Raw genomic sequence first — 56,261 nt, 5'->3', positions numbered from 1 at the left:
ACGTCTTCGTGCCCACCAACTACGCCATCCCGACCTATGTCGATGCCGGGCTGATCGAGCCGCTCGACCTGTCGAAGATCCCCAATTACGACCCGGCCTCCTACGATCCGCGCTTTGCCGAGGCCGGCACGATCGACGGCACGGTCTACGGCGTGCCGAAGAACTGGGGCACCACCGGCATCGCCTTCAACTCCTCGAAGACCGGCGGCGTGGTGGATAGCTGGAAGACCTTCTTCGACGGCGCCCGCGACCAGTTCGACGGCCGCGTGATGGTGCATGACTACCAGCTGACGACCATCGGCAACGCGCTGGTCTATCACGGCTTCAGCTTCAACTCGGTCGATCCGGCGGAACTGGCCAAGGCAGAGGAGCTGCTGATCGACGTCAAGCCGCATCTCTACGCGATCTCCTCGGACTACCAGCCCTCCATGCGCAACGGCGATGCCTGGCTGACCATGTGCTGGACCGGCGACGGCAAGCAGATGAACACCGACATGCCCGAGATCGGCTTCGCGCTCGGGAAAGAGGGCGGCGAGATCTGGTCGGACTATTACGCCATTCCGAAGGACGCGCCCCACAAGGACGCCGCCTATGCGCTGATCAACTTCCTGCTCGATCCGGAAGTGAACGCGCGCGAGGCGCTGGCCCATGGCTACCCGGTGGCGGATGCCCGCACCAACGCGCTGCTGCCGCAGGAGCTGCTGGACGATCCGATCATCTATCCGGCGGCCGAAGCGCTGAGCCCGCTGGAATTCGGCGCAGCGGTGACGCTGACCGATCCGAACCGGGCCGAGCTGATGGCGCGGTTCAAGTCGGCCTAAGGCGGAGGAGGGACGATGGCCATGACGCGATCCCGCGCGCGGGCGCTCCTGCTGACACCGGCGGGTCTGTGGTACGCGGCGATGCTGCTTTTGCCGCTGGCCGTCGTTCTGATCTTCTCCTTCGGGGAGCGCAGCCAGATCGGCGGCTACGCTCCCGGCTTCACGCTGGAGCAATACGCGAACCTGCCCGCCCGCTTCGCTGCCTTCCGCAATACGCTGACGCTGGCGCCCTTGGGCACGCTGGCCTCGCTGCTGATCGCCTATCCGCTGGCCTACTACCTCGCGGTCAAGGTCACGCCGAAATGGAAGACCATGCTGCTGGTGCTGGTGATCGTGCCGTTCTGGACCTCGATCCTGATCCGCTCCTACGCCTGGATTTTCCTTCTGGGCGGCAAGGGCATCCCGGCATTTCTGGCCATGTTCGGGCTGGAAGACGTACGGCTTCTCAACACGCCCTTCGCCGTGCTCGTCGGCATCGTCTACGGCTACCTGCCGCTGATGGTCTTCCCGATCTACGTGGCGCTGGAAAAGCTCGACAAGCGCCTGCTGGAGGCTGCCGCCGATCTGGGCACGCCGCCCTGGCGCGCCTTCCTGCAGATCACCCTGCCGCTTTCCATGCCGGGCGTGCTGACCGGGTCGATGCTGGTCTTCATCCTGCTGATGGGCGAGTTCCTGATCCCCTCGATCCTCGGCGGCGGCAAGGTGTTCTTCGTCGGCAACGCCCTCGTCGATCTCTTCCTGCAGTCGCGCAACTGGCCCTTCGGCTCGGCCGTCGCGGTGGGACTGGTCTTGGTGATGCTGGTGACGGTCGGGCTCTATACCCGCGCGGCGAAGCGCTTCGGTGCCGGCCGCGACGATGCCGCGCTGATGTGAGGGCGCCATGAGACTCTATGCACTGGCGGTCTACGCCTTCCTCTACCTGCCGATCGCGATCATCGCGCTCTTCTCCTTCTCGGCCGGGCGCTCCGCCTCGTCGATGCAGGGCTTCTCTCTCAGCTGGTACGGCCGGGCGCTGAACAACCCCTTCGTGATGGAGGCGCTCTGGACCTCGGTGAAGGTCGCCTTCCTCTCGGCCTGCCTTGCCACTGTGGTGGGCACCATGGCCGCGCTGGCGCTGACCGGCATGAAGGGGCGCGTGCGCAGGGTCTTCGATCTGGCCGTTCAGATAGCGGTGATGATCCCCGGCATCGTCATCGGCATCGCCACGCTGATCGCGCTGGTCACCGTCTTCGACCTGGTGAACCCCTGGCTGGAACCGCTGACCGGCCTGAAGCTGTCGCTCGGCACCGGATCGCTGATCGGGGCGCACGGGCTCTTCACCATGTCGCTCGTCGTGCTTCTGGTCCGCGGCCGGATGGAGACGCTGGACCCGGCGCTCATCGAAGCCTCGAACGATCTCGGCGCCACGCCTTTCGGCACCTTCCGGCAGGTGACCTTCCCGCAGATCCTGCCCGCGATCCTGGCCGGGTTCCTGCTGGCCTTCACCTTCAGCTTCGACGATTTCATCATCGCCTTCTTCGTCGCGGGCGCCGAGACGACGCTGCCGATCTATGTGTTCTCCTCGATCCGCCGCGGCGTCACCCCGGAAATCAACGCGATCGGCACCATGGTCATGGCTGCCTCGCTTATCGTCCTGATCGGCGCGCAGCTGATGCTGCGCCGGTCGCAGGCGCGACCGCGCCCCTGAACAATCCCTGGGAGACAGAAAGATGAAAGACCGTGTCGCATTCGTGACGGCGGCCGGATCCGGCATCGGCCGCGCCGGCGCGATCGCCATGGCCCGAGAGGGCGCCACCGTGATTGCCACGGACCTCGATGCCGCGCTGGCGGCCGAAACGCTGGCGATGATCGAGGCTGCGGGCGGCCGCGGCGAGGCCCGAGCGCTCGACATGCGCGACGATGCCGCCGTCGAGGCCGGGATCGTCCGGGCCGCGCGCGACCATGGCCGGCTCGACGTGCTTCACAGCCATGCCGGCATCCAGATCGAGGGCAGGGCGGAGGACGTCACCCCCGCGCAGATGGATGCCGCCTGGGCGCTGAACGTGCGGGCGCATTTCGTTGCCTGCCGGGCCGCGATCCCGGTGATGCGCGCGCAGGGCGGAGGCTCGGTGATCGTCACCGCGTCGAATTCCGGCTGCCAGTACGACCGCGGCATGGTTTCCTATGCCACCACGAAACATGCCGCCGTGGCGATGGTGAAGCAGATGGCGGCGGATTACGCGCGCGAGAACATCCGCTTCAACGCGCTTTGCCCGGGCTTCGTCGACACGCCGTTCAACGCGGGCTTCGAGAAGCAGATGGGCGGCCGCGCCGAGCTGGAGGCCTATGTCGCCGAGACCATCCCGATGGGCCGCTGGGCGGGGGTCGAGGAGATTGCCGAGGGCATCCTCTATCTCGCCTCCGACCGCTCGCGCTTCGTCACCGGCCTGGCGCTGGTGATCGACGGCGGCGAGGTTCTCTGACGCCGTTGCGCCCGTCCCCCGGGGACGGGCCGCAGCCGGGATGTCTGCCATCCGTCCTGTGCTTCGGGAACGGTTCTGCCCTTTCGGAAGGCAGATGGCGGAAATCCACGCATGAAATCGCGCCGCTGCCGGTCTGGCACTGCCCGTGCGCCCGGCCGACACCTTCCCGAGCTTGCTCCTTGCGCCAGCCTGCGCTGTTCTCGGCGCAAATATACGCAACGTATATTTTGAGGGTCCGTCTTGTGCGGGCCGGTCCGGAAGGCCCCGCCAGAGGGTCCCGGGCGTCGAAGGCACCGTTCGGTCCAACAGCAAGGAGTCGAGGCCATGACCTCCGGAAACATCATTCGCACCAGCACGGCGGGGCTCCGCCGCATGCTTGCCGCCACCGCGCTCGGCGGCACGCTTCTCGCCGCCGCGGCCCCTGCCACGCAGGCGGCCGAGACCCAGATCCGCGCGCTCGGCTACACCTCCAACCTCTACCTGTGGAACATGGAGGAGGAGTTCTACGGCAAGACCTTCCCCGAGGCGGCCGGAGACATGATCTCCATCGAAGCCGTGCCGCATGATCTTGCCGGCCTGAAGGGCCCCGAGGTCCTGTCGATGCTGCAGGACGGCACGCTGCAGCTGGCGGTGCAGAACATGAGCTACATGGCCGGCGAGGACCCGCGCTTCGAGGCGCTGGACCTGGCGGGCGTCACGCTGACCAATGCCGATGCCAAGAAGGCGACCGACGCCTACAAGCCGGTGCTGGCCCGCGTCATGGAAGAGAAGTTCAACACCCATCTGCTGGGCATCGCGCCGCTGCCGTCCCAGGTCTTCTGGTGCCGCGAGGAAATCTCGGGGCTGAACGACCTGGAAGGCAAGAAGGTCCGCGTCTTCAATTCGACCCTGTCGGATTTCGTCACCGGCGCGGGCGGCACCACCGTGACCATTCCCTTCGTCGAAGTGATCCCGGCGCTCCAGCGCGGCGTCGCCGACTGCGCCGTCACCGGCACGTCCTCGGGCAACACCGCCCGCTGGTTCGAGGTGACCGACTACCTCTATCCGATGAATGTGGGCTGGTCGATGGTGTTCTGGGCGGCCAACAAGGACCTCTGGGACAGCCTTTCCGGAGAGCAGCAGGCGCTGCTGACCGAGCAGTACGGCAAGCTCGAGGCCGAGGCCTGGGCCGTGCAGGAAGAGCAGGACACCGATGCCGTCTCCTGCTCCACCGGCGGCGAATGCAAGCTCGGCGTGAAGGCCGACATGACGCTGGTTCCGGTGTCGGATGCCGACATGGAGAAGCATGCCGAGATCATCTCGGACTACGTGCTGCCGAACTGGGCCGAGCGCTGCGGGGCCGACTGCACCAAGGAATGGAACGAAACCGTCGGTGCCGCGCTCGGCATCGAGGCGCCGCTGCCATGAGAAAGGGCGCGCAGGCACTGGCGCAGGGGCTCGACCGCATCCTTGCGGTCCTGCGCGCCGTCTCCGCTGCCGGCATCTGGATCGGCGGCGGCATCCTCGTCGCGCTGGCCTTCGGGGTCGGCGCCGAGGTTCTGCTGAGGAAGCTCGCCGGGACCAGCATCGGCGGGCTCGACGAACTCGGCGGCTACGCGCTGGCCATCGTCGCCGCGCTGGCCTTCACCGAGGCGCTGTTCACCCGCAGCCATATCCGCATCGGGCTGCTCCGCGATGCGCTGGGGCCGCGGCTGCGCGGGGCGATGGACATCGTCTCGCTCGCCGGGCTGATCTGGTTCCTGTCGATCCTGCTGTGGTTTGGCTGGAAGCTGGTGCTGCGCAGCGCGACGATGGGCACGAAATCCATGACCCCGCTCGCCACGCCGCTGATCCTGCCGCAGGCGCTGTGGTACACGGCCCTGCTGCTTTTCGGGCTTGCCGCGCTCGCGCTGCTCCTGCGCGCGCTGGCGGCGGCCGCCCTGGGCGACTGGGACGGGATCGCCGCGCGGGTCGGGCTGCGCGATGCAGAGGAGGAACTGCGCGACGAGCAGATCCTCTCCGCCGAAGCCGCCGGAACCGGCCGGGAGGTCCGGACATGATCGCCACGACCCTGGCCGTGCTCTTCGGCCTTCTCCTGCTGTCGCTTCCGGTCGCCGCGGTGCTCGGCCTGACCGGCGTGGTGCTCAGCTCCGCCTACAGCTTCATCCCGGCCACCCGCGGCATCGGCACGGTCAGCTGGAGCGCGCTGAATGACGGCGTGCTGGTGGCGATCCCGCTCTTCGTGCTGATGGGCGAGATCCTGCTGCGCTCCGGGCTGGCGCAGCGGATGTACGGTGCCATGGCGGCCTGGCTCAACTGGCTGCCGGGCGGGCTGATGCATGCCAACATCGCGACCTCGATGCTCTTCGCCGCCACCTCCGGTTCCTCGGTCGCCACCGCCGCCACCGTCGGCACCACCGCCATCCCCGAGATCCGCCGCCACGGCTACAACGAGCGGCTGTTCCTCGGATCCATCGCAGCCTCCGGCACGCTGGGCATCCTGATCCCGCCCTCGATCAACCTGATCATCTACGGCGCGCTGACCAACAGCTCGATCCCGCAGCTCTACCTTGCCGGCTTCCTGCCCGGTCTTGTGCTGGCGCTCATGTTCAGCCTCGCCGTCTGGGGCGCCTGCAAGCTGCGGCCCGACTGGGGCGCCGCGCCCATCGCGGTGACCTGGCGCCAGCGCGTCGCCGGGCTGCCGCATCTGGTGCCGCCCGCAGGCATCTTCCTGCTGGTCGTGGGTTCGATCTATGCCGGCTGGGCGACCCCGACCGAGGCCGCGTCCCTGGGCGTGCTCGGGGCGCTGGCCATCGCCGCGGTGTCGCGCAGCCTGACCCTGCCGATGCTGCGCTCCGCCTTCGCCGGCACGATGCGCACCACGGGGATGATGATGGCCATCGTCATGGCCGCCTATTTCCTCAACTACGTCTTCGGCAATATCGGCCTGACCACCAAGGTCGTCGCCTTCTTCAACGACCTGGACATGGGCGCCTACCAGACGCTTTTCGTCATCATCGGCTTCTACCTGGTGCTGGGCCTCTTCATGGAGACGCTGTCGCTGATGGTCGCGACCGTGCCGATCTTCACGCCGATCGTCGTGGCCATGGGCTTCGATCCAGTCTGGTTCGGCATCCTCGTCATCATGCTGATCGAGACCGCGATGATCACGCCGCCGGTGGGCATCAACCTCTTCGTGGTGCAGGGCGTGCGGCAGGGCGGGGCGCTGTCCGATGTCGTCCGCGGCGTGCTGCCCTTCCTCGCGGCGCTCTTGCTGGCGATCCTCGCGCTGGTGCTGGTGCCGGGCATCGCGCTCTGGCTGCCGGGGTGGCTGGCATGATAGCGCTCGCCGACCTGGCGACCCACCTGCTGCGCGGCCTCGGCTGCGGGGTTTTCGTCTGGGCGGTGCTCAAGACCGCCGAAGCCGCGCCCGCCGGCGTTGCGGCCACCGTCATCGCCCTGCCTATCGCCATTGCCGCGGGCGTCTTCGCCATGGCGGCGCACCAGAGCCCGGAATTCGTCGCCGAGGCCGGATTGCGCGGGGCCCAGGCGCTGCCGGCGCTGCTGGTCTTCGTGATCACCGCCGCGCGGCTCTTCCCGCGGCTGGGGGCCGCGGCGCTGATCGCCGTGGCCATGGCCGCCTGGCTGGTCACGGTGGTGATCGTCACGGCCGGTCCCGCCTGGCCGCTCGGCCTCTCGGCGGCGGTGCTGGCGGCTTCCCTGCTGCTCTCCGGCTTCGTCCTGCCCTTCGATCTGGCGCTTGCCGCCCCGTCGAAATTGGCCGGCCCCGCCCGCCGCATCTGGCCGGTCGCGCTGCAGGCGGCCGTGATCGTCGTGGTGATCGGCCTCTTCGCCAGGACGCTCGGCCCGCGCTGGAGCGCCGTCCTGACCAGCATCCCGGTCGCCATGATCACCGTGACCCTCGGCCTGAAATCCCGAGGCAATCCCGGCTGGGCCGCCACCTACCAGTCCGCGCGGCTCGCCGGGCCGACGCTCTTCGTCTATCTCGCCACCGTCGCGCTTGCCGCCCCGCACTGGGGCGGGCTCATGGCGGCCACGGCCGGGCTGCTGCCCTCGGCCGCCGCCGCCATCGCCGCGACCTCCCTCCGCCACCGCCTGTTCCCGAGGACTCCCGCATGACCTCCGACACCGATGCGGCGATTGCCGATCCGATCGCCTTCCAGCTTTTCCGCCACGCCATCACCGGCATCGCCAACGAGATGGCGCTGACCATCTTCCGCACCGCCTATTCGGGCGTGCTGAAGAACATCATGGACTACTCAACCGCCATCTGCGACCGCGAGGGGCGGCTCGCCGCGCAAGGCCTGTCCCTGCCCGGGCACCTGTGTTCCATCCCCGTCGCGCTGAAGGCGACGCTCGCCGCGATGGACGAGCCCGTGGCCGAGGGCGACGTGCTGGTGATGAACGACCCCTATTCGGGCGGCATGCACCTGCCCGACATCTTCACCTTCAAGCCGGTCTTCGTCGCGGGCGAGATCGTGGCCTATGCCTGCGCGGTCTGCCACCATACCGATGTCGGCGGGCGCGTCGCGGGCTCGAACGCCTCCGACAGCACCGAGATCTTCCAGGAAGGCATCCGCATTCCGCCGCTGAAGCTCTACCGCAGGGGCGAGGTCGACCGCACGCTGATGGCGATGCTGGAATCGAACGTCCGCATGCCCGACCGGCTGCGCGGCGACCTGAGGGGCCAGCTCGCCGCCTGCCGCATCGCCGAACAGGGGGTGCAGGCGCTGGCGAAGACCGAAGGGGCGGAGGCCTTTGTCGCCAGGCTCGACGAGCTGATGAGTTATTCCGAGATCCTCACCCGCAACGGCATCCGCAACCTGCCCGACGGCGAATTCACCTTCACCGACTATATCGACGATGACGGCATCGATGTCGGCAAGCCGATCCCGCTGGTCTGCACGGTGCGGAAGTCGGGCGAAAGGCTGGTGATGGACTGGACCGGCACCTCCCCGCAGGTGAAGGGCGCGATCAACAACACCTTCAGCTATACGGCCGCGGCCAGCTACACCGCGGTCAAGACCGTGCTCGGCGACGGCGCGCCCAACAATGACGGCGTGTTCCGCGCCATCGAGGTGATCGCCCCCGAAGGCACCATCGCCAATGCCGTCATGCCCGCCGCCTGCGCCGCCCGCGGCCTGACCGGGTTCCGCATGGCCGACTGCGCCTTCGGGGCGATGGCCGGGCTTGCCCCGGGCCGGGTGCTGGCCTGCTCGGATGGCGGCAACACCAACGTGTCGATCGGCGGCTATGACGCGGGCCGCAAGCCCTTCATCTTCGTCGATTTCGTCTCCGCCGCCTGGGGCGCGCGGCCGTGGAAGGACGGGCTCGAAGGCAATACCACGCTCTTCGCCAATATGGCGAGCTATTCGACCGAGACGGTGGAATCCGAGAACCCGGTGCTGATCACCGTCAACGAATTCGTCGATGACAGCGCGGGGGCCGGGAAATTCCGCGGCGGCGTGGCGATGCGGCGCGACTACATGCTGCTCGAGGACGAGGCGGTCCTGTCGGTGCGCGCCGACCGCCAGGCCTTCCGTCCCTGGGGGCTCGATGGCGGCCATGACGGCGCGGCCGGGATCAATGTGATGAACCCGGAGGGCGAGGCGAAGAAGCTTGTCAGCAAGTTCACCATGACGATGCGGAAGGGCGACGTGCTCAGCCACTGCCTGCCCTCGGGCGGCGGCTACGGCAACCCGCTGGAGCGCGACCCGGCGGCCGTGGCCGAGGACTGGCTCGACGACTTCGTCTCCACCGAGACCGCACGCGACGTCTATGGCGTGATCCTCACGCCCGAGGGCGCCGTCGATCTGCCCGCAACCCAGGCGCGCCGCGCCGAACTTGCCGCCTGAGGACTGAGAGAATGACCGAGACCGCAAAAGCCCGCCTCGCCATCGACATTGGCGGCACCTTCACCGATTTCATCCTCGAAGACGCCGGCGGCGAGCTGCACAGCTTCAAGACGCTGACCACGCATGAGGATTACACCAAGGCCATCGCCACCGGCATCGACCGGCTGCTTGCCGCCTCCGGCATTGCCGTGGACGGCATCGGCCAGGTGCTGCATGCCACGACGCTGGGCTCGAACACGCTGCTGGAGCGGACCGGAGCGAAGACCGGGCTGATCACGACGAAGGGCTTCCGCGACGTGCTGGAGATCCGCGACCTGAGGATGCCCCGGCTCTATGATCAGGACTGGGACAAGCCCGAGACGCTGGTCCGCCGCCGCTGGCGCCGCGTCGCCGGGGGACGGATGCTGGCGGACGGCACCGAGATGACCCCGCTCGACGAGGCCGATATCCGCGAGGCGGTGGCCTTCCTGAAGGCCGGCGGCATCACCTCGGTCGCGGTCTGCCTGATCAACAGCTACGCCAACCCCGCGCACGAGATCCGCGCAGGCGAGATCATCCGCGAGATGTGGCCGGAGGTGCACCTGTCGCTGTCCTGCGAGCTCCTGCCGGAGGAAGGCGAGTATCCCCGCACCTCCACCTGCGTAATCAACGCCTATGTCCAGCCGGTCTTCAAGGATTACATCGCCCGGCTGAAGGGGCTCATCGCCGCCAAGGGCATCGCGGCTCCCTTGTTCTTCATGCAGTCGAACGGGGGGCTGACCCCGGCCGAGACCGCCGCCGAGCAGCCGATCCACATCATCGAAAGCGGCCCCGCCGCGGGCGTCGTCGGCGCCTCGATCCTGGGTGCCGCCACCGGCACGGGCACGATGATCACGCTCGATATCGGCGGCACCACCGCCAAGGCGGCGCTGGTCCAGGACGGGCAGCCCGGCATGGCGACCGAGTTCCAGGTCGGCGGCCATGTGCTCCAGACCGAACGGCTGCTGTCGGGGGGCGGCTTTTCGCTGCGGGTTCCGGCCATCGACCTCGCGGAGGTCGGCGCGGGCGGCGGCTCCATCGTCGCGCGCGACGCGGCGGGCGTGCCGCAGGTCGGGCCGCGCTCGGCCGGGTCGAACCCCGGGCCGGTCTGCTACGGCAATGGCGGCAGCGAGCTGACGGTGACCGATTGCAACCTCGTGCTCGGCTACCTGAACGAGAATTCCATCGCCGGGGGCGAGATGGTGCTCGACCGCGCCGCGGCAGTCGCGGCCTGCGAGGCACAGCTCGCGGCACCGCTCGGCAAGGCGCCCGAAGAGGCCGCGCAGGGGGTCTTCGCGCTCGGCTGCATGACGATGATCCAGGCGATCCGCGCGGTGACCACCGAGCGCGGGCAGGATCCGCGCGACTTCGCTGTCTTCGCCTTCGGCGGCAACGGGCCGCTTTTCGCCGCCGGGATCGCGGAAACGCTGGGCTGTGCCAAGGTCATCGTGCCGCCCGCGCCCGGCGTGTTCTCGGCGCTTGGCCTCCTCTGCGCCGAGATCGAGATCCACAAGTCCCGGAGCTTCCGCCGCCTGCTCGACGGCGCGGCTGTCGCGGATGCCCAGGCCGCGCTGGCCGAGATGGCCACGCTGGCCGAAGCCGAGGCGCAGCGCCCCGGCGGGCGGCTGACCGCGACCGCGCGGATGCGCTATGCCGGGCAGAGTTCCGACCTGCTGGTGCCGCTGGGCGATCCGGCGGCGCTGACCGAGGCGGCGATGCGCGCGGCCTTCACCGCCGAGCATGACGCGGTCTTCAAGTTCACCGCGCCCGAGGGCGAGCCAGTGCGGATCACCGCCATCGAGCTCTGCTATGCGCTGCCCGTCGGGCGGCTCGATCCGAACCGGCGGCGGCTGGCGCGGGAGGGCGCGGCATCGACGCAGCGGGCGTTCTTCGGCGCGGCCGGCTGGCTCGATGCGCCGGTGATCCCGCGCACGGCCCTGACCGAGGCCACGGGTCCCTGCATCGTCACCGACCCGGACGCGACGACGCTTGTGCCGCCGGGCGCGGTGGCGCGGGTGACGGGCACCGGCAGCCTCGAGATCGTGCTCGCGGCCAAGGTTGCGGCCGCGGCCGAGGACAGGCAGGCCGAGAATGCCTGAACCCGGCTACGACATCCCGGCGCGGATTGGCGACCCTGTCGACGCCATCGCCACCCCTGCGCTGATCCTTGATCTGGACGTCTTCGAGGCCAATCTCGACCGGATGCGCGCGGATGCCGAACGGCTGGGCGTGGACCTGCGCGCCCATGCAAAGATGCATAAGTCGGCCGATATCGCCCGGCTGCAGATGACCCGTGGTGGCGCGGTCGGGGTCTGCTGCCAGAAGGTCTCGGAGGCCGAGGCGCTGATCCGCGAAGGCATCGCCGACATCCTCGTCACCAATGAGGTGGTGGGCGCGGCGCGGCTGGCGCGGCTGGTCCGGCTGGCCCAGATGGCGCGGATCGCGGTCATCGCCGATCATCCGGAGGCCGTTGCGGCGCTGTCCCGGGCGGTCCTCGCGGCGCGGGAGGCCGGAGCGCCGGGCGATCTGGAGGTCGAAGTGCTGGTCGAGATGGAATGCGGCGGCAACCGCTGCGGGACCATCGGCACCGCGGCAACCGTCGCGCTGGCAGAGGCCATCGCGGCCAGCCCGGGGCTGCGCTTCGGCGGGCTCCATTCCTATTTCGGCAGCGCCCAGCATGTCGCCGATCCGCAGGAGCGCGCCGGTTTGCTGGCCCGCTCCACCGCCCTGACGGCGGAGGCGCGCGACGCGATCCTGGCTGCCGGGCTGCCCTGTCCGCGCGTCACGGGGGCCGGGACAGGCACCTACGAGACCGAGGGCGCCTCGGGCGTCTATACGGAAATCCAGCCGGGCAGCTATGCCGTCATGGATGCCGATTACAACCGCGTCCGCCGCGCCGACGGCAGCCCGCCGGGCGGCTTCGGCCAGGCGCTCTTCGTGCTTGCGACAGTGATCTCCACACCGGCGCCGGGCCGCGCGGTCTGCGATGCCGGGCTAAAGGCGCTGGCCGTCGACAGCGGCCCGCCGGTCGCCCATGGCGTGCCGGGCGTCGCCGTCGGCAAGGTCTCGGACGAGCATTGCACGCTTGACGATCCCGAGGGGCGGCTCAAACTGGGTGACATGATCCGGCTGATCCCGGGGCATTGCGACCCCACCTGCAACCTCCATGACTGGTATGCCGGCCTGCGCGGCGGTCTGGTCGAGACGCTCTGGCCGGTGACGGCGCGCGGCAAGGTGTTCTGAGCATGGCGGGGGAGGCTCCGGCCGAGCCGGGCGGAAGCCCCTCGCAGGTGTCCCTTGCCGTCGAGCTGCTGCGCGACCGGATCATCGACCTGACGCTGGCCCCCGGCAGCCGCATCGACGAACGCCTGCTGATCGACCGGTTCGGCCTGGGCCGGACGCCCGCGCGCGAGGCGCTGAACCGGCTGGCGGCGGAGGGCTTCGTCACCTTCCGCCCGAACCGCGGCGGGGCGGTGGTGCAGCCCCTGGATTTCCGCGAGTTCGAGCAGCTGATCGAGGCGCACCAGTTCTGCGAGGGCATGCTGGCGCATCGCTGCCGCCTGGATGCGCCGGGGCTGATCGAAGACCTGCGGGAAATCCAGGACCGCTACGCCGCAACAGTGGCGGCACGCGATTTCCTGGAGATCACCCGGCTCAATGCCGATTTCCACATGCGCATGTATGCGACGATGGAAAACGCGATGATCGAGGAATTTGCCCGGCAGGTTCAGCGCCGCGTCATGCGCGTGCTGAACTACACCTACCAGAACGAGCTGGCGGACCCGTCGCACCAGGACGCGCAGTTCGAGCTGAACCTCGCCCAGCACGAGGACATCTTGGCGGCCATGGCCGCAGGCGACCGCGGCCGCTTTGCCGCGCTGCTGGTCGATCACGGCCGGTACGTGTCCTACCGGCTGGTGCATTTGCTCGAGCGGCGCCGCGTCGATCTGGTGCCGGACTGGATCACGCCCGGCCCGGCACCGTCCGGAGATTAGCCGCGCCCCTTCGAGCGTTCCAGCATGCCGAAGAGATCGCGGGGATCATCCGGGTCTGCCAGCATGTCGAGCTTCACATGCGGCGCGCCCGCGCGGACGCGGCCGAGCACGTAGCGCAGCGCCGAGAAGTCCTCGATCGCGAAGCCCACGCTGTCGAAGAGCGTGATCTCGCGCGGATCGGTGCGCCCCTCTGCCGTGCCTTCGAGCACCTGCCAGAACTCGGTGACCGGATGGTCGGCCGCAAGCTGCTGGATCTCGCCTTCGATGCGGGTCTGCTCCGGGTATTCGACGAAGATCGAGGCGCGGTGCAGGATGTCGCGGTGCAGCTCGGTCTTGCCGGGGCAGTCGCCGCCGATCGCGTTGATATGCACCCCGGCGCCGACCTTGTTGTCGGTCAGGATCGTCGCCTGCTGCTTGTCGGCGGTGCAGGTGGTGATGACCTGAGCGCCCTCGACCGCCTCCTCGGCGGTGCCGCAGGCCACGATCTCGAAGCCCTGCGCCCGCAGGTTTGCCGCCGCCTTCGCGGTGGCCTTGCCGTCGATGTCGTAGAGCCGCAGCCGCGAGATGCCTGCGAGCGCGCGGAAGGCCATCGCCTGGAATTCGCATTGCGCGCCGTTGCCGATCATCGCCATCGTGTCCGCGCCTTCCGGCATCAGCCGCCGCCCGACCAGCGCCGAGGTCGCCGCCGTGCGCAGGGCGGTCAGCAGCGTCATCTCGGTCAGGAGCAGCGGATAGCCGTTGCCGACCGAGGACAGCACGCCGAAGGCGGTCACGGTCTGATGGCCGGTCTTCGTGTTCTTGGGGTGGCCGTTGACGTATTTGAAGCCGTAGAGCTCGGCATCCGCCGTCGGCATCAGCTCGATCACGCCCTCGCGCGAATGGCTGGCGATGCGCGGGGTCTTGTCGAAATCGGGCCAGCGGCGGAAATCGGCCTCGATATGCTCGGCCATGTCGCGCAGCACGTTTTCGATGCCCTCGCGATGCACCAGCCGCATCATGTCCTGCACCGAAACGAACGGCACCATGGCCAGCTCCGAAGGGGCGAGGGCCGCGAGGATGTCGGGGGAAATGTTCATGTCGTTCATGGGATCAGCTTCCTGTGCGGGAGAGGGTCTCGCGGCGGCGGAGCATCGCGCCTGCGAGATCGGCGAAAAGGGCGGCCGAGCGGCCGAAGGGATCGAGGGTCGGGTTCAGCTCGACGAGGTCGAGCGAGGTGACGAGGCCGCTATCGCCCAGCATCGCGGCGATCGCGTCGGCCTGCAGCAGGGTCGCGCCGCCCGGGACGGTGGTGCCGACGGCGGGGGCAATGGCGGGGTCGAGGAAGTCGATGTCGAAGCTGACATGCAGATCGCCGCCGGCGTCCGCCACGCGGCCGAGAAACGCCTCCAGCGGGGCCTCCACGCCGTCGCGGTGCAGCGCCTCCATCCGGTGCAGCCCGATGCCGCTTGCCGCCAGCCTTGCCTCTTCCGCGCCGTCGACCGAGCGGATGCCCATCATGCAGATGTTTTCCGGCCGCACCCGGGCGGGCAGGGGCGGGAAGGGCGCGAAATCCGCCTCGCCGGTGAAATAGGCGGCCGGCGTGCCATGCAGGTTGCCGCTGCCGGTGCTGCCCAGCGTGTGCAGGTCGGGATGGGCGTCGAGCCAGAGCACGAAGAACGGACGTCCCCGTGCCGCCGCACGCGCCGCCATGGCCGGAACCGTCGCGGCCGAGAGCGAATGGTCGCCGCCGAGGAAGACCGGCAGCGCGGCCTTCTCCCCGGCCGCGCGGGCGGCGGCGCCGAGGCCGCGGATCCAGGCGGCGGTCTCGGCAAGGTTGCGGATCGCCGGGTTGGCATGATGGGCTGCGGCAAGCGGTGCGGGCGCGGCATCGCCCAGGTCGGTCACCAGCCGGCCGGAGCGCGCCAGCGCGGCGCCGAGCCGGGCGGCCCGCAGAGCCGCCGGTCCGGTGTCGCAGCCGGGCACGCCCGCGCCGGTGCCGATCGGGGCGCCCAGCAGGCAGCAGGTCGCGGAATGTGTCAAATCGGTCCCCTGTTCTCGTGTTTCCCGCAGTCTGCAGGGGCGGTTGTTCACTTGGCAGCGGCATGTTGAACGGATCGCCAAAAAGATTGTACAGTATGGCGAATATGTTGGACAAAAGGACCGCGTGAATGGCTGACCTGACGGAGACCGACCGGCAGATCCTCTCGGCCTTGACCGAAAATGCCCGCCAGCCGGTGAAGGCGCTGGCCGAGCGTCTGGGCCTCAGCCGGACGACCGTGACCGCGCGGCTCGACCGTCTCGTGGCCGGCGGGGAGATCCGCAAGTTCACCATCGTCACGCGCAGCCAGGAAGACGCGGCGGTGCGGGCGATGATGATGGTCGAGCTGCAGGGCAGCCTGTCGCGCGCGGTCATCCGCCAGATGCGTGCCATTCCAGAGATCGCGTCGCTGCATTCGACCAACGGCGCCTGGGACCTCGTCGCCGAAATCCGCGCCGGAGACCTGCGCGATTTCGACCGCGTGCTGCGCACGATCCGGGAGATTCCCGGCGTTCTGAACAGCGAGACCAGCCTTCTGCTCGATTCCGTGCTCTGACTTCCGGCCTGCGGCCGCTGGCGGCGTGCCTGTCTGGCTGAGAAGCGGGCCGCCTTTGCCGTCGGAGCGGGCGCCGAGGGCCCGCGCCTCCATCCCGATGCTTGCCGGATCGCCAGGAGCATGGTCTCCCTCTGCCGCGGGCGCTTTCCGTGTCGGGCTTTGTCGCCCAGCGGAATGCCGGCCTCCGTATCTCCGGCGGGGCGAGCCGCCGGCCTGTCCGGGAATGCCGATAGGGTGCAAGGCGAGATGTTGCGCGGCGGGTTTCCGGGGCCATCGGAAGGCAGGCCGTCATTGGGAGGTGCGGCCAGCAACCTTTGCACTGTAAAGGCCCGGGCGCCCCGGGTATCGGTTCGGCGGGGTCCTCCGGTGCTGCCGCCGCAGGGGGACTGAAGGTATGGGGGTCCTGGGCGCCGTGCGGCCGCAATGGTGCCGGTCCGGGAAACCGGTCCGCCCCCTGAAACGTGGTCCTGCCTGGAGCAGGCTTCCGGGCCGGATGCCGGACAGAACTTGGGACAGATCGGAGCCGGATGGGGGATTGATCCCGCGGGGCAATGCCCGGGCGGAGGGCACAAGCCCGAGGAGATCGTCGCCAAGCTCCGTCACGCGGACGTGCTCGTATCGCAGGGGAACTCGGTGGCCGAGGCAGTGCGCGCGAATGGGGTGACGCAGGTCACGAGCCACCGGTGGCGCGAGGAACGATCCATGTCCGCCGGTGGTCCGAGGAGTTGCCAGCGGATGCGCCACCGGTCCGAGCGCCGCGGGCGACGGCGGGTGGCGGGTGGAAGACCGGCCAGGTCAAGCGGCTGAAGGAGCTGGAGAGCGAGGCTTCGAACGCCATCGTTGCTGAGGAAATGCCAGCGGCGAGCGGCTGCGCAAGGCCGTCTCCGATATGACGCCGGGGGAGCTGATCCTGAAGCAGCGGGCGCGGATGCGCCGCCGGTCGGAGCGGCCGCGCGAACGCGCCTGGAGCGGGGGCGTCCCGGAACCGGTGCGGCGGACCGGTTCAGCCCCGAGCGGGCGGAGCCCCCGAGTCCCGCCCGCCGCCGGCGACGGCGAGCGGCGGCGGGACCGGGGAGGATCGGGAAGCGATCCGGGGATCGTTTCCCCGGCGAAGCTCAAGGGTCCGCAAAGGCAGCCGAAGAAGGGGCGGCTCCGGCTGAAGGTCAAGGGACCGTGGCACCGTGGAAGCCCGCGGAACGGATCCTGCGTCCGGCTTCGGGCGGAGCGGCCGCACCAGTCCGGCCCTGCGATTCCGTGAAGAGCCGGACCGTGGCCATCGGCTTCCGGACCGATGGCGCGACGATGGCAACCGGCAGGACATTCCGCATGCTCGACCTGCCCGGCGCATTCGCCGGGAAGAGCCTGGCGATCCGCGTCAGCTGGCGGTTGAACCCGGCCGATGTCACCGACGTGCCGGCCGGCCAATCCAGATCTCCGCGGTGTCCCGGGACATGTCCGGTCCGAGTGGTCCATCGCCGCGCCGTCGTCGGCGGTGCCCGGACCGGTAGCGCATCCGTTGGGAACTCCGCGCCCGACGGGCGGAGGGCCGGAGTTCATCGCCGAGGCCGCGAGGACATGGGCAGCTGCCGTCGGAGTCCGGGCCGCCATATCGAGCCGGGCAGCCCTTGGGAGAACGGGCATTGCGAGAGCTTGATCGCCCGGCCCCGCGGCGAACGCCTAGATGGCGAGGTCTTCTGCAGCCTCGCGGAGGCGGAGGTCGCCATCGAGTGGTGGCGGCGACACTATGAGCAACACCAAGCGCCCGAATTCCTCTTTGGGCTGCCGGCCGCCTGCGCCCAAGGTCGCGCAATGGCCGGCTTCGCCATCCGGCCCGGCTCCGCCGGCCGTCCAGGCCGTGGCACCGAAGCCCGTCATGCACCGAGATTGAACCCGGACCACCCGATCGCGGCAGGCCTTGCTCTCCACAGCATCTCGGGAGCGAACCAGACGGTCAGCGAGCTGCGCTGTCAGATCCTGATTGCAGCTGTGCCAGTTGGTCGTCTTGCAGGTCCGATCATGCTGCCCGGCTAGCATGCTGGATTCACGAAATGAATCCCCGTGCATTCGCGCTGCAACGCCGCTCTGCAATCCAAGTTGCTTCCTGGGCGTGCCCCACTGCTGTCCGCAGCAGGGACTCCGGGCTGCGGCGCCGAGGCGACGCCGTTCCTGAGGTCTCGGCTTCTGCCCCGGAATTTCGAGCAGCCAAGACAAGTTCCCTGGCACCCGGCCCGATCCCTACGGTGCGCTGCGTTTCCGGCCAAGCCGTCGCGCAGACTTGTCCGGTCGGGCCGGCGCCGGGCGGGCGGCGTGATCGCTGCTCCGGGATGGAAGCGCCTATCGGCACCTTGGAGCAGCGCCTTGGTGCCGCCTGCATTCGGCCCCGGCACTGGCAGCGCTTCGCCATGGCATCGTTCGATCCGTTGGTCTGCGCGCAGACGGCCATGCCCCGTGCCGCCGGAGCGACGGCACCGCAAGGCGCCCCCGGCCCAGGCTGCGACCGGGCCGGGCGACCCCGGGCGCGGTTGGCGCCCCGGTCAGCTGCCGGCCGTGCGGTTCTGCAGGGCTTCCTTCACGGCGAGATCGGCCATGGCAAGGATCGCTTCGCGGGTCTTCGCCGCCGCGATGAACCGGGCATTGTGGCAGAAGACCGCCCCCGGCACGCCGCTGGCGGCCTCCAGCTCTGCGCCGCTCAGCCCCGCCCAGGCGGCCGGCAGGTCGGCGCGCTGCTCGTAGCTGTCCTCGTGCACGCGGATGCCTCCCAGCGTCCAGTCCCTGTCGCGCGGCGCCACCACGAAGAGCAGGTGGTCCGCCCCGGCCTTGTCGATCGCGTGGCGGAAGGGCATGCCCACCGGCAGCTCCAGCACATGGCCGTCGCCCGCCGCGCGGATTGCCTGTTCCGCCAGGACCTCGGCGCGGCGCTTGGCGGCGATCCGGGCCACCCGCGCCTCGACGAAGCTGCGCGCGACGCTGACCGCGGTCTCGAAGGCCCTTGCCTCGGCGCCGGGCGTCCTGTCGTCGAAGACCGGCTTCAGGCTCTCGATCAGCCCGGGCAGCGTCATCGAGGACAGCACGCCGGCCTCCGACTGGTTCACCACGCCGTTGTCGACCAGGTCGACCGGCAGAACGAAGCTGTTGTCGAAGGAGGCATGGGCCGCGGCCCGGTCGGCCTCGGGAATGCCCGAGGCCTCCAGATAGGCGAGGCCGTAATGCTTCCAGATCAGCCCGAAGGAGCTGTAGGGCTTGCCGTGCTCGCGATGCGGCGCCTCGCGCTGGTGATGGTCGAAGATCTGCGCCGCGGCGTCGTAGGCTCCGCCGACATCGTAGATGATGCGGTCCTCGGCCGGGGCGATCCAGGCCGGGTCGCGGCTGCGGACGATCTCCGCCTCCGGAAACAGCCGGGTCAGGATGACGGTGGAGAGGACCTCATCGGCATGGAAGCCGCCGGAATGCGTGACAAGATGGCTCGGGGTCATGGCGGTGGGCGGTGTCCTGCTGCTGGTGGGCGGATGGTCCCGCCTGATAGTCCGCCCGGTGCGGGAGGATCAAGCGGCGAAGCCGTTCTCCGAGGGTCAGGCGCCGCCGTCCGCCATGGCGGCAAGCCGGGCGACGGTCCGCAGGTTGCGCGCGGTGCCCTCTGCCATCTCCGGCAGCTTCAGCCGCGAGCGGCCCATGCCGCCGGAATAGAAGATGTAGATCTCGCGCGTTCCGGCCGCGATGTCCTCCCCGGCCCGTCCGGTTGCCGAAGCGGCCGGATCGGCCGGGGCGGGGCCGTCGAGGAAGAGCACGGCGACCTTGGCCGGGTTGGCCCGCGGGAAGGGATTGGCCGCCAGGATCTGCTGCATCTCCGCCGCTTCGCGCAGCAGCACCGTGGCGGGCTTGCCCATCCGCGCGGAGAGCCGGGCCTCCAGCTCCGCCTTGGCCTCGGCCGCGGGACGCCCGGTTTCGAAGAGCAGGTTGCCCGACTGGATATGGGTGCGCGCCCCGGCGAAGCCAGCCGCGGTGCAGAGCGCGCGCAGCTCGGCCATCGGCAGCTTGCCGGTTCCGCCGACATTGACGGCGCGCAGAAGGGCCACGAGGGTGCGCATCCGGGCCGCGTTCAGTGCCGCGCCGCGCCGCGGGCGATGGCGAGATGGTGCAGCTGGTGGTGCGATCCGGCCGCCATCAGCCCGTAGACGCCGAGCCCACGGATCTGGGCGGCGTCTCCGGGCGAGGTCACGGTCCAGACGAGGCTGCCGCCCTGCTCCGCGATCTCGCTGGTCCAGCCGGTCTCGGCCGCCAGCATCGGCGCATGGGCGGGCAGCATCCGCCAGGCGGCCGCGGCCCCGGGCGTGCCCGGCTCCACGGTCACGCGCAGCCCGTCGGGCAGCGGTTCCTCCTCGGCCTCGAGTTCGGTCATCAGCTGGTCCATGTCCCGCAGGTGCTGGCGAAGCGCGCCGATATCGACCTTGCTCCAGTCGGTGTCCGGATCGGCGCGCAGCATGGCCACGATCTCGGCGATGGCGGCGAAGCCCGACTGGCCGCTCTCGGCGGGCATGCCGGGCAGCGGGCCCGTGCCGCCGTCCGTCATGCCCTGCATCATCGCATGCATGCTGCCTACTGCGCCGCCGTGATGGGGCATGCCTTCGGCATGGTGCTGCATGTCATGCGCCATGGCGCCGTCATGGCCGGAAGGTTCCTGCGCGAGGGCGGTGGCAGGCAGGAGGGCGAGAAGGAGGGCAAGTCGGGTCATGGCGGTCTCCGCTGGTGTTCCGCAGCAGCATAGCGGCCGGGCGGCACGGCCGGTTTGACCGGGATCAGGCCGGGCAGGCGGCCCGGCACGGCCGATGCTGCCGCGTCCGAGCGTGGCGCATGCGGTCGGGGATGTCGAGAGTGCCGCCGTTGCCGAGCCGCGTGGCCGGGCCGCGGCGGGACCGGGACGGCAACCAAGCTGTGTTCCGTCATGGCCGCGGGAAGGACGGGCCCTGCCGGCAGCGGCGAGTTTGCGCTGGCACCTTGCGTCAGGCCATCATGAATCGCTGTTGCCGCCGGACGTGCGTCAGGACTGAGCCGGTCTGCGGAAGGCAAAGGGTGACCGCCCTGCACGCCGCTTTCGGGCGCGGCGCCTGGCATCGGGATCGGGGCGCCATTGCGGCGTGGCCGGGGGCAGCGAGAAGGCAGTGGCCGCACCGCGGGAAAGTGTCCACGAACCGCGCCCACCCGCCAGCTTCTGAGGCCACGAAGATCCTACGGCCAGCGCGGTGATGGTTGCGCCCGCCCGGGACGGCGCCAAGCGCGAAAAGTGCCGCGGGCCGATCGCATTCGGCTGGTCCGGTGCTGCGTTGCCGCCATCCTCGGATCCGATCGGCGCAGGCGCCATGAATGAGTTCTCCGTTGCGGAATCGCCTTGAACCGGAGAGTGGCCAGGCCCCGTTTCGGGTCTCCCGATGCCGGACAAATGCCTGTTCGGTACCATGGCGCAAGCCCTCTATGGACCGGAACAAGGCGCTCTCGGGAATGCCGGAGACGGCAGCCTTCCGTTGCGGGCGAGCGGCGGTCCTGCGGCGTGCGGGGCGCAGATGGGCACGTGGGCGCATGGCTGCCTATGGAAACCGGTTGGTCAACACCCCCGGCGGCGCGGAGGCATCTGGCGGCCATCGCCGCGTGGAGCGCCTTCTGCGGGCGGCCCCCTCCGGCAGTGATCTCGCGGGGAGTGTCCTGATTGCCCCCGATGCGGAAGGCGGCGGAGCTGGATTGGCGTTGCCTGCAGATTGCCGTGCCACCGGGCGGATGGCGTCCGGGAGGACTGGCCGAAAAGGGCGCAGTGGGGAGCTGGGCGGGTTTTCCCCACATTTCGGGGATTGGCGCGCGGCCGGGTGGCCGGAGGGGCGCTGCATGCCCGGGAAAGCCTCCGGGCGGGACTGGCCGTTCCAGCCGCGCAGGGGAGGTGGCCGAAATGGTTGCGGACCTCCAGCGGCGTCAGCCGCCGGTTTCCCGGCTGGTGAGCTGGTCGAGGATGGCGCAGTGCGGGCTGTCATCGCCGGGGCAGCGCTCGATCAGCCCTTCCAGCGTGGCTTCGAGCGCGCGCAACTCCGCGATGCGCACGCGCACCGTGTCGAGATGGCCCTGCGCAACCTGGCGCACCTCGCGGCTGGCGCGGCCGTCATCGGAATAGAGCGCAACCAGCCGGCGGCATTCCTCCAGCGAGAATCCCAGGGACCGGGCCTGCGCGAGAAAGCGGAGCCGGTCGACCTCGCCGTTGCCGAAATCGCGGTAGCCGTTTCCGGCCCGGGCCGGCGTGACGAGGCCGATCTCCTCGTAATAGCGGATGGTCTTCACCGGCAGGCCGGAGGCCTGCGCCGCGGCGCCGATGTTCATCTCTGTCTCCTCCGGCGGAATGTCCGGACCCGCACGGCATGCGCGGGCGGGCTAGGTGTGTCCGCGGGCCGCCCCGGCGCGGGACGGTCCGCAAGGTCAGGCAGCCAGCACCGTCGCGGAATAGCCCGCTTCGGCGAGCACGGCGGTCAGCGCGGGCGCGTCGAGCCCGCTGCCGATCTCCACCTGGCGGCTGTCCTGGTCGAAGGCGAGGCTGGCCGCCGGATCGGCGCCCTTGACCGCCTTCTCGATGCTGGCGCGGCAATGGCCGCAGCTCATGTCGGGAACGCTGAATTTCATCGCTACACTCCTGTGTCTGTCCTGGCGATGTGGAGCCTCCAGCAGCTGGAAGGTCAAGGCCCGATGGCAATCCGCTTGGCACGGGCGCGGCTTCGTGATGATCTGCCCCCGTCCCGGAACGGAGCCGAAGATGACCTCACCCCTCGACCGGCTGGCCCGGCACATCCGCGAGCTGGAGGAAGAGCTCGAGGAGGAGCTGGCGGAGAAGCGCCGGATCTTCCGCTACCGGCTGGAGCGCCGCCGGGTGGTGTTCGAGGCCGACATGCTGGCGCGCCACCGCGCGGCACGCGAGAAGCTGGCGAGCTTCCTGGCGCGGACCCGGCTGTTCGTCGTGCTGACCGCGCCTTTCATCTATGCGCTGATCCTGCCGCTGGTGCTGCTCGATCTCTTCGTCAGCCTCTACCAGGCAGCCTGCTTCCCGGTCTACGGCATCCCGAAAGTGCCGCGGCGCGACTACATCATCCTCGACCGGCAGAGCCTCGCCTACCTGAACGGCCTGCAGAAGCTGAACTGCGTCTATTGCGGCTATGCCAACGGGCTGATCGGCTGGGTGCGCGAGGTGGCGTCGCGGACCGAGGCCTATTGGTGTCCGATCAAGCATGCGCGCCGCGTGGCCGAGCCGCATCTGCGCTATCCGGGCTTTGCCGATTTCGGCGACGAGGAGGATTTCCACGGCGGGTTGGAGGCGCGCCGCCGCGCCCTGCGCGATCCCGGGCAGCGCTAGAGACCCCGCCTTCCCGCGGAACTGCCGCCTTGCGCGGCACTGCGGCATCTGGCGCCGGAAAATAGCGCCGCGACGGTGATTTGGTCACCGATGCAGGAAATGCATTGTGTTAATGGAAGGTGACCAGAAACGCCTGCCGGAGTCCCGGAGCCAGACCATGACCGCCTGCCGCATCCTTCCCGCCCTGCCGCTGCTTGCCTTCCTCCTGATCTCCGCCGCGCCGCCCGGACGGGCTGGCACGCTGGCGCTGGAGCCTTTCGCCATCGCTGAATGGAAATCGGTCTATGCCACTGTCGAGCCGCGCCAGTCCATTCCCGCGCGCGCCCGCATCGGCGGCACGGTGGAGGCGCTTTCGGTTGTCGAGGGCGACCGGGTCGCGGCCGGGGCAGCCATCGGGCGGATCGTCGACGAAAAGCTCGACTTCCAGCTGGCCGGGGTCGAGGCGCAGCTGGCGGCGGCGCAGTCGCAGCTGGAAAATGCCCGCAACGAACTGACCCGCGGCGAGGCGCTGGTGGAGCGCGGCGTATCGACGGCCCAGCGGCTGGATGCGCTGCGTACCCAGGTCGACGTGGCCGAGGGGCAGATCCGCGCGCTGGAGGCGGAAAAGGCGCGGGTGGCGCAGATGCAGGCCGAGGGCGGGCTGCTCGCCCCGGCGGATGGCCTGGTGCTGACGGTGCCGGTGGCGGCGGGCGAGGTCGTGATGGCGGGCGAGGCGGTGGCGACGGTCGGCACCGGCGGCTTCTTCCTGCGGCTCAGCCTGCCCGAGCATTACGCGGACGGGCTTGCCGAGGGCGACACGCTGATGACTGGCGAGGGCAACGCCCTGGCAGAGGGACGGATCGCCCGGGTCTATCCGCAGATCACCGCCGGCCGCGTCGAGGCCGATATCGAGGTGCCGGGGCTGGCCCCGCGCTTCGCGGGCGCGCGGGTTGCGGTGCGCGTGCCGGTGGGCACCCGCGATGTCCTGGCCGTGCCGGAGGCCGCGCTGGCCCATCGCGGCGGGCTCGATTTCGTCATGGTCGACGGGCCGGATGGCCCGGCCGAGCGTGCCGTGCTGCCGGGCGGCAGCGTGACCGGCGCGGACGGTGCGGCGCTGACCGAGATCGTCTCGGGGCTGGCGGCGGGCGACGTGGTGGTGACCCCCGATGAGTGAGACGCCGGACATCCGCCATGAACGCCCGCTCGGCATTGCCGGGCGGCTGACGCAGTATTTCATAGCCTCGCCGCTGACCCCGCTCTTCCTGCTGGCGGCCTTCGTGGTCGGGCTGCTCGCGCTTGCGGTGCTGCCGCGCGAGGAGGAGCCGCAGATATCCGTCCCCATGGTCGACCTGATCGTGCAGGCCGACGGGCTGAAGGCCGAGGATGCCGCCAAGCTGGTCACCGAGCCGCTGGAAACCATCCTGCGCGGGATATCCGGGGTCGAGCATGTCTATTCCCGCACGCTCGACGACCGCGCGCTGGTCACCGCGCGCTTCCTGACCGGCACCGACGAGGACGAGGCGATTCTGCGCGTGCACGAGAAGGTCCGCGCCAATCTCGACCGCATCCCCGTCGGCATCCCCGAGCCGCTGATCGTCGGGCGCGGCATCAACGATGTCGCCGTCGCCACGGTGACGCTCTACCCGGCGGCGGGGGCCGGTGCCGTCAGCGCCGCCGACCTGACCCGGATCGCCCGCGAGGTGCAGATCGAGGTGTCGAAAATCGACGATGTCGGGCTTTCCTACGTCACAGGCGCGGTGGAGACCCGGCTGCGCATCGCGCCGCGGCTGGACCGTCTGGCGCTCTACGGCGTGACGCTGCAGGAACTGGCCGGCAAGGTGGAGGCGGCAAACCGCAGCTTCCCGGCAGGCAGCCTGCTGTCGCAGGGCAAGGCGGTGGAGATGGTGGCGGGCGGCACGCTGTCGGCGCCCGAAGAGATCGGCGCGCTGCCGCTGGTCACCCGCGACGGCCGCACCGTCTATCTGCGCGACCTCGCCGATATCGGCTTCACCGATGCGCCGGATTCGGCCCTGGTTTCGGCCCTGGTCGAGGGCGAGGGGGGCGCGGAACGGCGTCCGGCGGTCACGCTGGCCTTCGCCAAGCGCGCCGGGGCCAATGCGGTAACCGTGACCGAGGCGGTGTTCGACCGGATCGAGGCGCTGAGGGGCGAGGTCATCCCCGGCTCGGTGGAGCTGCGCGTCACCCGCGACTACGGCCACACCGCGCTGGAGAAGTCGAACGAGCTGCTGTTCCATCTCGGGCTGGCGACGCTGTCGATCGTCGGGCTGATCCTGATCGCCATCGGCTGGCGCGAGGCGATGGTGGTCGCCGTAGTGATCCCGGTGACGATCCTGCTGACGCTGTTTGCCGCGCAGATCATGGGCTACACGCTGAACCGGGTGTCGCTTTTTGCGCTGATCTTCGCGATCGGCATCCTCGTGGACGACGCGATCGTGGTGATCGAGAACATCACCCGCCACTGGGCGATGAATGACGCGCGCAGCCGCCCGCAGGCCGCCATCGAGGCGGTGGCGGAGGTCGGCAACCCGACCATCGTCGCCACGCTGACCGTGGTTGCGGCGCTCCTGCCGATGCTCTTCGTCTCGGGGCTGATGGGCCCTTACATGAGCCCGATCCCCGCCAATGCCTCCGCCGCGATGATCTTCTCCTTCTTCGTCGCAGTGATGGTGACGCCCTGGCTGATGGTGAAGATCGCCGGGCGCGGGCATGGGCACCATCATGAGGAAGGCGCGGGCGGCCGCATCGGCCATGTCTACCGCCGCCTGGCCGGACCGCTGCTGAAGAGCCGCGCCCGTGCCTGGGCCTTCCTGCTGGCGACGCTGGTGCTGACCATCGGCTCGCTCGGGCTGTTCTGGACCAAGGCGGTGACGGTGAAGCTGCTGCCCTTCGACAACAAGTCGGAGCTGTCGGTGGTGATCGACCTGCCGGAGGGGGCGGCGCTGGAAGCCACCGACCAAGCCGCGCAGATGGCGGCGCTGGCCGCGCTGGAGATCCCCGAGGTGACCGCGGCGGAGGTCTATGCCGGCACCGCCGCTCCCTTCGATTTCAACGGGCTCGTCCGCCACTATTTCCAGCGCCAGTCGCCGGAGCTGGGCGAGGTGCATCTGGGGCTGCTGCCCAAGGGCGAGCGGTCGCGGGAAAGCCACGAGATCGCGCTCGACCTGCGGGCGCGGCTGGGCGGGCTGTCCCTTCCGGATGGCGCTTCGGTCAAGGTGGTCGAGACGCCGCCCGGTCCGCCGGTCCTGTCGACGCTTCTGGCGGAGATCTACGGGCCCGATCCCGGGACCCGCCGTGCGGTCGCCGCCAAGGTCGAGGAGATCTTCCGCTCCGTCCCCTTCATCGTCGATGTCGACAACAGCTACGGGGTGCCCGCAACGCGGATCCGCGCTGTGCTGTCGGGCGACGACATGGAATATTACCGCGTGCAGGAAAGCGACGTCTTCGACACGCTGGCGCTGCTGAACCAGTCCAAGGTGATCGGCTATTCGCATCGCGGCGAGGGCCGTGCGCCGGTGCCCATCGTGCTGGAACGCCCGCGGGCGGAGCACGTCCCCGGCGCGGCCATGCTGGGCGTGCCGGTCCCGGCCAACGCGCTGCCCGGCGGGCGCGGCGTGGTCGAGCTGGGCGATGTCGCGCGCCTGCAGGAAGAGACCGCCTCCTTTCCGATCTACCGCCGCAATGCCCGTGCCGCCGAGATGGTGACGGCGGAGCTGGCCGGGCAATACGAGGCGCCGCTCTACGGCATGCTGGCCGTGCAGGAGGCGATCGACGCCGCCGATTGGGGCAGCTTGCCGAAGCCTGTCATCTCGCTGCACGGCCAGCCGCAGGACGAACGTGCGGCAACGCTGCTTTGGGACGGCGAATGGGACGTGACGTGGATCACCTTCCGCGACATGGGCGCGGCCTTTGCGGTGGCGCTTCTGGGCATCTACGTGCTGGTGGTGGCGCAGTTCCGGTCCTTCCGGCTGCCGCTGGTGATCCTGACGCCGGTGCCGCTGACGCTGGTCGGCATCCTTGCCGGGCACTGGATCTTCGGCGCGCCCTTCACGGCGACCTCGATGATCGGCTTCATCGCGCTGGCGGGGATCATCGTGCGCAACTCCATCCTGCTGGCGGATTTCATCGGCAGCGCCCGCAGCCCGGGCCGTCCGCTGCGCGAGGTGGTGCTGGAGGCGGGCAGCGTCCGCGCCCGGCCGATCCTGCTGACCGCGCTGGCGGCAATGATCGGCGCGGCGGTCATCCTGGCCGATCCGATCTTCCAGGGGCTGGCGATCTCGCTGCTCTTCGGCCTGGCCTCCTCGACGCTGCTGACGCTGCTGGCGATCCCGGCGGTCTATGTCGCGCTGAAAGGGGCGGACTGACCCCGGCGCGGTCCCGTGCGGGCCGCGCTAGCCTTCCTTCGGGCCGAGAAAGCGGTCGAGCAGGATGTCGGTGACGTCGGCCACCGTCTCCCGCGCGGTTTCGGGTCCGGCATCGGCAACATCGAGCAGCGCGACCATCGCCTCGGCGCCGGTCGACGCAGTCAGCATCCGCGCCAGCTTTCCGCGTTCGGCCTCGGCCATTCCGGTCCCGCCCTCCGCCAGCGCGCGCTCGTACATCGCCATCCGCCGCCCGCCGCGCCGGATCTTCGCGCCGCCGCTTTCTGCCGCCGAAGAGGTCAGCGCCATGCCGAGGAAGCGGCGGAAGGCAGGCTCGTTGGCGAGGGCGAGGTCGAAGAAATACAGTGTCACCGCCTGCAGCCGCCCACGCAGATCCGCGGCCCCGGCCGTGATCTCCTCGTAGGGCAGCACGGACAGGTCCAACCCGGCCTCGGCCGCCAGCATCGCCGGATCCGAGAAATAGCGGTAGGCTGTCGCCTTCGAAATGCCGTGCCGTTCCGCCGCCGCCGCGACTGTCACCGGCAGCCCCTCGGCCATCAGCGTCCGGGCTCCGTCTAGGATCGCCTTGCGCGTCCGTTCCTTCTGGGCGTTGCGAACCATGCCTGTCCTTTCATGAGACACTTGTCTTACGATGGGAATATGGTATCGTCCGAATCGTCAAATGGCAATTTTCCCGGAGCAAAAGATGACGACCCGTTCCAGAAAGTATAACGTTCTGAACATTCTCATGAATTTCCATGCCTTTCCCGAAGATGTGCAGGGCAAGTACTGCCTCGTCGAGGCGCTGGTCCCGGTGGGGGCTGGGGCGCCGCCGAACCACCATGCCGGCGAGACGGAGGCCTTCTACATTCTCGAGGGCCAGGTCGGCTTCATGATCGACGGCGTGGAACGGCTGGCCCGCGCGGGCGAGCATGTGGTGATCCCGGACGGGGCGGTGCATGCCTTCAAGGCGGTCGGCGATGCCCCGGCGCGGATGCTGATCCTGAACGCGCCGGGCAAGATGCACGACGCCTTCTTCACCGGCATCGGCACCGCGCTGCCGGACAGCCAGACCGCGCTGCCGGAGCCCGGCATCCCGGACATCCCGATGGTGCTGGCCAAGGCGCGCGAAACCGGCATGACGATCCTCGAACCGGCGTGATCCACCCGCGGCGGGCGGCCCCGGCGGCCCGCCGCATGTCTGCCCGGACCGGGCCCCTGCAGGGCAGCGCCGCGATCCCGTGTCATGGAAGTTTCACTTTCGCCGCCTCATATTTCCAATATACGTGAAATATGGAAAAAGCGATTCCCCACCAGTTTGCCATTCTCGGCCATGCCCGCCGCCTGGAGGTCTTCCGGCTGCTGATGCGCCGCTATCCCGACCGCATTCCGGCCGGCGAGCTCGGCGACATCCTCGGCATCAAGCCCAGCACCCTGTCCTCCTATCTCTCGGCGCTCTGCGGCGCCGGCCTGGTGGTGCAGGAGCGGGCGGGGACGTCGCTTCTCTACTCCATCCGCATGACAAGCGTGCAACGGCTCTTCGGCGCGCTCTTCGCCGATTGCTGCCGCGGCCGCGCCGATCTCTGCCTGCCCTTCAGCACTGGACCTGTCCCCATGACTGACCGCAAATACAGCGTGCTCTTCATCTGCACCGGCAATTCCGCCCGGTCGATCTTCGCCGAATCCATCCTGCGCAAGCTCGCCGGAGACCGGTTCGAGGTCCATTCGGCCGGCACCAGGCCCCGGTCCGAGCTGAATCCCTTCGCGCTTAAGGTGCTGGCCGACAAGCGCCACGATGTCGGCATCCTGCGCGCCAAGAACGTCTCGGAATTCTCCGGTCCGGATGCCCCGCCGCTGGATTTCGTCTTCACCGTCTGCAACCAGGCGGCCAACGAGGACTGCCCGGCCTGGGACGGCCAGCCGGTCAGCGGCCATTGGGGCATGCCCGACCCGGTGAAGGCCGAAGGCACCGATGCCGAGAAGGCTCTGGCCTTCCAGCAGGCCTATGGCGCGCTGAAGAACCGGGTCGAGGCCTTCGTGGCGCTGCCGCTGGAGACGCTCGACCGGATCTCGCTGCAGGCCGCCGTGGACGATATCGGCCGCATGTCCGCAGGAGAGAGCGCATGACCACCTACGCGCTGAACGGCCTCGGCCGCATGGGCAAGCTGGCGCTGAAGCCGCTGCTGGAGAGGGGGGCCAAGCTTGCCTGGATCAACGACGCGGTTGGCGATCCCGAGATGCACGCGCATCTGCTGGAATTCGACACGGTGCATGGGCGCTGGGACGCGGAATTCGCCCATGACCGCGGCAGCGTCACCGTCAACGGCACGCGGCTGCCCTTCATCGGCACAGGGGCGATCGCCGATCTGCCGCTCGGCGGCGTCGACGTGGTGATCGACTGCACCGGCGTCTTCAAGTCCGAGGCCGCGCTGGCCCCCTATTTCGCCGCCGGGGTGAAGAAGGTCGTGGTCTCGGCCCCGGTCAAGGACGGGCCGACCGCGAACATCGTCTGCGGCGTCAACGATGCCAGCTACGATCCGGCCGTGCACAGCATCGTCACCGCGGCCTCCTGCACGACGAACTGCCTGGCGCCGGTGGTGAAGGTAATCCACGAAAGCCTCGGCATCCGCCACGGCTCGATCACCACGATCCACGACGTGACCAACACCCAGACCATCGTCGACCGTCCGGCCAAGGACCTGCGCCGCGCGCGCTCGGCGCTGAATTCGCTGATCCCGACCACCACCGGCTCGGCCACGGCGATCACGCTGATCTATCCCGAGCTGGAGGGGCGGCTGAACGGCCATGCGGTGCGCGTGCCGCTGCTGAACGGCTCGCTGACCGACTGCGTCTTCGAGGTGGAGCGCGCAACCACCGCCGAGGAGGTCAATGCGCTGTTCGAAGCCGCGGCCGGGGGTCCGCTGAAGGGCATTCTCGGCTACGAGACCCGTCCGCTGGTCTCGGCCGACTACACCAACGACCCGCGCAGCTCGGTCATCGACGCGCCCTCGACCATGGTGGTGAACGGCACGCAGGTGAAAGTCTATGCCTGGTACGACAACGAATGGGGCTATGCCAACCGGCTGGCGGATGTCGCGCTGATGGTCGGAGCCTCGCTGTGACGGAGCGGTCCGCGGGACTTTCGGCCTACGCTGCGGTGACGGCGGCCTACTGGGCCTTCATGCTGACCGACGGCGCGCTGAGAATGTTGGTGCTGCTGCACTTCCATTCGCTGGGCTTCTCGCCGGTGCAGCTGGCCTATCTCTTCCTGCTCTACGAGGTGGCGGGGATGGCGACCAACCTGGCGGCGGGCTGGATCGCGGCGCGCTTCGGCCTGGCCTCCACGCTCTATGCCGGGCTCGGGCTGCAGGTCGCCGCGCTGCTGTCGCTGGCGCAGCTCGAGCCAAGCTGGTCGGTGCCTGTCTCGGTGGCCTTCGTGATGTGCGTGCAGGGCGCGTCGGGCGTGGCCAAGGATCTGGCCAAGATGTCGTCGAAATCCGCGGTCAAGCTGCTGGCGCCTTCCGGCGGGGGCGGACTCTTCCGCTGGGTGGCGGTGCTGACCGGATCGAAGAACGCGGTGAAGGGCCTGGGCTTCCTCCTTGGCGCGGTGCTGCTGGCGGGGGCGGGCTTCGTCCCCGCGGTTCTGGCGATGGCGGCGGTTCTGGCGGCGATCCTCGCCGCGGTGGCGCTGCTGATGCCGCCGGGGCTGCCGCGCGGCCGCAAGGGCGCCAAGTTCTCCGAGGTGCTGTCGGACTCGGCCAACGTGAACTGGCTTTCGGCGGCGCGGGTGTTCCTGTTCGGCGCGCGCGACGTGTGGTTCGTGGTTGGCATCCCGATCTATTTCTACGCCGTGCTCTCGGATGGCAGCGAGGCCGGGAACCGCGCGGCCTTCTTCATGATCGGCAGCTTCATGGCGGTCTGGATCATCCTCTACGGCGCGGTGCAGGCGGCGGCGCCCCGCATCCTGCGCGCCGCGTCGCGCCCCGAGGGCGAGCTGATCCGTGCCGCCCGCGGCTGGGCGGCGGGGCTTGCGCTGGTGCCGGCCGCGCTGGTGGTTGCCGTGCTGCTGTCGCCTGCGCCGACGCCTTGGCTGACCGGGCTGCTGGTGGCCGGGCTCCTGGCCTTCGGCGCGGTCTTCGCGGTCAATTCCTCGCTGCATTCCTACCTGATCCTCGCCTTCTCGAAATCCGAGCGGGTGACGATGGATGTGGGCTTCTACTACATGGCCAATGCCGGAGGCCGCCTGTTGGGCACGCTGCTCTCGGGGCTGACCTACCAGGCCGGCGGGCTGCCGCTGGTGCTGGGCACGGCGGCGGTCATGGTCGGGCTCTCGGCGGGCTTCGCCGGGCAGCTGCGCGACCGGCCTGCCGACGCCCCGGCCTGAGCCGTCCCGGGGCCCCGTCTCAGAGCTCGGCCACGCTGTGGTCGAGGATCCGGCATTTCCAGCTGTCGATCTGCCAGCCGGGATGGGTCTGCGTCCATTGCGCCAGCTCGGACTGGCCGTGGACCATGCAGGTCATCATGCCGATATCCTGGTAGAGCAGGCTGCGGTTCTCGCAATGGCCGTCGCCCGTGGCGAAGCAGGCGATGAAGACTAGTTCGATCATGGCGGCCTCCCTCAGCAGCGCGAATAGGCATGCGCCCAGAAATTGCGGTTGGGCATCGGATCGGTGGTGCGGGTCCGCCTGAGATAGCGCCCGCCGAGCCGGTAGGCCTCTTCCTCGCCGAAATTCCGGCAGGCCCAGTTCGCGGGTTCACCGGCCTGCCACTGCAGGTGATGGACCAGCTCGTGCAGCAGCACCTCGCGCCAGACCGGGTTTTCGTAGGGGTCCTCGAAGTCGTCGGCGCCGTCGAAAGTGGCGGCGGCCAGGATGTAGATCCGGCCGTCCGGTCCGTCGGTGGCAGCGTAGAGCGCCTGGATGCGCTCGTCCTGCCCGTCTTCCGGGATGAGGTAGGGATGGTCGGCGTAGAATTCCCGCGTCAGGGCGCGCGGCGTCATTTCTGCAATCTGAGGATGTGGCATGCCGGACGTGTCCCGGCCGGTCTCTTCCGAAATCCATTCGAGCAGGGCGTCGATCAAAAGCTCCATTGCAAAGTCCTCCGTCTATCCGCCTAAAGTATCAGTTGACACCAGCGGAAGTCATGGGGAAGTCATGAGATCCGCCATGAAAATTTCTGAAATCGCCTGATTTCCATGTGAACTCAGCAACATGTCGTGAATCTGCCGTGAATCGTCTCCGCCGGGGTGGCGGCTGCCATTTTTGCGGGCAGTCCGGATTCCCGCCTCGGCGACGGACGACTCGGGCGCCTCGGCGCATTGACCGCGATCAAGGCGCGGCCATGGATCGCGGCCTAGCCTCGCAACCAAAGGGAGAGGACGCAGCCATGGACACGCAAGTCGGGGAACGCGCAGCCAGCCTGATCTGGTTCGAGGATCTGTCGAAGGAGGACGTGCCGGAAGTCGGCGGGAAGAACGCCTCGCTCGGGGAAATGGTGGCCAAGCTCGGGGCCGAAGGCATCCGTGTCCCGCCGGGCTTCGCCACCACCGCCGATGCCTATCGCCGCTTCGTCGAGGCCAACCGGCTGGAGCCGGTGCTGGCGGACCTGCTGGCGCGGCTGGAGGACGGGCGGCTGCCGCTTGCCGCCGCCGGCCGCCGGATCCGCGCCGCCGTGGCCGAGGGCGTCTGGCCTGCCGAGACGGAGGCCGCGATCCGCGCCGCCTATCGCGAGCTCGGCGCGCGGACCGGGGCAGCGGAACCTTCGGTTGCCGTGCGTTCCTCGGCCACGGCCGAGGACCTGCCCGATGCCAGTTTCGCCGGCCAGCAGGAGACCTTCCTGAACATCCGCGGCGAGGAAGCGCTGCTGGCCGCCTGCCGCCGCTGCTATGCCTCGCTCTTCACCGACCGGGCGATCACCTACCGGCGGCTGAAGGGGTTCGGCCAGCTGTCGGTCGCGCTCTCGGTGGGCGTTCAGCTGATGGTGCGCTCCGATACCGGCGGGTCCGGCGTGATGTTCTCGCTCGACACGGAAAGCGGCTTCGACCGGACCGTGCTGATCAACGCCGCCTGGGGGCTGGGCGAGACCGTCGTGCAGGGCGCGGTCAGCCCGGACGAATACCAGGTCTACAAGCCCTTCCTGTCCGACCCGTCCCTGGTGCCGATCCTGCACAAGGCGCTCGGCGCGAAGGAGATCAAGATGATCCACGGCGCCGGGGAGGACTCGCCCACCCGGACCGTGCCGACCTCCAGGGCCGAACGTGCCGCCTTCGTGCTGTCGGATGCCGAGATCCTGGAGCTGGCGCGCATGGCGGTGAAGATCGAGGCGCATTACGGCCGCCCGATGGACATGGAATGGGCGCGCGACGGCGGCACCGGGCGGCTCTACATCGTGCAGGCCCGGCCCGAGACCGTGGAGTCGCGCCGCGAGGCGGGGGCGTTCCGGACCTACCGGCTGGGCAAGACGGGGAAGACGCTGCTCAAGGGGCTGAGCGTCGGCGGCGCGGTGGCCACGGGCGAGGTCTGCCTGCTGGAAAGCGCCGCGGACATCTCCCGCTTCGTCGATGGCAGCGTGCTGGTGACCTCGACCACGGACCCCGACTGGGTGCCGGTGATGAAGCGCGCCGCCGCCATCGTCACCGACCATGGCGGCCGCACCTCGCACGCCGCCATCATCAGCCGCGAACTGGGGGTGCCGGCTGTGGTCGGCACCGGCAATGCGACGCAGATCCTGCATGACGGACAGGAGGTGACTGTGTCCTGTGCCGGCGGCGACGAGGGCGCGGTTCTGGCCGGGCGGGCGGAATTCACGGTCGAGGAGACCCGGCTCGATGCGGTGCCGCGGACGAAGACCAAGATCATGCTCAACATGGCCAACCCGGCGGCGGCGGCGCGCTGGTGGCGGCTCCCGGCGGACGGGGTGGGGCTGGCGCGGATGGAATTCGTCATTTCCAACGAGGTGAAGGTGCATCCCCTGGCGCTGGCGCGCTATAATGACCTGCCCGACGGCCCGGAGCGCGACGCGGTCGACCGGCTGACCCGCGGCTACGGGGACCGCCGCGACTACTTCGTCGAGACGCTCGCCCGCGGCCTGTCGCGCATCGCCGCCACGTGGCACCCCAATCCGGCGATCATCCGGATGAGCGATTTCAAGACCAACGAATATGCCGAGCTGCTGGGAGGGCGCTTTTTCGAGCCGGAGGAAGAGAATCCGATGATCGGCTTCCGCGGCGCCTCGCGCTACTATTCCGAGGCCTATCGCGACGGCTTCGCGCTGGAATGCCGGGCGATAAGGCGGCTGCGCGAGCAGATGGGGTTCAGGAATGCGGTGGTGATGATCCCGTTCTGCCGCACGGTGGGCGAGGCGGACCGGGTGCTGGAGGTCATGGCGGAAAACGGCCTGAAACGCGGCGAGAACGGGCTGGAGGTCTACGTGATGTGCGAGATCCCCGCCAACGTGATCGAGGCCGAGGCCTTTGCCGAGCGGTTCGACGGCTTCTCCATCGGCTCGAACGACCTGACCCAGCTGACGCTGGGCATCGACCGCGATTCCGAGGCGCTGAGCGCGCTTTTCAGCGAGCGCGACCCGGCGGTGCTTTGGATGATCGAGACGGTGATCGCCAAGGCCCGGAAGGCAGGGCGAAAGATCGGGCTCTGCGGCCAGGCGCCCAGCAACCATCCCGATTTCGCGCGGCTGCTGGTCAGGGCGGGGATCGACTCGATTTCGGTCACGCCCGACAGCTTCCTTGCCGTGAAGGCGCATGTGGCAGAGGCCGAGGCGGAGGGCTGATCCCGGTCAGGGAACGGGGGTCCAGAGCACGTCGTCGATCCGCGGCACGGCGGTGGCGAGCATCGCCAGCCGGTCGAAGCCGAGCGCGATCCCGGATGCCTCGGGCATGATCTCCAGCGCGGCGAGGAAGTCCTCGTCGAGCGGATAACGTTCGCCGTAGACCCGGGCCTTCTCTTCCATCTCCGCTTCGAAGCGGCGGCGCTGCTCGGCCGGGTCGGTCAGCTCGCCGAAGCCGTTGGCCAGCTCCACGCCGCAGGCATAGACTTCGAAGCGCTCCGCCTCGCGCGGATCGTCAGGGCAGGTCCGGGCCAGCGCCGCCTCGGCCGACGGGTAGCGGTCCAGCACGGTCAGCCGTCCATGGCCCAGATGCGGCTCCACCCGCTCCGACAGGATGCGCGAGAAGATGTCGGACCAGCCGTCATCCTCCGCGGTGCCGATGCCTGCCTGCCCGGCGGCCGCCGCCAGGGCTCCGCGATCCGTGCTGCCATCCGGGCCCAGCGTCGCCAGCAGGTCGATCCCGGCATGGCGGGCGAAGGCCTCGGCCACGGAGACCCGCTCGAAGGGCAGGAAGGGATCGCACTCGGCGCTGCCCGAGCGCAGCAGCGTCGATCCGGCTGCCTCGCAGGCCAGCCGCGCCATCGCTGCCGTGTCCTCCATCAGCACCGCGTAGTCCTCGCCCGTGCGGTACCATTCCAGCATGGTGAATTCGGGGCTGTGCCGCGGTCCCCGCTCGCGGTTGCGCCAGACATGGGAGAAGGCTGCGATGCGCGGTTCGCCCGCAGCCAGCAGCTTCTTCATCGCGAATTCCGGCGAGGTGTGCAGGTACATTTTCCGCGGCTGGCCGTCATTGCCGATGGCCGAGGTTTCGAAGGCGTGCAGATGCGCCTCGTTGCCGGGGCTCGCCGCCAGCGCGCAAGGATCCACTTCGACGAAATCCTGCGCCGCGAGATAGCCGCGGATCGCTCCCTGGGCGCGGTTCCGGGCCAGAAGGACGGGCCGGCGGTCGGCATGGCGCGACGGGCTCCACCACGGGGTCTCGGTCATATTCGTCACCTCACTCTGGATTCCCGCGCGGGATCGGGCTATCTGCGGGCCGATCCGCGCTTAGGGCGCATTGCGACCATCCACAAGGAATTCCCGATGAAAGTCATCGCCTCCTCTCTCCGCAAGGGCAACGTCGTCGAAAAGGATGGCCAGCTCTACGTCGTTCTCAAGGCCGAGAACTTCCACCCCGGCAAGGGCACGCCCACGACCTCGGTCGACATGCGCCGCATTTCCGACGGGGTGAAGACCACCGAGCGCTGGAAGACCACCGAGCAGGTCGAGAAGGCCAATGTCGACGAGCGGGAATACGACTTCCTCTATGACGACGGCGAAGGCTTCCACTTCATGAACCCGGAATCCTACGAGCAAGTCACCGCCAGCGCCGATGTGGTCGGCGATGCCGCTGCCTTCCTCGAGCCGGGCATGCGCGTCTTCCTGCAGACCTTCGAGGAGAACCCGATCTCCATCGAGCTGCCGCAGCGCGTCACCGTCGAGATCACCGAGACCGAGCCGGTCGTGAAGGGCCAGACCGCGTCGTCGAGCTACAAGCCCGCCATGACCAATGTCGGCGTGCGCATCATGGTCCCGCCGCATATCGGCGTCGGCACCAAGGTCGTGATCAAGACCGAAGACAACTCCTATGTCGAGCGCTTCAAGGGCTGACGCGCTCCGGGCCGCGCCGGGCATTCCCCGCGCGGCCTGATCCCCCGGTCCGGGCCGCCGCCGCGCTGTCCCGGACTTCGCCCGCTCTTTCTCGAGAAAATCCCTTGATAGCCGCGTCCGGCCGCCGCCCCGCCTCTGGCGGCCGCGGGTTCCTGCCGTTCCCGTTGCCGCGGGGGTCTGTTCCGGGCGGAATCTGGAAATTACCGGACGCGAACAAGACCGGCAAGATGCGGCTGTTGAGATCCTTCAAGAAAAGAAAAGCGCCGCGGCCGGTTTTCCATCCTAGACCCGCATTTTCCCATGAGGCGGGGATTCCCGCCGCGGCACAAGGGGACGCCGCCGCTGCAGGGGGATCTGCGGCAGGGCTGCAACGCTGCCGGTTCAGCCTGTCTTGCTGCGGGCCGGGCGGCGTTTCGGCGGGATGTAGGGTTCGGCGGGGATCACGGTCTCGCGCGCCTCTCCCGCGGTCAGGAAGCTGCTCACGTCATCCACGGTCCGCTCCAGGCAATCGGCCAGCAGGCCGCATTCCCAGACCGTCGCGACGCGCCAGCCGGCCTCCAGCAGCAGAGCGCGGTTGCGGGCATCGCGGGCGACGTTGCCCTCGAATTTCGCGGTCCAGTAGTCCGACCGGCTCGAGGGCGTCGAGGCGCGCGGGCAGTCGTCGTGGCGGTGCCAGAAGCAGCCATGCACGAAAACGGCCGCGTTCCATTTTCGCAGCACAATGTCGGGCGAGCCGGGCAGCTTGCGCACGTCGACGCGGAACCGGAAGCCCCGTGCATGGAGCGCCCGGCGCAGCGCCAGTTCCGGCTTGGTGTCCTTGCGCCGGATCGCGGCCATCATCCGCGACCGAACCTCGGGCGTGACGGTATCGGCCATGGTCCTGCCTCCTGCCGTTGGCCCCAGCGTAGGCCACTCGGGCCCGCCGGGAAACCGTTCCCGGTCTCAGGCGGGCGGCGCGCGGAACGCCGGGGCGACGGCTTCGCCGATCGCCATCAGCCCAGCCTCGCTTCCCGGCGGGCCGACCAGCTGCATGCCGATCGGCAGCCGTCCGGCAACCGGCGCCGGAAAGGCCAGCGCCGGCAGGCCCGCAGCATTGACCCAGCCGGTATAGACCGCGTGGCCGCGCGGACCGGCGGGCTGCCCGTCGATCACCGGCGGGAAGGCCTCCGCGGCAGGCCAGGGATGCGCGGCAGACGCCGGGGTCAGGATGGCGTCCCAGCCCCAGAGCTGCCGCGCCGCTTCGCGCAGGGCGAAGACATGGCCGAGGATTTCATAGAGCAGTGTCGCGGGCGCAGCTGCGCCGCGCAGGGCCATCTCGCGGTACTTGGGGGCGGCGGCTTCGCCCACCGCCGGGTCGTCGGCGAAATACTGCGCCAGGCCGATCTCGCCGATCTTGCTCCATTGCGCGTTGAGCGGCCCGAGATCATGCGGCAGCGGCCCCTCCGCGACCTCATGGCCTTCGCGGCGCAGCGCCTCCACCGTGGCCTCGAAACCTGCGACGATCTCGGGGTCGCAGGACGCGTCCGGCATTCGTGCAACGGCGAGGATGCGCGACGGCCGGGACGCGGCATCGGCGGGCCGCCCGGAAAGCACGGCATCGAGCAGCCGGATGTCGCGGACCGATCGGGCGATCGGGCCGGCGACCTCGAAATCGAGCAGGACCTGCGCCAGCCCGCCGCCGCGGGGGACGTGGCCGATTCCGGGCTTCAGCCCGCAGAGGCCGGCATAGCCCGCGGGCCTGCGGATCGAGCCGCCGCCATCCGTGCCGAGCCCGGCGAAGGCCATGCCCGCCGCGACGGCTGCCACGACGCCGCCCGAGGAGCCGCCCGGCGTCAGCGCCGGATCGTAGGGATTGCGGGTCACGCCGAAGGTGAGGTTGTCCGTGTAGCCCTCGACCGCGAATTCCGGCGTGTTGCCCTTGCCGGTGACGATCGCGCCCGCGTGGCGCAGTGCGGCCACCGGCAGCTCGTCATGATCCGCCACGCGGCGGGCCAGTTCCGCATTGCCCCAGGCGGCGGGCAGCCCGGCACTGACCAGGTTGTCCTTGATGATCACCGGCAGCCCGTCGAGAGGCCCGGCCGGCGTTCCGGCCTTCCAGCGCATGGCCGATGCCTCGGCCTCGGCCAGCGCGGTCGCGGAGCGCGCCGAATGGGCGTTCAGCACCGGGTCGAGCGCGTCGATCCGGGCCAGCGTCGCGGCCATGACCTCGGCGGGATCGGCCTCGCCCGAGGCGAAGGCGGCGAGCAGGGCGGTGGCGTCAAGGTCCAGCATCAGAACAGGGTCTCCGGCAGCCAGAGGGCAATTGCGGGCGCAAAGATCAGCGCCGCGGTGAAGGCGAGCATCAGCACGGCATAGGGGATCGCGCCCTGCACCACATCGGAGAACGGGCCGCCATCGCTGCGCACGCCCTGCACGACATAGAGGTTCATGCCCACCGGCGGGGTGATCATGCCGAGCTCGCTCATCAGCACGACGAAGATGCCGAACCACACGGGGTCGATGCCCGCGGCGGTGACGATCGGCACCACGACCGGGATGGTCAGCACCTGCATCGAGAGCACGTCCATGAACATGCCGAGGATCAGGTAGAAGACCATCAGCGCGAAGAGGAGGGCCGTCGGCGACAGGCCCAGCCCCGCCACCCAGGCCGACATCGTGCCGGTGATGCCGCCAAGCGCCAGCGTGACGTTCAGCGTGAAGGCCGCGCAGATGATCAGCAGGATCATGCCGGTGGTCTTGGCGGTCTGGCGGAAGCAGGTGTCGAGGAAGGCGAGACTGAGCCGCCCCTCGCGCCACACGAAGAGGAGCGCGACGATGACGGCGAGTGCGGCGCTTTCGGTCGGCGTGGCGATGCCGAGATAGATCGAGCCCATCACGATCAGGAACACGGTCGCCGCCGGGATCAGGTGGCGCAGCGCGCGAATCCGCTCGGCCAGCGGCACGGGCGTCTCGGCGCGCGAGGCGTCCGAAAGGCCGCGATGGCGCAGCCAGAGGCTTTCGCCGGTCACGAAGGCCATGAAGAGCAGCGTCAGAAGGATGCCGGGCAGGATGCCCGCGACGAAGAGCTGCCCGACCGAGACCGAGGCCAGCGAGCCATAGACCAGCAGGTTGACCGAGGGCGGGATCAGGATGCCAAGCGTGCCGCCCGCGGCCAGCGAGCCCAGCGAGCGTGAGGGGCGGTAGCCGCGCTCGCCCAAGGCGGGCAGGGCGACGGTGCCGACCGTGGCCGCGGTGGCAACGGAGGATCCGGAGGTCGCGGCGAAAAGCGCGCAGGAGCCTATGTTGGTGTGCAGCAGCCCGCCGGGCAGCCGCCCGAGCCAGAGCGCCAGCGCGCCATACATCCGGTCCGCCATGCCCGAGCGCAGCAGAAGCTCGCCCAGCAGGATGAAGAGCGGGATCGCGGTCAGCACGCTTTCGTTCGAGACGCCCCAGAGCACCGGGCCCATGCTGCCGAGCAGCACCGGACCGTAGAGGATCATGCCCCCCGCAACGCCGATGGCCACCATCACCACGGCGACCGGCAGGCCGATCATGAGAAGCCCCATCATCACGGTGAAGCCCAGAAGGATATCGAGAATGTTCATGGCAGCCTCAGCGGGTCCGGAGCTGGCCGAGTTCCTCGGACAGTTCCTCTTCGGCGGATTTCGGATTGAACTCGGCGGCGACCTCGCGGATGCGCCCCTGCGCGACCAGCAGCGCGGCGCGGCACGCGAGCCAGAGCGAGGCGGCGGCGAAAAGCGCCAGCGCGCCGTACCAGGCGGCCTGCGGCCAGATCAGCGGCGTGCGCCAGGGCGTGGCGGCAGTGGATTTATAGGCCAGCGTATCGGCGATCACGCCCCAGCCGATATCGAGGAAGAAGAGGCCCAGCAGCCCGAGGCTGAGCACTGCGGCGAAGTCGATCCAGGCCTGCACGGCCAGAGGCATGCGGCGGTGCAGCACGTCGATGCGCACATGCGCGCGGTCCACGAGGGCGACGGTGAAGGAGGCCGCGGCGCCGAAGGCCAGGATATAGCCGCCGAGCTCGTCAGCGCCCTGAAGCGAGGTGTTGAAGGCCTTCCTCAGCACCGTTTCCAGCGCGACGAAGCCCGAGAGGAACAGGAGCGCGGCCCCGAAGAGGCGGCTGATCCAGGTGGCGAGGCGGTCCATGGCATCATCCTTGGGCGGGTTTGGGCAGGGGCCCGCGCCGGGGATGGCGCGGGCGGCGGGCTCAGAACTGGTAGTTCGTGCCCACGGTCTCCATCCAGGATGCCGAGCAGCCGGGATCGACCGCGTCGCAGGTTTCCTTCCAGGCGGGGAAGGAGACATCGGTCACGGCGGTGCCGATCAGCTTGACGTCCGCTTCGGAGGGCTCGACCAGCTTGAGGTCGTATTTGGTGCCGGTCTCGCAGGTCTCGCCGCCGGTGTTGCAGCTGACGGCGTCGGTGAAGAGCTCCTCGGAATAGGACCAGATCTTGTCCGAGAGCTTGTCGAAGGCGGCCTGCAGCTTCTCCTGGTCCCCGGCGGAGAGCTTGTTCCAGGTGTCGAGATTGATGCCGTAGCCGTTCATCGCCAGCTGGAAGGCGATGGGCATCATGTAGGAGGTGACTTCCGGCCAGCCGGCCGAGTTCGCCGAGGACGGGCCGGTGATGGCGCAGTCGACCACGCCGCGGGCCAGCGACTGCTGCACCTCGGGGAAGCTCAGCGGAACCGGCGTGCCGCCGACCAGCGAGATGAAGTTGGCGAGGTTCTGGTCGTAGACGCGGACCTTCAGCCCCTTGAGGTCCGACAGCGAGGCGATCTCGGGCTCGCAGAACAGCACCTGCGGGCCGAAGGGCCAGACGCCGAGCAGCTTGGTGTTGAACTTCTCCTGCAGCTGCTTGTCGACCATCGGCGCGAATTCCGTGACGGTGCGCTTGCCGGTGGCGTAGTCGGGGTTGAGGCCCACGAGGTCGAGCCCGAGGATGGTCGGCTCGTCGCGGCTGACCTGGCTCAGCCGCAGCGAGACGATGTCGAAAAGCCCGCCCTTCAGGATGCGCAGCTGCTCGGTGTCCTTGATGCCGGTGACGTCCACGGGCTGGTAGTCGGCGGTGAAGTCGAGCCCGGTCTCTTCGGCAAAGTTCTCGAAGAAGGGCTGTTCCACGGTCTTCTGGATCAGGCCGGTGGCGACCGGCTGGCCCATCACCCGCAGGCTTTCGGCGCCCGCAGGCATGGCAAGGGCGGTCGCGGCAAGCGCCGCGGCGGTCAGGGTGGCTTTCATGGTGTCCCTCGTTGGTTGGTGGTTGGTCAGTCGATTTCGGAAAACAGCCGGAACACGGAGCCCCAGCCGGTGACGCGCGCGGGGTCGAGCCCCATTTCGCGCATGGAATGCGCGGCGGTGACGGAGATGGAGTCGAGCACGGGGATGCCGGTCTCGGCCTCGATCTCCTCCGCGACGGGGGCGCCGCGGAAATTGGTGCAGACCACGGCGATGGCGTCGGGCTTGGCCTTTGCGACTTCGCGGATCATGGCGGCGACCTGGGCCGGCGGATAGGTGGCGAAGGAGTAGTTGCCCTTGTCCTCCAGCCGCGCCTCGGCGACCACCTCGATGCCCTGCGCGGCGTAGTTGGCGGCGATCAGGTCTTGGATCTCGCCCAGATAGGGCGTGACGAGGCCCAGCCGCTTCACCCCCAGCCCGCGGAAGGCGCGGTCGAAGGCCAGCATGGTGGAGGAGGCCGGGATGCCGGTGCACGACTTGATGGCCGCGCAGAGCGCGCGGTCCTTGTCGAGGCCCAGCCAGGCTGCCGAGGTGCCGTTCCAGCAGATCAGCCGGGGATGGCATTCGGCCAGCCGTTCGGAAGCCTCGAGGATCGGGCCTTCGGTGAACTGGGTCTGCGAAGCCTGCGACATGGAGATCTCCACGACGCGGAAGCGGCCGAAATGCGCGCTGGCCTCTTCGCCGAAGGGCGCGAACATCGCGGAGGTATAGGGTTCCAGCGCGGTATTGGACGAAGGCGTCAGCATGCCGACGCGGGCGCCGTCGATCGGGGTGAAGGTCACAGCAGGGTCTCCGGAGAAGTGCGTGCGAGATGGCGGCCGGTGGGAGTGCCGGCGGGGGCTCCGCCGAGCATTACGGTCTGGCCGCGCAGGATGGTGCGGACCGGCCAGCCGGTGACCTCGAAGCCCTCCCAGGGCGTGTAGTCGGAGCCGTGATGCAGGCCGGCCTGGCGGATCGGTTTCGTGAGGGTCGGGTCCCATAGCGTGATGTCGGCATCCTTGCCGACCATGATCGCGCCCTTCGCGGCCAGCCCGTAGAGACGGGCATGGTTCGTGGACGTGATCGCGGCGAAGCGTTCCAGCGAGATCCGGCCTTTGGTGACACCTTCCGAGAACAGGATCGGCAGCCGCGTCTCCACGCCGGGGATGCCGTTGGGGATGTTGCGGAAGCTCGCCCGGGCGCCCGGTGCGTCCTTGCCGGCAGTGTCGGCGAAGCGGAACGGGCAGTGGTCGGAGGAGAAGAGCTCGAAGGTGCCCTGCTCGATCCCGGCCCAGATGTCGGCCCAGTTCTCCCGGTCGCGCGGCGGCGGCGAGCAGACGTATTTCGCGCCCTCGAAGCCCGCGCGGTCCAGGTCGTCCGCGGTCAGCGTCACGTATTGCGGGCAGGTCTCGGCGAAGACCTTGGCGCCGCGGGCGCGGCCCCGGCGGATCTCCTCGAGGCTCTCGCCGTTCGAGACATGGACGATGGTCAGCGGCACGTCCGCGATCTCGGCCAGGGTGATGGCGCGGTGGGTCGCCTCTCGCTCTACCGGGACCGGGCGGGTGCGGGCGTGCCAGACCGGCGCGCCCTCGCCCTCGCGGGCGGCCTTGTCGCGCAGGAACTCGATCGCATCCTCGTTCTCGGCATGGACCATGACCAGCGCACCCTGTTCCTTCGCGACGCTCATCACGTCGAGGATCTCGCGGTCCGTCAGCGCCAGCCCCTCGTAGGTCATGAAGACCTTGAAGCTGGTATGCCCGGCGGCGATCAGCGCGGGCAGGTCCTGGCCCAGCGTGACCGGATCGGTGTCCTTGACGATCAGGTGGAAGGAGACGTCGCACATGCAGTTGCCGTCCGCCTTGGCGTGATAGGCGGCGACCGCCTCGCGCAGGGTCTGGCCGTCCCCGGGCAGGCAGAATGGCAGGACAGTGGTGTTGCCGCCCGCCACGGCCGCGCGGGTGGCGGAGGCGAAATCGTCGGCCATCTCGATCCCCGGCCCGGAGGGCTGCGAGATGTGGACATGGCTGTCTATCCCGCCCGGCATGGCGATCAGCCCGGCGGCGTCGATGATCTCCGCAGCCTCCGGCATGTCCTCGCCGAGAAAGGCGATGCGCCCCGCGCGGATGCCGATGTTGCAGGAGGTGGTTCCGGCCGGCGTGACGACGCGGGCACCGGCGATCAGCGTGTCGAGCATCACAGCGCCTCCATCGCGATGGCGCGGGCCAGGGCGGGGGCGAGCCCGACCGCGGCCTTGGCGGCGGGCTTGCTGGCGCGGCCCGCGAAGCGGCTGCCGAGCGTGGCCAGCGTCATCGCCTGCGCGGTGGCGGCGGCAATCGGGTCGATCACCGGGGCGGGAACTTCGGCCGCGATCTCCGGAGCGAGCCCGGCCAGCGGCGCGCCGCCGAGGATCACCACGTCGGCGCCCTGTTCGGCCACCGCGCGGTTCGCCAGCCGCACGAGGTCGGCGCGCAGGCCGGTGCGGACATTGGCGACGTCGACCTCTCGCGCCTCAGGCGTGCAGACCCCGGTGAAGCGGCTTCCCAGCCCGGTGGCCTGCACGCAGTCCTCGTACCAGCGGGTCATCAGCGGCGAGAAGGTGACGACCGAAAACCGGTCGCCCATCATCGCCGCCGACATGACGGCGGCCTCGGCCATGCCGATGACCGGCAGGTCGAACAGTTCGCGCGCGCCGGACAGCCCCGGATCGCCGAAGGCGGCGATGATCACGGCGTCGATGCCCGCGAGGTTCTCGGCGATCATCTCCAGCGCGATGGAGCCGCCGATCTGCGCCTCGGCGCGCGAGGCGATGTACGGGAAGCCGCGGGTGGCGGTCAGCGGCACGATCTCGGCGCGGTTGCGGGCCACGCCGCGGGCGATCTCCGCCATCCGGTCCGTCATCGCGGCGGTCATGTTGGGGTTCACGAGCAAGAGGCGCATCGGTCGGTCTTTCCTGTCGTCGTCCTGGAGGGTCATGCGGCGCCCCCGTGGGTTTCCGCCCAGTGGCGGGCGATGTCGCGGCGCGGCGCGATCCAGACGTCGCTGCGGGCGGCGGCGTGCTCCAGCACCGTCTCCAGTCCGGCGATCCGGCCGGGGCGGCCGATCAGGCGCAGGTGGAGGCCCACGGACATCATCCGCGCGGCCTGCGCGCCTTCGGCAAGCAGCCGGTCGAAGGCGCCGGCGACGTAGTCGGAGAAGTCGCGCGCCTGGACGAAGCCGCCGCCGGGGGAAAACCGCATGTCGTTGGTGTCGAAGGCATAGGGCAGGATCACGTGGCCGCCCTCCATCCGCGGGATGTCGTCGTCATAGCAGTCGCTGTCATAGAGGAAGTCGCCCCGCGCCCGGAGCAGCGCGCGGGTGTTTTCCGAAGGCGAGGACCGCGTGTGCCAGCCGACCGGGGCGATGCCGGTCGCGTCGGTGATCGCGCCATGGGTGTGGGCGATCACGGCCTCCTCGGTCTTGAGGTCCATGTTGGCGTGGCGCTCCCACAGCCAGCCATGGCAGCTGACCTCGTGGCCGCGCTCCACCGCGTCCTTCAGCAGCCAGGGCGACCGTTCGGCGGCGCGGCCGCAGGCGGAGAAGGTCGCCTTGACGCCGTGGCGGTCGAAGGCGGCGGCGATGCGGGCATAGCCCTGCCGCGTGCCATAGGCGAAATGGCTTTCCATGCAGAGATCAGGGGCGCCCGCCACCTCATCGCGGATCTCGTAGGTGTCCTCGTTGCGCGGGTCGCCGTCGCCGATCGAGAGCTCCGCGCCTTCCTCGACATTGACCACGAAGGACAGGGCGAGCTTGGCGCCGTCCGGCCAGCAGGGGGCGGGCTCCTGCCCGAAATATCCCTTGAAATCGCGTCGGTCATCCATGTGCGTCACCCCTGGATCATGCGGTTGAGGCCGACCGTGCGGGCGCCGAAGGCAAGCACGATGACGGCGAGGAGGATCAGCCCCGAGGACATCGCGGCGAGCGACGGGTCGGGCTGTTCCTCGAGATATTGCAGCATCTTGATCGGCAGCGTCTTGTTGCGCGCATCGGTCAGGAAGATCGAGATCGGGTAGTTGTCCATCGAGGCGAGGAAGGCGAAGAGGCCGCCGGTCAGGTAGGCCGGCGCGAGGTTCGGGATCATCACCTTGAGAATGGATTTCGGATAGCTCAGCCCCAACGTGCGGGCCGCGTCGATCAGCGAGAAGTCGAAGGCGTTCATCGCCGCCAGCAGCGTGCGCATGACGAAGGGCAGGGTGATGACCACATGGCCCAGCAGGAGCGACCAGTAGGCGTCGCGCAGTCCCAGATCGCGGAAGAACTGAAGCAGCGCGACACCGACGACGAGGCCCGGCATCATCAGCGGCGAGACCGCGAAGGTGGCTATTGCCTCGCGTCCGGGGAAGCTGCCGCGCGCCACCGCGATGGCGGCAAGCGTGCCGAGGACCAGCGAGATGGCGGTGGAGACGAGCGCGAGGTTCAGCGACAGCAGGACGGCATCCCACAGCCCCTGCCGGGTGGCGGCCTCGGCGTACCATTTGAACGACCAGCCGGGCGGCGGCAGCGTGTAGACCGGCGAGTCGGTGAAGCTGACCACGACGGTGATCACGATGGGCAGCATCAGGAAGGTGATGCAGGCCAGTCCGACGGTCCAGGACAGGCCCAGGGCGAAGCGGTCGGCGCGGGTCATCGGCGGGCTCCCAGGCGGGTGGCCAGCCAGCCCGACAGCAGCACCACGGCAATGGCGATGGCCAGCAGGATGGCGGCGATGGTGGAGCCCAGGGCCTCGTTCCGCAGGTAGAGGAAGGAGCGGGCGATGAGCATGGAGAGGTTCTGCTGCCGCTCGCCGACGATCAGCGAGGGGATCACGTACATCGACACCGACATCGAGAAGACGAAGGCCGAGCCCGCGACCACGCCCGGCAGGGTCAGCGGCAGGGTCACGCGGGTGAAGCGGAACCAGGGCGTCGCGCCGAGGCTGGCCGCCGCCTCGGGCAGGCGGGTGTCGAGCTGGCGGACCACCGAATAGATCGGCAGCACCATGAAGGGCAGGAAGACATTGGCGGCGCCGACGATCAGCGCGGTCTCGGTGAAGAGCATGCGCACCGGGCGTTCCGTCATGCCGATCCCCATCAGGATGGAGTTCAGCACGCCGTTGGCGCGGAACAGGATCGACCACGCGAAGGCCTTGACCACCACGCCCAGCGACATCGGCAGGACCAGCGCGACGAGGAAGACGGTCAGCCAGATGCCCTTCGCGCGCGACATGGCGAAGGCCGTCGGATAGGCGATCACGAAGGCCAGCAGCGTCGTCAGCGCGGCGACGCGCAGCGTGCGGGCGAGGACGCGGATGTTGTAGTCGTCGGCGAAGAAGGCGCGGTATTCGGCAAGGCTGAACCCCTCGGCGGTCTGCACTGACTTGGCCAGCAGCATCGCCAGCGGCAGCGCGTAGATCGCCGCGAGGAAGCCGAGCGCGGGAACCGCGAGCAGCCCGATCCTGTCGAGGCGTCCGGTCATGGCGCGGCCTCGTGGATCAGCGTGTCGGCCACGGCCCAGCCGAGCTGTACGGGCTCGCCGCGATGCAGCCCGGTGCGGATCCCCGGCAGCTCGCACATCACCCGGTCCTCGCCATGGACGGCGCCGTGCAGCACGGTCTTGGAGCCCAGCACCATGACATCGGCCAGCCGGACCGAGATCGTGTTCTCGCCCGGACCGGGCGCGGCCAGTTCGGGGCGGACGCCGACCTGCACCGGCGTGCCCGGCGGGTAGGCGCCCGGCGCGGTGACCTCGCCATGGTCCGTCCCGACGATGCTGACATGGCCGTCGCTATGGGTGACGGTGCCCGAAAGCCGGGTGGAGAGGCCGACGAAATCCATCACGAAGGGCGTGGCGGGGCGGGAATAGAGCGTGGAGGGGTCGGCGAACTGCTCGATCCTTCCGGCATTCATCACCGCGATCCGGTCGGAGACGCCCATCGCCTCCTCCTGGTCATGGGTGACGAAGATCGCGGTGATCCCGCGGTCGCGCAGCAGTGCCTTGAGTTCCACCTGCATGGTCTCGCGCAGCTTGCGGTCGAGCGCCGAGAAGGGCTCGTCGAGCAGCAGCAGGTCGGGCTGCACCACCAGCGCGCGGGCCACGGCGACGCGCTGCTGCTGGCCGCCCGACAGGGCCGAGACCGGGCGCCCGGCGAAGGCCTCCATCCGCACCAGCTTCAGCGCCTCCTCCACCGGACCGGCACAGGCGGATTTCGCGGTGCCGCGGGCACGCAGGCCGAAGGCCACGTTCTCGGCCACGGTCAGATGCGGGAACAGCGCGTAGTTCTGGAACACCACCGAGATGTTGCGGCGGTGCGCGGGCAGGCGCGTGATGTTGCGGCCGCCGAGCACCACGTCGCCCTGGTCGGCCTCCATCAGCCCGGCGATGATGCGCAGCAGCGTGGTCTTGCCGCAGCCCGACGGACCGAGGAGCGAGACGAGCTCCCCCCGGTCCATGCGGAAGTTCATCTCCGACATGACCCGCGTGCCCCGGAAGGACTTGGCCACGCCCCAGACGTCCAGATAGTGGCGCTCCTGCGCCTGTTGGGTCATGCCGGCCATGGTCACAGCGCCATCAGCTTGTCGAAGCGCTCGATCCAGCCGCGGCGGTTCTCGGCGACGAAGGCCCAGTCCGGCGAGTAGATCTGCACGCCCTCGGGGACGACCGCGCCTGCCTTGACGGTGGTGTTGGCCGGCACGGAAGAGGCGAAGTCGGCGATCGCGGCCTGCATGTCGGGGCCCAGCATCTCGTTGACATAGGCCTGGGCGAGCTCCGGGTTCGGGCCGCCCTTCACCAGGCAGATGCCCGAGGGCATGGCGAAGATGCCTTCCTTCGGCGCTGCGAGGTCGACGGGCACGCCTTCGGCCTTCCGCGGCAGCGTGTAGGAGGAGAAGTTGCCCGAGAGCAGGGTGATCTCGCCCTGTTCCAGCAGGTTGAAGGCCTGGCTCATGGTCGTGTAGACCGACAGCAAGTTCGGCTTCAGCGCCTCGAGCTTGGCGAAGGCGGCGTCGACCTCGTACTGCGCCTCGGAGAACGGCTTGCCCGAGCCCAGCATCGCCGCGACGAAGAGCGTCCACATGCCTTCGGTGTTCTGCAGCGACGGGATGATGACCTGCCCGGCATTCTCGGGCGCCCAGAGCGCTTCCCAGCTCGGCACGCCGTCCGGGGCGAAATCTGTGTTGTAGGCGATGCCGGCCCAGGGCTGCACGTAGTTGCACCACATCCCGTCCATGTGCACGGCGTCTGGGCGCAGGTCCTCCATGTTCGGCACCGCGTCCGGCGTGATCGGCGACAGCAGGTCCGCCTCGACCGCCTGGATCATCACCGGATCGTCCATCTGCACGACGGACAGGTACGGCTTGTCCTTGTTGGAGGCCATCTTCTCGAGATTGACGGAGGACTTGGTGCCCTCGAACAGGATGTCCGCGCCGATCGCGGATTTCATGTGCGGGGCGACGATCTCTTCCATCCAGGCCGTGTGGCTGCCGGCGCAGCCGATGACGATCTCGGTGGATTGGGCGCGCAGGATCGACGGCGCGGCCAGGGTGCCGAAGGCGGCGGCAGCCGAGCTTTTCAGCAGCGTCCGGCGGGTCAGGCCGGTGGCGGAGATGCGGGTCATTTCTTGGTCCTCCTTGCTGTCTCCGGTCGCGGACCGGGCGCTCCGGAATGGAATGCCATTTGACAGGGCCTCGAAACTCCTGCCTATTCCAGTGAAATTTTGCTTTCATAAGGGTTGAATCATGAAATGCTGTGAAAAGTGGCAGGCTGGAAGATGGAATGCCATCCTGTTGGGCGGGGTGTGAACGAAAATGGAATGCCATCTGAAGAATCTGCATCTGCTCTGCCCCGAGTCCGGGCTTGAGCGCGACTCGGAACTGCTGCTGGGCGGCGGCGGAAGGATCCTGGCCCGCGGCCGCGGGCTGGAGGTGCCCCCGGGCACGCCGGTGCATGACGCGGGCGGGGCGCTCTGCCTGCCGGGACTCGTCAATTCGCACAACCATTCGCCGCTGATGGCGGTGCGCGGCATGGTGGAGGACCGCGGCTTCGCCCCGGCCTACATTCCCGGCGTGCCGCAGGGCCACTGGCTGTCGGAGGAGGAGACGCTGGCGCTGGCCCGGCTGGGGGTGATGGAGATGCTTTGCGCCGGGGCGACCACGATCGTCGACTACTACCGCTGCCCCGAGGCGCTGGCGCGGGCGGCGGAGGAATTCGGTCTGCGCGCCATGGTCGGCGGCCGCGTGATGGACATGGATACCGCCGCGCTGGCCGAAGGCCGCTTCGAAGAGGACCGGCGCCTGGGCGACGCGACGCTGGGTGCGGCGATGGAGACGGTGGAGCGCTGGGACGGCAGGGGCCGGATCTCCGCAATCTTGGCGCCGCACGCGCCCGACAGCTGTTCGCGCCGGATCTTCGCGGAGATGCGCGATCTGGCGGCGGCGTCAGGGCGGCAGATCCACACCCATCTGAGCCAGTCGCCGATGGAGGTGGCGCAGCTCAAGGCGCGCGAGGGCATGACCCCGACCGAGTTCCTGGACGATTTGGGGCTGCTCGGGCCGGACCTGATCGCGGCGCATTGCATCTTCATGTCGGACAGCGACATCGCCCGCTTCGGCCGGGCGGGGGCGGTGGTGGCGCATGCGCCGATCGGCAACGCCTCCTTCGGGGCGGCCGCACCGGTGAAGGCGCTGCAGGCGGCGGGCGCGGCAGTCACGCTCTGCACCGACACCAAATCCGCCGACATGTTCGAGGCGATGCGCATGGCGCTGGCCGCGGCGCGCTGGCGGTCGGGGCCGATGTCCTTCGACTTCAGCGCGCGCGAGGTCTTCGGCTGGGCCACCACGGCGGGGGCGGCCGCGCTGAAGGGGCATGCAGCGACGGGGCGGCTGCAGCCGGGCGATCCGGCGGATCTGATCCTGCTCGACCCCGAGGCGCCCAACCTGCGCCCGGTGATCGACGGCTTCGGCATCGTCGCGCATTCGGGCAGCGCGGCAAATGTCACCGGCGTGATGGTGGCGGGCGAATGGCTGGTCCGCGACCGACGTCCGGTCCGCGCCGATCCGGCCGAGGTCGTGGCCACCGCCCAGGCGGTGTGCGACCGGCTCTGGGCGCGCGCTCAGGCCTGAGCGGCGGCCGGCCCGTCCTCGGCGCCCAGCAGCGCGGCGACGCTCTCGCCGGTATGGGACAGATGCTGCCGCCAGATCGACTCGGCGGCGGCGGCATCGCGGGCGCGCAGCGCTTCCATCAGCAGGCCGTGCTCCTCCACCGCCTGCGCCAGCCGGTCCGGGTCCATGATCGCAAGGTAGCGCCCGCGCCGCGCCCGCGCGATCAGCCTCTTGTGCGTGCCCTGGATCACCGGGTTGCCCGCCCGCTCGACGATCAGGTCGTGGATCGCGGAATTCGCGTCGAAATACTCGGCATGGCGGCCCGTGCGGTGGAAGGCCATCATCCGCCCGTGCAGCTCTTCAAGCTCGTCCAGCTCCGCCGTCCCGATCGACTGCGCCACCCGCCCGGCGGCAATGCCCTCAAGCGCGGCGATGACCTCGAAGAGATCCAGCGCCTCGGCCGCGTCGTAGCGCGTGACCACTGCCCCCTTGTTGCGCGAGATCTCGATCAGCCCGTCATTGTGCAGCAGCTTCAGCGCCTCGCGCACCGGCGTCCGCGACAGGTTCAGCTCGGCCGAGATCTTGCGCTCCACCAGGCGGCCGCCCGGCGGCACCTCGCCCTTGACGATGCGGTCGCGCAGCACGTCCGCCACCCATTCGGCAATCGCGGTCGGCGTGGCGGCGGCGGCAAGGCCGGACTCGGGCGCGTCGGGTATGGTCACGGGGCTCTGCCATGGTTCCTGAATTTGGGATGCCATTCTGCCCGGACGCAGGGGCAAAGACAATGCAGAAAAGCATCCGCCCTGTCCCGCACGCTTTCCGGTGCAATCCTGCCGGGATGTGTTAACCATGGGGCATTGCATTGCCGTCCGCCGCGGCGGCCCGCCAGCTTTTCCAGTGCCGCACCAGTTTCCCGCCAGACGTTCCATATCCCGGAGACTTTCGCATGCAGCCGCGCATGACCGCCCTTGCCCTCGCCGCCACTTTCCTTTCCGGTCCGCTGGCCGCGCAGTCGGTGACCACCGATGCCGGCACGATCGACGCCGCCAAGGTGGAGCGGTTCTTCGCCCAGCCGGGCTATTCGCCCTATGCCGGGCGCAGCTTTCCGACCGTGCCGCTCTGGGGCGAGCAGCACCTGCACACCTCATGGTCCCCGGATGCCTTTGCCGCGGGAACGCGCGTCGGCCCGGACGAGGCGCTGCGCTATGCCGAGGGCGAGGAGATCACTTCGAGCACCGGCCAGCAGGTGAAGCTGTCCCGCCCCTATGACTGGATGGTGGTCGCCGACCATTCCGACGCGCTCGGCGTGGTCGCCAGCATCTACGAGGGCGACCCCGAGATGCTGGCCGATCCGGTGCTCAAGGGCTGGCATGACGGCATGCAGGAGGGCGGCGCCGCGGCCAGCGCCGTGGTGATGGAGATGATCACCGCGCAGGGCGAGGGCCGGGTGCCGGATGCGATGACCGATCCCGGCACGCAGATGGACATGTGGCAGAAGATGACCGGGATCGTCGAGAGCCACAACAAGCCGGGCACCTTCACCGCGCTGATCGGCTACGAATGGACCTCGAATTACGGCGGCGGCAACAACTTGCACCGCAACGTCATCTACCGCGACGGCAAGGAGATGGCCGACCGGGTGCGGCCGCTGACCACCTTCGACACCGAACAGCCGCGCGAGCTGTGGGACTGGATGGCGGCCTACGAGGAGGAGACCGGCGGCCGGCTGCTGGCGATCCCGCACAACGGCAATCTCTCGAACGGGCTGATGTTCGCCACCGAGACGCCGGACGGCAAGCCAGTCGACGCCGCCTGGGCGGCGATGCGCGCCAGGTTCGAGCCGCTCTACGAGGTGACCCAGTCCAAGGGCACGTCCGAGCAGCACCCGTCGCTGGCCCCCGCCGACGAATTCGCCGATTTCGAGATCTGGGATGCGGGCAACCTGAACGTGGTGCCCAAGGAACCGGGCATGCTCGACTACGAATATGCCCGCGAGGCGCTGAAGCGCGGGCTGAAACTGGAGGGCGAGCTGGGCACCAACCCGTTCAAGTTCGGGCTCGTGGGCTCCACCGACGACCATACCGGCATCTCCTCGGCAGAAGAGAACAACTTCTTCGGCAAGTTCCCGCAGAGCGAGCCTGGGCCGGAGCGCTCCACCGGAAATGCCTTCGACTTCGAGGGCCGGACCGTGAAGGACTGGAAGCTGGGCGCCTCGGGGCTGACCGCGGTCTGGGCGCAGGAGAACACCCGCGCCTCGATCTGGGACGCGATGAAGCGCAAGGAGGTCTACGGCACCACCGGGCCGCGGATCTTCCTGCGCTTCTTCGGCGGCTGGGACTTCGTGCCCGGCGACGCACTGGGACGGACGCCGGCCACGATCGGCTATGCCAAGGGCGTGCCGATGGGCGGCGACCTGATGCCCGCGCCCGAAGGCGCCACGGCGCCGAGCTTCCTCGTCGCGGCGCTGAAGGACGCCTATTCCGGCAATCTCGACCGCATCCAGATCGTCAAGGGCTGGCTGGATGCCGGGGGCGAGATGCAGGAGACCGTCCATGACGTGGTCTGGTCCGGCGACCGGCAGCCCGGCGCGGACGGCAAGCTGCCTCCGGTCGGCAACACGGTCGACGTGGAACACGCCACCTTCGCCAACACGATCGGGTCGCCCGAGCTGATCGCCGTCTGGACCGATCCGGATTTCGACCCGTCGCAGAAGGCCTTCTACTATGCCCGCGTTCTCGAGATCCCGACTCCGCGCTGGACCGCCTATGACGCGGCGTATTTCGAGGATTCCGATTTCGCGCCCGAAGTGCCGATGACGGTGACCGAACGCGCCTATGCCTCGCCGATCTGGTACAATCGGGAGTGACGGGCCCCGGTAACGGGCCGCCCGGCCTGCTCCATCCGACCGCAACCGGCAGGGGCAGGATCGGCACCCCGCCGGGCAAGTCCAGGCCGCTGGAGATGCTCATTCACAAGGAGGCGGCTTCGGAAGTGGGGGCGCCCCGGAACCGGTCCGGCGGACCGGTCCAGCCCCGAACGGGCGGAGTCCCCGAGCCACGCCCGCCGCCGCGGATGCATCGGTCCCGTCCGGCAGACGTTCCGGGGCGAGCCATAGAGGCGCCACCGATCCGGGCCCGATGGAGGGCGGACGCCGTGCCTGCCGCAGTCTCGGCCAGTACCGGTCCATGGTATGGAAGGCGCCGCGCGGGCGGGCCGGCGAGGATGCCCTGACCGCGGATGATCAATGGTAAAACAGATCGTACCTAGCTACGCTGATTTTAAGCAGAAAAATTTTCCTCCGAAGTGGAACAGATTGTACCTGAGAGGGAGCGTCTCGCCGTAGGCAGATCAGCACGTGATAATACAGATCGTACGTGAGTGCCGGGCCAATGCGAAAGGGAGACTGGAGCGGCTAGGGGCCAGTGGTCCGCGCGCCCGTGCCGCCCGGCTCAGAATGCCCAAGATGCGGTCCTGGATCGGCGTGAGAACCGGTGCTCAGGCGGGTGCCGCCTGGAGTTCAGTCCGCGCGATCGGGCGGCGAAGCATCGAAATCTGTGACCCTGAATCGGCATTGTTGCAGAAGTCGGCTTCAGGACGCGATGCCCCTTTCCCCATCTGAGGTCAGGCCACGCGCTCGCTCTCGGCGGTGCCGAGAGCGTTGAAGCGGTTCATGAGAGCCACGCGTATATGGATTTCGGCGGTCTGGCGGTCGGGGTCCCTCGAGGCGATCCGCCGGCCGAAGGACTTGAGGTTCCTCATCCCGGCTTCGATCCTGCTCCGGACATGATAACCGGACCATCGTTTCCAGATCGTCCGGCCGAGGCGCCGGGTTGCCCCCAGGATCTCGTTGCGGGCCATGGCGGCCGGGCAATCCTGCTTCCAGAGGCGGCCGTTCCTGCGGATGGGAATGACCGCCGTGCCGCCGCGCGCCAAGATTGCCGCATGGCACCGCCTTGTGTCGAACGCACCATCACCGGTAACGGTGCCGATCTCCTCACCCTCGGGGTTCTGGTCCAAAAGGTCTGGCAGCACGGGGCTGTCGCCTTCTCGGCTGGAGGTGAATTCCACCGCCCGGATGTACCCCGTCGCGGTGTCCATGGCCAGATGGATCTTGCGGTACTGGCGTCGGCGATGGGTGCCATGCTTCCTTGCCAGCCATTCGCCGTCGCCAAGAAACTTGATGCCGGTGCTGTCCATGAGGAGGTTGAGCGGGCCCGGAGCACGGCGGGACGAGAGCTGAACGGCAATCGTTTTCTGACGTCGGCTGAGCGTCGAGAAGTCGGGCACCGGCCAGTCGAGCCCTGCCATTTCGAGGATGCTGGCGACCATCCCGGTCGTCTGCCGGAGCGGCAGGCCGAACAGGACCTTCACCATCAGGCAGAACTGGATCGCCGCGTCCGAGAAGACCGGCGGGCGCCCGGGTGTGCCTGCCTTCGGCGCGAGCCAGGCCATGTCCTTGTCCAGCCAGACCAGGAGCGACCCGCGCCGCTTCAGCGCGGCATTGCAGGATTTCCAGTTGGTCGTGCGGTACCGGGCGGGTTCTGGTTTGCTCATGGCAGGCTCTTAACCAACTAGATTCACGCCGTGAATCCCGGAAGCCGACGAGTTCTGCAATATGTATAACCGCCCCTTGCTCAAGAGGGTTTTCAAAGCATTTTGGCGCGGAGTCGGGTGCTGACATGTATCCGGCCTCATGGTGCGGCCATCGTCATGCCGCGGGCCCGCATGGTGTTCGCGGATCGGCTCCAAATCAACGCCACGTGCTCGAAGACACTTTGTTGCAGACTGGTTTTGCCGACCCCGTCTCACGACCGTTGCGCCAAGCTGCTTTGGCCCTCCTCCGTTCCGACGTCTCGTGCCCGCTGCCCGGATCCGCCGAGGCTGATCAGGCCCCGAGGGAACGCTGGAAGTCGTTCGTCTTCAATCTGGTCTGGCGCTCACGCAGTCTTCATGGCTGCTCCCTCGATCACGACGCTGCTGGTCACGTATT

At 69.1% G+C, this 56,261-nt stretch carries 50 protein-coding genes and 1 pseudogene (1 of these 51 running past the window's edge); 25 read left to right on the top strand and 26 right to left on the bottom strand.

Going from position 1 to position 56,261, the window contains the following annotated elements:
- The 12 genes from HCC78_RS16645 to HCC78_RS16590 all read left to right on the top strand — a co-directional run.
- Nucleotides 1–821 carry the 3' portion of a PotD/PotF family extracellular solute-binding protein gene (locus HCC78_RS16645; protein WP_172329919.1) on the top strand. 322 nt of this gene lie to the left of the window's left edge, so the window shows 821 of its 1,143 coding nt (coding positions 323–1,143); its start codon lies off the left edge, out of view; its stop codon occupies nt 819–821.
- Nucleotides 822–836: 15 nt separating this feature from the next.
- Entirely contained in the window at nt 837–1,694 is an 858-nt protein-coding gene (locus tag HCC78_RS16640) for an ABC transporter permease (protein WP_172329918.1), read from the top strand.
- Between the two features lie 7 nt (nt 1,695–1,701).
- Entirely contained in the window at nt 1,702–2,508 is an 807-nt protein-coding gene (locus HCC78_RS16635; RefSeq protein ID WP_172329917.1) for an ABC transporter permease, read from the top strand.
- 22 nt (nt 2,509–2,530) lie between these two features.
- Complete coding sequence (locus tag HCC78_RS16630) at nt 2,531–3,283, top strand: SDR family NAD(P)-dependent oxidoreductase (protein ID WP_172329916.1); 753 nt, start codon at nt 2,531–2,533, stop codon at nt 3,281–3,283.
- 324 nt (nt 3,284–3,607) lie between these two features.
- Complete coding sequence (locus HCC78_RS16625; protein ID WP_253949213.1) at nt 3,608–4,690, top strand: TRAP transporter substrate-binding protein; 1,083 nt, start codon at nt 3,608–3,610, stop codon at nt 4,688–4,690.
- Nucleotides 4,687–5,322 carry a TRAP transporter small permease subunit gene (locus HCC78_RS16620; RefSeq protein WP_172329915.1) on the top strand — a complete coding sequence of 212 codons (636 nt, stop codon included), beginning with the start codon at nt 4,687–4,689 and terminating at the stop codon, nt 5,320–5,322. The genes HCC78_RS16625 and HCC78_RS16620 overlap by 4 nt, the downstream gene beginning before the upstream one ends.
- Nucleotides 5,319–6,602: a TRAP transporter large permease gene (locus tag HCC78_RS16615; protein WP_172329914.1), complete on the top strand. Its 1,284-nt coding sequence runs from the start codon at nt 5,319–5,321 to the stop codon at nt 6,600–6,602. The genes HCC78_RS16620 and HCC78_RS16615 overlap by 4 nt, the downstream gene beginning before the upstream one ends.
- Complete coding sequence (locus HCC78_RS16610; RefSeq protein WP_172329913.1) at nt 6,599–7,402, top strand: hypothetical protein; 804 nt, start codon at nt 6,599–6,601, stop codon at nt 7,400–7,402. Before HCC78_RS16615 ends, HCC78_RS16610 begins: the two co-directional genes overlap by 4 nt.
- Nucleotides 7,399–9,138 (top strand): hydantoinase B/oxoprolinase family protein, encoded by a 1,740-nt coding sequence (locus tag HCC78_RS16605; RefSeq protein WP_172329912.1) that lies wholly within the window; start codon nt 7,399–7,401, stop codon nt 9,136–9,138. Before HCC78_RS16610 ends, HCC78_RS16605 begins: the two co-directional genes overlap by 4 nt.
- Before the next feature lie 11 nt (nt 9,139–9,149).
- Entirely contained in the window at nt 9,150–11,255 is a 2,106-nt protein-coding gene (locus tag HCC78_RS16600; RefSeq protein ID WP_172329911.1) for a hydantoinase/oxoprolinase family protein, read from the top strand.
- On the top strand, nt 11,248–12,399 hold the full coding sequence (locus HCC78_RS16595; RefSeq protein WP_172329910.1) for a DSD1 family PLP-dependent enzyme: 1,152 nt from the start codon (nt 11,248–11,250) through the stop codon (nt 12,397–12,399). The genes HCC78_RS16600 and HCC78_RS16595 overlap by 8 nt, the downstream gene beginning before the upstream one ends.
- Before the next feature lie 2 nt (nt 12,400–12,401).
- On the top strand, nt 12,402–13,151 hold the full coding sequence (locus HCC78_RS16590; protein ID WP_172329909.1) for a GntR family transcriptional regulator: 750 nt from the start codon (nt 12,402–12,404) through the stop codon (nt 13,149–13,151).
- Here the strand turns inward: HCC78_RS16590 and HCC78_RS16585 are convergent.
- Both HCC78_RS16585 and HCC78_RS16580 read right to left on the bottom strand, forming a co-directional pair.
- Complete coding sequence (locus HCC78_RS16585; protein WP_305848692.1) at nt 13,148–14,236, bottom strand: ornithine cyclodeaminase; 1,089 nt, start codon at nt 14,234–14,236, stop codon at nt 13,148–13,150. The two genes, HCC78_RS16590 and HCC78_RS16585, sit on opposite strands and share 4 nt — an antisense overlap.
- Before the next feature lie 4 nt (nt 14,237–14,240).
- Nucleotides 14,241–15,170, bottom strand: coding sequence for an arginase family protein (locus HCC78_RS16580; protein ID WP_172329908.1), 930 nt, complete (start codon nt 15,168–15,170; stop codon nt 14,241–14,243).
- A gap of 128 nt (nt 15,171–15,298) precedes the next feature.
- Here HCC78_RS16580 and HCC78_RS16575 point away from each other — a divergent pair, with 128 nt between their 5' ends.
- Both HCC78_RS16575 and HCC78_RS16570 read left to right on the top strand, forming a co-directional pair.
- Nucleotides 15,299–15,724 (top strand): Lrp/AsnC family transcriptional regulator, encoded by a 426-nt coding sequence (locus HCC78_RS16575; RefSeq protein ID WP_172329907.1) that lies wholly within the window; start codon nt 15,299–15,301, stop codon nt 15,722–15,724.
- Between the two features lie 534 nt (nt 15,725–16,258).
- Nucleotides 16,259–17,612, top strand: a pseudogene (locus tag HCC78_RS16570) (transposase).
- A 646-nt stretch (nt 17,613–18,258) separates the two neighbouring features.
- On the opposite strand, the gene HCC78_RS16565 reads toward HCC78_RS16570, so the two are convergent.
- The 5 genes from HCC78_RS16565 to HCC78_RS16545 all read right to left on the bottom strand — a co-directional run bounded on the left by HCC78_RS16565 (nt 18,259) and on the right by HCC78_RS16545 (nt 22,375).
- Nucleotides 18,259–19,197: an MYG1 family protein gene (locus HCC78_RS16565; protein WP_172329906.1), complete on the bottom strand. Its 939-nt coding sequence runs from the start codon at nt 19,195–19,197 to the stop codon at nt 18,259–18,261.
- 96 nt (nt 19,198–19,293) lie between these two features.
- Nucleotides 19,294–19,809, bottom strand: a complete 516-nt coding sequence (locus HCC78_RS16560) for a DUF1697 domain-containing protein (protein WP_172329905.1) — start codon at nt 19,807–19,809, stop codon at nt 19,294–19,296.
- An 11-nt stretch (nt 19,810–19,820) separates the two neighbouring features.
- On the bottom strand, nt 19,821–20,453 hold the full coding sequence (locus HCC78_RS33775; protein WP_253949212.1) for a hypothetical protein: 633 nt from the start codon (nt 20,451–20,453) through the stop codon (nt 19,821–19,823).
- A gap of 1,226 nt (nt 20,454–21,679) precedes the next feature.
- Nucleotides 21,680–22,078, bottom strand: a complete 399-nt coding sequence (locus HCC78_RS16550; protein ID WP_172329904.1) for a Cu(I)-responsive transcriptional regulator — start codon at nt 22,076–22,078, stop codon at nt 21,680–21,682.
- Between the two features lie 96 nt (nt 22,079–22,174).
- The gene (locus tag HCC78_RS16545) at nt 22,175–22,375 is read right to left on the bottom strand and encodes a heavy-metal-associated domain-containing protein (RefSeq protein WP_172329903.1); all 201 of its coding nucleotides are present in this window, start codon (nt 22,373–22,375) and stop codon (nt 22,175–22,177) included.
- A 130-nt stretch (nt 22,376–22,505) separates the two neighbouring features.
- On the opposite strand from HCC78_RS16545, the gene HCC78_RS16540 reads away from it, so the two are divergent.
- The 3 genes from HCC78_RS16540 (at nt 22,506) to HCC78_RS16530 (ending at nt 27,460) form a co-directional block, all read left to right on the top strand.
- Entirely contained in the window at nt 22,506–23,099 is a 594-nt protein-coding gene (locus tag HCC78_RS16540; RefSeq protein WP_172329902.1) for a hypothetical protein, read from the top strand.
- 157 nt (nt 23,100–23,256) lie between these two features.
- Nucleotides 23,257–24,252: an efflux RND transporter periplasmic adaptor subunit gene (locus HCC78_RS16535; RefSeq protein WP_172329901.1), complete on the top strand. Its 996-nt coding sequence runs from the start codon at nt 23,257–23,259 to the stop codon at nt 24,250–24,252.
- The gene (locus tag HCC78_RS16530; protein WP_172329900.1) at nt 24,245–27,460 is read left to right on the top strand and encodes an efflux RND transporter permease subunit; all 3,216 of its coding nucleotides are present in this window, start codon (nt 24,245–24,247) and stop codon (nt 27,458–27,460) included. Before HCC78_RS16535 ends, HCC78_RS16530 begins: the two co-directional genes overlap by 8 nt.
- Nucleotides 27,461–27,487: 27 nt before the next feature.
- On the opposite strand, the gene HCC78_RS16525 is transcribed toward HCC78_RS16530, so the two are convergent.
- Nucleotides 27,488–28,078: a TetR/AcrR family transcriptional regulator gene (locus tag HCC78_RS16525; RefSeq protein WP_172329899.1), complete on the bottom strand. Its 591-nt coding sequence runs from the start codon at nt 28,076–28,078 to the stop codon at nt 27,488–27,490.
- Nucleotides 28,079–28,163: 85 nt separating this feature from the next.
- On the opposite strand from HCC78_RS16525, the gene HCC78_RS16520 reads away from it, so the two are divergent.
- From HCC78_RS16520 to arsJ, 4 genes are all read left to right on the top strand, one after another.
- Complete coding sequence (locus tag HCC78_RS16520; RefSeq protein ID WP_253949211.1) at nt 28,164–28,619, top strand: cupin domain-containing protein; 456 nt, start codon at nt 28,164–28,166, stop codon at nt 28,617–28,619.
- Nucleotides 28,620–28,750: 131 nt separating this feature from the next.
- Nucleotides 28,751–29,584, top strand: a complete 834-nt coding sequence (locus tag HCC78_RS16515; protein ID WP_172329897.1) for an ArsR family transcriptional regulator — start codon at nt 28,751–28,753, stop codon at nt 29,582–29,584.
- The gene (locus tag HCC78_RS16510) at nt 29,581–30,579 is read left to right on the top strand and encodes an ArsJ-associated glyceraldehyde-3-phosphate dehydrogenase (protein WP_172329896.1); all 999 of its coding nucleotides are present in this window, start codon (nt 29,581–29,583) and stop codon (nt 30,577–30,579) included. The genes HCC78_RS16515 and HCC78_RS16510 overlap by 4 nt, the downstream gene beginning before the upstream one ends.
- Nucleotides 30,576–31,841 (top strand): organoarsenical effux MFS transporter ArsJ, encoded by a 1,266-nt coding sequence (gene arsJ, locus HCC78_RS16505; RefSeq protein WP_371743849.1) that lies wholly within the window; start codon nt 30,576–30,578, stop codon nt 31,839–31,841. Before HCC78_RS16510 ends, arsJ begins: the two co-directional genes overlap by 4 nt.
- A 19-nt stretch (nt 31,842–31,860) precedes the next feature.
- Here the strand turns inward: arsJ and HCC78_RS16500 are convergent, their stop codons facing one another.
- Both HCC78_RS16500 and HCC78_RS16495 read right to left on the bottom strand, forming a co-directional pair.
- Nucleotides 31,861–32,064 (bottom strand): hypothetical protein, encoded by a 204-nt coding sequence (locus tag HCC78_RS16500; protein WP_172329894.1) that lies wholly within the window; start codon nt 32,062–32,064, stop codon nt 31,861–31,863.
- Between the two features lie 11 nt (nt 32,065–32,075).
- Nucleotides 32,076–32,546 carry a hypothetical protein gene (locus tag HCC78_RS16495; RefSeq protein WP_172329893.1) on the bottom strand — a complete coding sequence of 157 codons (471 nt, stop codon included), beginning with the start codon at nt 32,544–32,546 and terminating at the stop codon, nt 32,076–32,078.
- 296 nt (nt 32,547–32,842) lie between these two features.
- Between HCC78_RS16495 and ppsA the strand changes: the two genes are divergently transcribed.
- On the top strand, nt 32,843–35,242 hold the full coding sequence (gene ppsA / locus HCC78_RS16490) for a phosphoenolpyruvate synthase (RefSeq protein WP_172329892.1): 2,400 nt from the start codon (nt 32,843–32,845) through the stop codon (nt 35,240–35,242).
- A gap of 6 nt (nt 35,243–35,248) precedes the next feature.
- On the opposite strand, the gene epmA is transcribed toward ppsA, so the two are convergent.
- Complete coding sequence (epmA, locus tag HCC78_RS16485; protein ID WP_172329891.1) at nt 35,249–36,286, bottom strand: EF-P lysine aminoacylase EpmA; 1,038 nt, start codon at nt 36,284–36,286, stop codon at nt 35,249–35,251.
- A 96-nt stretch (nt 36,287–36,382) separates the two neighbouring features.
- Between epmA and efp the strand changes: the two genes are divergently transcribed.
- On the top strand, nt 36,383–36,949 hold the full coding sequence (gene efp / locus HCC78_RS16480) for an elongation factor P (protein ID WP_172329890.1): 567 nt from the start codon (nt 36,383–36,385) through the stop codon (nt 36,947–36,949).
- A 381-nt stretch (nt 36,950–37,330) separates the two neighbouring features.
- Here efp and HCC78_RS16475 read toward each other — a convergent pair whose 3' ends face one another.
- The 13 genes from HCC78_RS16475 to HCC78_RS16415 form a co-directional block, all read right to left on the bottom strand.
- Nucleotides 37,331–37,825 carry a very short patch repair endonuclease gene (locus HCC78_RS16475; protein ID WP_172329889.1) on the bottom strand — a complete coding sequence of 165 codons (495 nt, stop codon included), beginning with the start codon at nt 37,823–37,825 and terminating at the stop codon, nt 37,331–37,333.
- Between the two features lie 66 nt (nt 37,826–37,891).
- The gene (locus HCC78_RS16470; RefSeq protein WP_172329888.1) at nt 37,892–39,220 is read right to left on the bottom strand and encodes an amidase; all 1,329 of its coding nucleotides are present in this window, start codon (nt 39,218–39,220) and stop codon (nt 37,892–37,894) included.
- On the bottom strand, nt 39,220–40,533 hold the full coding sequence (locus HCC78_RS16465) for a TRAP transporter large permease (RefSeq protein WP_172329887.1): 1,314 nt from the start codon (nt 40,531–40,533) through the stop codon (nt 39,220–39,222). The genes HCC78_RS16470 and HCC78_RS16465 overlap by 1 nt, the downstream gene beginning before the upstream one ends.
- Nucleotides 40,534–40,540: 7 nt before the next feature.
- Nucleotides 40,541–41,095, bottom strand: coding sequence for a TRAP transporter small permease subunit (locus HCC78_RS16460; protein WP_172329886.1), 555 nt, complete (start codon nt 41,093–41,095; stop codon nt 40,541–40,543).
- Nucleotides 41,096–41,156: 61 nt separating this feature from the next.
- Nucleotides 41,157–42,185, bottom strand: coding sequence for a TRAP transporter substrate-binding protein (locus tag HCC78_RS16455; protein WP_172329885.1), 1,029 nt, complete (start codon nt 42,183–42,185; stop codon nt 41,157–41,159).
- A 26-nt stretch (nt 42,186–42,211) separates the two neighbouring features.
- A complete protein-coding gene (locus HCC78_RS16450; protein WP_172329884.1) occupies nt 42,212–42,964 on the bottom strand; it encodes an aspartate/glutamate racemase family protein in 753 nt (250 codons plus the stop codon).
- Nucleotides 42,961–44,355 carry a dihydropyrimidinase gene (gene hydA, locus HCC78_RS16445; protein WP_172329883.1) on the bottom strand — a complete coding sequence of 465 codons (1,395 nt, stop codon included), beginning with the start codon at nt 44,353–44,355 and terminating at the stop codon, nt 42,961–42,963. Before hydA ends, HCC78_RS16450 begins: the two co-directional genes overlap by 4 nt.
- Entirely contained in the window at nt 44,355–45,098 is a 744-nt protein-coding gene (locus HCC78_RS16440; protein WP_172329882.1) for an aspartate/glutamate racemase family protein, read from the bottom strand. The genes hydA and HCC78_RS16440 overlap by 1 nt, the downstream gene beginning before the upstream one ends.
- A 32-nt stretch (nt 45,099–45,130) precedes the next feature.
- Nucleotides 45,131–46,018, bottom strand: coding sequence for a polysaccharide deacetylase family protein (locus HCC78_RS16435; protein WP_172329881.1), 888 nt, complete (start codon nt 46,016–46,018; stop codon nt 45,131–45,133).
- Between the two features lie 5 nt (nt 46,019–46,023).
- Nucleotides 46,024–46,824, bottom strand: coding sequence for an ABC transporter permease (locus HCC78_RS16430; protein ID WP_172329880.1), 801 nt, complete (start codon nt 46,822–46,824; stop codon nt 46,024–46,026).
- Nucleotides 46,821–47,651: an ABC transporter permease gene (locus HCC78_RS16425; RefSeq protein ID WP_172329879.1), complete on the bottom strand. Its 831-nt coding sequence runs from the start codon at nt 47,649–47,651 to the stop codon at nt 46,821–46,823. Before HCC78_RS16425 ends, HCC78_RS16430 begins: the two co-directional genes overlap by 4 nt.
- A complete protein-coding gene (locus HCC78_RS16420; RefSeq protein WP_172329878.1) occupies nt 47,648–48,721 on the bottom strand; it encodes an ABC transporter ATP-binding protein in 1,074 nt (357 codons plus the stop codon). The genes HCC78_RS16425 and HCC78_RS16420 overlap by 4 nt, the downstream gene beginning before the upstream one ends.
- 11 nt (nt 48,722–48,732) lie before the next feature.
- Nucleotides 48,733–49,788 (bottom strand): extracellular solute-binding protein, encoded by a 1,056-nt coding sequence (locus HCC78_RS16415; RefSeq protein WP_172329877.1) that lies wholly within the window; start codon nt 49,786–49,788, stop codon nt 48,733–48,735.
- A 190-nt stretch (nt 49,789–49,978) separates the two neighbouring features.
- On the opposite strand from HCC78_RS16415, the gene HCC78_RS16410 reads away from it, so the two are divergent.
- On the top strand, nt 49,979–51,292 hold the full coding sequence (locus HCC78_RS16410) for an amidohydrolase family protein (protein WP_172329876.1): 1,314 nt from the start codon (nt 49,979–49,981) through the stop codon (nt 51,290–51,292).
- Here HCC78_RS16410 and HCC78_RS16405 read toward each other — a convergent pair.
- On the bottom strand, nt 51,283–51,993 hold the full coding sequence (locus HCC78_RS16405) for a GntR family transcriptional regulator (RefSeq protein ID WP_371743847.1): 711 nt from the start codon (nt 51,991–51,993) through the stop codon (nt 51,283–51,285). The genes HCC78_RS16410 and HCC78_RS16405 overlap by 10 nt on opposite strands.
- 224 nt (nt 51,994–52,217) lie before the next feature.
- Between HCC78_RS16405 and HCC78_RS16400 the strand changes: the two genes are divergently transcribed.
- Nucleotides 52,218–54,137 (top strand): DUF3604 domain-containing protein, encoded by a 1,920-nt coding sequence (locus tag HCC78_RS16400; RefSeq protein WP_172329874.1) that lies wholly within the window; start codon nt 52,218–52,220, stop codon nt 54,135–54,137.
- 755 nt (nt 54,138–54,892) lie between these two features.
- Here HCC78_RS16400 and HCC78_RS16395 read toward each other — a convergent pair.
- Nucleotides 54,893–55,825: an IS5 family transposase gene (locus HCC78_RS16395; RefSeq protein ID WP_172329873.1), complete on the bottom strand. Its 933-nt coding sequence runs from the start codon at nt 55,823–55,825 to the stop codon at nt 54,893–54,895.
- Nucleotides 55,826–56,261 lie beyond the last annotated feature (436 nt).

Source organism: Mangrovicoccus sp. HB161399, from assembly GCF_013184745.1.
GTDB lineage: Bacteria > Pseudomonadota > Alphaproteobacteria > Rhodobacterales > Rhodobacteraceae > Mangrovicoccus.
The sequence above is the reverse complement of the archived record's forward strand: the minus strand, read 5'-3'. Positions and strand labels throughout refer to the sequence as shown.

Excerpts from the sequence above, each read along its gene's own strand:
- HCC78_RS16440 (WP_172329882.1), bottom strand. The coding sequence starts at position 45,098 with ATGCGCCTCTTGCTCGTGAACCCCAACATGACCGCCGCGATGACGGAC.
- HCC78_RS16435 (WP_172329881.1), bottom strand. The coding sequence starts at position 46,018 with ATGGATGACCGACGCGATTTCAAGGGATATTTCGGGCAGGAGCCCGCC.
- HCC78_RS16610 (WP_172329913.1), top strand. The coding sequence starts at position 6,599 with ATGATAGCGCTCGCCGACCTGGCGACCCACCTGCTGCGCGGCCTCGGC.
- HCC78_RS16470 (WP_172329888.1), bottom strand. The coding sequence starts at position 39,220 with ATGCTGGACCTTGACGCCACCGCCCTGCTCGCCGCCTTCGCCTCGGGC.
- HCC78_RS16525 (WP_172329899.1), bottom strand. The coding sequence starts at position 28,078 with ATGGTTCGCAACGCCCAGAAGGAACGGACGCGCAAGGCGATCCTAGAC.
- HCC78_RS16530 (WP_172329900.1), top strand. The coding sequence starts at position 24,245 with ATGAGTGAGACGCCGGACATCCGCCATGAACGCCCGCTCGGCATTGCC.
- HCC78_RS33775 (WP_253949212.1), bottom strand. The coding sequence starts at position 20,453 with ATGACCCGACTTGCCCTCCTTCTCGCCCTCCTGCCTGCCACCGCCCTC.
- HCC78_RS16545 (WP_172329903.1), bottom strand. The coding sequence starts at position 22,375 with ATGAAATTCAGCGTTCCCGACATGAGCTGCGGCCATTGCCGCGCCAGC.
- HCC78_RS16430 (WP_172329880.1), bottom strand. The coding sequence starts at position 46,824 with ATGACCCGCGCCGACCGCTTCGCCCTGGGCCTGTCCTGGACCGTCGGA.
- HCC78_RS16475 (WP_172329889.1), bottom strand. The coding sequence starts at position 37,825 with ATGGCCGATACCGTCACGCCCGAGGTTCGGTCGCGGATGATGGCCGCG.
- HCC78_RS16460 (WP_172329886.1), bottom strand. The coding sequence starts at position 41,095 with ATGGACCGCCTCGCCACCTGGATCAGCCGCCTCTTCGGGGCCGCGCTC.
- HCC78_RS16615 (WP_172329914.1), top strand. The coding sequence starts at position 5,319 with ATGATCGCCACGACCCTGGCCGTGCTCTTCGGCCTTCTCCTGCTGTCG.
- HCC78_RS16515 (WP_172329897.1), top strand. The coding sequence starts at position 28,751 with ATGGAAAAAGCGATTCCCCACCAGTTTGCCATTCTCGGCCATGCCCGC.
- HCC78_RS16395 (WP_172329873.1), bottom strand. The coding sequence starts at position 55,825 with ATGAGCAAACCAGAACCCGCCCGGTACCGCACGACCAACTGGAAATCC.
- HCC78_RS16420 (WP_172329878.1), bottom strand. The coding sequence starts at position 48,721 with ATGACCCAACAGGCGCAGGAGCGCCACTATCTGGACGTCTGGGGCGTG.
- HCC78_RS16510 (WP_172329896.1), top strand. The coding sequence starts at position 29,581 with ATGACCACCTACGCGCTGAACGGCCTCGGCCGCATGGGCAAGCTGGCG.
- HCC78_RS16625 (WP_253949213.1), top strand. The coding sequence starts at position 3,608 with ATGACCTCCGGAAACATCATTCGCACCAGCACGGCGGGGCTCCGCCGC.
- HCC78_RS16630 (WP_172329916.1), top strand. The coding sequence starts at position 2,531 with ATGAAAGACCGTGTCGCATTCGTGACGGCGGCCGGATCCGGCATCGGC.
- ppsA (WP_172329892.1), top strand. The coding sequence starts at position 32,843 with ATGGACACGCAAGTCGGGGAACGCGCAGCCAGCCTGATCTGGTTCGAG.
- HCC78_RS16425 (WP_172329879.1), bottom strand. The coding sequence starts at position 47,651 with ATGACCGGACGCCTCGACAGGATCGGGCTGCTCGCGGTTCCCGCGCTC.
- HCC78_RS16500 (WP_172329894.1), bottom strand. The coding sequence starts at position 32,064 with ATGATCGAACTAGTCTTCATCGCCTGCTTCGCCACGGGCGACGGCCAT.
- HCC78_RS16560 (WP_172329905.1), bottom strand. The coding sequence starts at position 19,809 with ATGCGCACCCTCGTGGCCCTTCTGCGCGCCGTCAATGTCGGCGGAACC.
- HCC78_RS16550 (WP_172329904.1), bottom strand. The coding sequence starts at position 22,078 with ATGAACATCGGCGCCGCGGCGCAGGCCTCCGGCCTGCCGGTGAAGACC.
- HCC78_RS16590 (WP_172329909.1), top strand. The coding sequence starts at position 12,402 with ATGGCGGGGGAGGCTCCGGCCGAGCCGGGCGGAAGCCCCTCGCAGGTG.
- HCC78_RS16595 (WP_172329910.1), top strand. The coding sequence starts at position 11,248 with ATGCCTGAACCCGGCTACGACATCCCGGCGCGGATTGGCGACCCTGTC.
- efp (WP_172329890.1), top strand. The coding sequence starts at position 36,383 with ATGAAAGTCATCGCCTCCTCTCTCCGCAAGGGCAACGTCGTCGAAAAG.
- HCC78_RS16410 (WP_172329876.1), top strand. The coding sequence starts at position 49,979 with ATGGAATGCCATCTGAAGAATCTGCATCTGCTCTGCCCCGAGTCCGGG.
- HCC78_RS16465 (WP_172329887.1), bottom strand. The coding sequence starts at position 40,533 with ATGAACATTCTCGATATCCTTCTGGGCTTCACCGTGATGATGGGGCTT.
- HCC78_RS16400 (WP_172329874.1), top strand. The coding sequence starts at position 52,218 with ATGCAGCCGCGCATGACCGCCCTTGCCCTCGCCGCCACTTTCCTTTCC.
- HCC78_RS16600 (WP_172329911.1), top strand. The coding sequence starts at position 9,150 with ATGACCGAGACCGCAAAAGCCCGCCTCGCCATCGACATTGGCGGCACC.
- HCC78_RS16415 (WP_172329877.1), bottom strand. The coding sequence starts at position 49,788 with ATGACCCGCATCTCCGCCACCGGCCTGACCCGCCGGACGCTGCTGAAA.
- hydA (WP_172329883.1), bottom strand. The coding sequence starts at position 44,355 with ATGCTCGACACGCTGATCGCCGGTGCCCGCGTCGTCACGCCGGCCGGA.
- HCC78_RS16635 (WP_172329917.1), top strand. The coding sequence starts at position 1,702 with ATGAGACTCTATGCACTGGCGGTCTACGCCTTCCTCTACCTGCCGATC.
- HCC78_RS16520 (WP_253949211.1), top strand. The coding sequence starts at position 28,164 with ATGACGACCCGTTCCAGAAAGTATAACGTTCTGAACATTCTCATGAAT.
- HCC78_RS16455 (WP_172329885.1), bottom strand. The coding sequence starts at position 42,185 with ATGAAAGCCACCCTGACCGCCGCGGCGCTTGCCGCGACCGCCCTTGCC.
- HCC78_RS16540 (WP_172329902.1), top strand. The coding sequence starts at position 22,506 with ATGACCTCACCCCTCGACCGGCTGGCCCGGCACATCCGCGAGCTGGAG.
- HCC78_RS16575 (WP_172329907.1), top strand. The coding sequence starts at position 15,299 with ATGGCTGACCTGACGGAGACCGACCGGCAGATCCTCTCGGCCTTGACC.
- HCC78_RS16495 (WP_172329893.1), bottom strand. The coding sequence starts at position 32,546 with ATGGAGCTTTTGATCGACGCCCTGCTCGAATGGATTTCGGAAGAGACC.
- HCC78_RS16620 (WP_172329915.1), top strand. The coding sequence starts at position 4,687 with ATGAGAAAGGGCGCGCAGGCACTGGCGCAGGGGCTCGACCGCATCCTT.
- HCC78_RS16605 (WP_172329912.1), top strand. The coding sequence starts at position 7,399 with ATGACCTCCGACACCGATGCGGCGATTGCCGATCCGATCGCCTTCCAG.
- HCC78_RS16640 (WP_172329918.1), top strand. The coding sequence starts at position 837 with ATGGCCATGACGCGATCCCGCGCGCGGGCGCTCCTGCTGACACCGGCG.
- HCC78_RS16565 (WP_172329906.1), bottom strand. The coding sequence starts at position 19,197 with ATGACCCCGAGCCATCTTGTCACGCATTCCGGCGGCTTCCATGCCGAT.
- HCC78_RS16585 (WP_305848692.1), bottom strand. The coding sequence starts at position 14,236 with ATGAACGACATGAACATTTCCCCCGACATCCTCGCGGCCCTCGCCCCT.
- epmA (WP_172329891.1), bottom strand. The coding sequence starts at position 36,286 with ATGACCGAGACCCCGTGGTGGAGCCCGTCGCGCCATGCCGACCGCCGG.
- HCC78_RS16535 (WP_172329901.1), top strand. The coding sequence starts at position 23,257 with ATGACCGCCTGCCGCATCCTTCCCGCCCTGCCGCTGCTTGCCTTCCTC.